Raw genomic sequence first — 40,692 nt, 5'->3', positions numbered from 1 at the left:
CCATTTTATTGGAAATCTCATCAATGTCATGGTCTTAAATTTGGGGGATAGGTCATTGGTGTCAACACGAGCACTGCGTGGGCCATGGATCAGGGCGTTATTGTCGTGGTTGGGCTCTGGTGGTGGTCGCCCCACAACCATTTGTAGAAAAGGCAATGTGGTTGGATTCAATGCGGGAGAATCTGGTCGAGGAACCTTAGCGATATCCTTTATCTATAACGGTGTACAAAAAAACGCCACCAAGGATTGATTAAAATATAAACATCCCCATATGGTTTTTTGTGGCAATTTTGCCACATCAATTCATTTGGGGTGCTCTGATGGCAAAGAATATTCGTGGCAATAATGATGGCGAAAATGGTGAAAACGACTCATATACAATTGCTGGCAGAGGCGTTGTATCAAGGGAAACTCTAGTTCAAGAGGTTGAGCAAGGGAAACATCCCCACCATCACGTTATAAACATAAATGGTGAGGATTATGTCAGGTCTAACCCTGACGGGACGATTGGAAATAATGTGAACAAAGAGTAGTAAAGTGCAATTTAACCAGTCAGATAGTTCAGTTCAGCATCTGAAACTTGGACCCCGCCACTATCTTCGGTAAGGGCGGGGCTCTGCATTAAAGTGGCAGTGCCAGCCGCTCGGCTTCGTCGATAAAATTTTAAAACAATCCTGATAAAGTTAGAAGATACCTTGGTTTACAGGCCTTCTGATTCATTGGACTATGGCATTAAATGACTCTTGGTTATCTAAACAAAATGCTTTAATCAGCTCCCGCCTTCCAGATGAACCCAATTTTCGACCGATAGGGGTGCAATAATTTGTACTAGCTCCGATCTAATTCGTCTTGAGACGATTTACTATTGTAGTATTCCGCTCGCTTTATTAAACCCAAAGCGACTTCACTTATACCACCTCCAGCTTTCATCTTTTCAATAAATGTTTCTTTAAACTCCGGGTAGAGGTTTGAAAATATTTCTGTGAGCGTTGCCGACAGTAAAGTTACAACTTGATGGAAATCGGCTTCTATCTCCGTGATAATATTTTTATGTTCCTCTTCAAGATCCAATTCCTCGTCATCCGGCCCAGTAAACTTGCCTAAACCTCCAAAAGCTTCAATTGCACTAGCCGCATAATAAAATTCTGGGCGGCTCCCCAAAGTTCTTCTCTCCCCTCGGTGGAAAAGTCTATCTCTTTCTTCACGCAAGTGCTTTCCTACTTTAGCTACCTCATCTATAAGTTTTACTAATCTATTGTTATTTATTATTTTGCTACTTCTAATTAACGCTTTTCTGGATACCTGACGTGGTGACAGGCCAACCTCGCAAACCGATTCAATCAATAGAAATACACAATCTCTAATCGACGTCACTCTCCCTAACATGACATCTAGAATCGAACGAACCCAGTTGTAACGTGAAATATTCCCAAGAGAAGTCTCGACCGGAAGATTCGTCAGTGACAATAGTTGGTAGATAGTTTCAAGTGACTTAAATGTATCGTTCAGGGCATTTGCCCTGTGATGGACGTGCAGAACATACCTTACGTCGGGAGACGCTGTTTCAAATTCAAAATCTCGAAAGTAGAGCGGTTGGTATAAATCGTACACGACGCCGATGAATAAGCATCCATCGAGAGTCTCACTATCAAACTTTATTTCTGACATTTTAGAGGCTTTTCCTAAGCTGACTGCGCCTAAATTCCTTAGCAGATTCCAGCCACTTGGGTTGCTTTAAGTTATCCACAAACCATCTGATAAATTTTTCAGAATAGCGAGGTCTTCCATCAATCACCCAACGCATATCGGACTTGGTCTGATTATTAATTTTGTGTTTATTCAGCACTGCCTGAAAAGCGCCGCTCTTGATTGAAATGGTTGCCTGCCGTTTGTTTATTTCGTCAAGGGCCTCGTTCATATGGTAGGGGTGAGTAGCATCTGGGTCTTTAGTCTTCGTGATGATAATAGCCCCTTCACCGGCATCACCAACACTAAGCGACAGATCACTTTCATCTTCCCGCCTTACGAGAGCAAGCCTGTAATCAACTGGGATTGAGAACTCTGTAGAATCAACCTTCTTCGATGTTTCGTCAAAGCGTTGAATGAATTTTGCTACTGATTGAGCAGCATGCTTACCATACAACTTTTGAATTAATGCTACTTCTGGAGCGGGGCCATCTATTACCAAACTCAGCATCCCCACACTTTGTCCAGCAAGAGGGGCATTACCCATTTCATTCCTATAACGTGTTTGATAGTTCAGAACGGTTGCTTGAAAAAGCCGGGACAATTGTGGTTGTAACTCTGGTATCAGCAGATGGATGGCGTGGTCACGTAAATCAATAATCGTCTCTAAATTGATTCTGACAGGATCTTTTTCTTGCAGCCTCCGTTTAACCGCTTCGGTAATGGATATACTTTTATCCCCATCATAAAAGATCTTTTCATACCCTTCAGCTTTGAGTATTTCTGCTTTGAGTAACAGCTCCCAAGCATTGACCATCATGATTGCAAAGGCTTCAACACGATTTTTCATACTTGGTCGGTTATATACCTCTAGCGCCAAAGTGAACGCATCGAGACTCCGACTCACCAGTTTGTCGTGAAACTGCTCTTCAGGTGTTTTCTGCTTACCTTTTGCTGACTGACTCATTACCGCAAGGAATGCATCATTTGATAAGGCACTTATACCTTCAATACGGTATTTGGTGCGAGAGCCAGCATGAAAAATGTACTTATCAAGCAACTTCTCATTAATGTATTTGTTAATGGAGTTTTTACTATACGTAGTGCGTTGGGCTACCATCTCAGCCGTAAAGGTAGTGCCGTTATCCTCAAACTCCCTTAAAACATCAGCCAACGCGATCTGGTTATTATTCCTTGCCACTTAATTAACATCCTTTTTCCTGTTTTTGGTAGAAGAAACTTATCACTTGAATTGTCGCTTGAACAGCCGCAGAAACATTGCCAATCAACCATACTTCTAAGCAGCATTTATAACAATGCCTATCCTGTAAAACTGCCATCTGGCTAGATAAAACAATGCACCACAAGAACAAGAGGATACCCTAAATTAGGTTGAATAATCGTCTACTCGGCCCCGTGTTTGGTAACAACCCTAGTGCAACAAAAAGCCCCGCCGACACCGAGTTACTGGTGAGAGCGGGGCTTTGGATTCAAACATTGTCTACTTCACTAGTAGTTCATGGTTGTCTGTATAAGTTACAAACCAGTCAAACTCGGCGAACTGGGAACCACTTTCTGGAGTAACAGACCAAACCTCTTCAAAGCTCTCATCGTCAGGTTCTACAACGAGCTTTTGCTGACCAATTGATATCAAAAGCTGCCCGTCTTTATGAAGTTCTACATCTATTATGCGTTCACCCATTAGCATATAAACTTGGGATAAAAATTTACCTCGCTGCAAGAAAAAATTTGCCTCTCTCTCGGATTTATCATCAACCCATGCAGCACCCGAAACAGTTAACCAAACTTCTTTTTTCGGAATTGATTCTGTCAAAAAACATAGGCGCAACTCAATGCTAGAAACAATCAACCTATCCAACTGACATTTAAGAATATGATCGTTCAACCGTTTGTTTGCTAGATTCAATAAAGCAATATCCATAAAATTATTTCTCTAATTCAATATGACTTCGTGCTCGTTGTTCAGCTTTTGGAACATTACCAAAGTTCGAGCCATTTGCCGGATTAACTGCTTGTGATGATCCCTCTCGTGAAGTCACCACTCTCGGGGGATGGTTAGGGCCTCCATCCATTACCCGAACATCCATTTTCATTTCAGGCACATTGTGTATCGTTCCCGATTCAGTTCCAGACTTATTAGTAACAGTCGTACCGCTCATACCGGCGTCTTCTAGGGAGTTTCTTACTCCACTTGTCGAGTTATGAACTACCGCTCCATCTGCTGTAGCTATGAAATCTGCCCCTTATCTCGAGGCAGAAATAGCCATACTTGCCCCACCGGGAACCACTGGAAGTGCAAGCGCTGCACCATCAGCTATTGCGCCGAGCGCATCTAATCCAGCAGCAGCCCAATTTCCGTTAGCAAGATTGCTTCCAAGTGATGTTAGGCCAACACTCAGACTTGCTGCATCCCATACGGATTCTAAATACTCACCATTTGGGTCAGTATACTTGTAAGGGTTATTATTAACATACAAATAGCGGTTAAACGACATCGGATTGCTGGCGATAAACCCTACAGGGTCATTGCTATAAAAACGCCCTATGACTGGATCATAGTATCGTGCCTGCATATAAATAATCCGAATCACGATCCAGATTATTTTATACAGGAAAGAGGGAAGGTAACTAGATCTGAAGCACTTCACACGGTTCTTTTTACCGCATAGCTGCTATTCGAAGAAATTTTGGCTCTATAGTATAGCCTAACTAATACAAGCACCAATAAAACAAGTAATTACGAATGGCCATCACTATCAAAACGCAACAATTGAACGTAGATCTGCTGGCTCATATCAAATAATGCCTCAGCAGTTGGTAAATCTTTATCGATGACCATCATTTTGAAATCACCATTATAGGTAGTGACTAAATCACCCCAAATTGATTCAAGGTTAGCAAATACAACAGCAATCGACAGCGGTTGATCGAACCAATATAAGGGACTTTTGTTAAAAGTTCTTCTATCAGTATCTATAACTTTCCTAACCATCTGGATAAATTCTGGAGACTGTAAAAAGTCTTTTGTGAATTGGTCCGTCAGCAAATAGTAAATGTCATACAAATGACGTATCTTATTATTAATATTATTGACTTGATTATCCCCATAGGATGCCTTAATCATCCCCATAATTTTCTCACAAAGTGTTCTAGATGTGCATAGGACGTTCATGTCGAAAGGTTCAAGGGCATAGCTTGCTATTGATTCATGTTGACCAATTGAAGCAAGAAAATCAGCAATAAAACTTGATATAGCCATTTTTTTGTGTGGCTCAGGATCTGCAAATGCATTTACTTCAAGCAATATGCTGTTGGTGATCTGCCCTTCAGGCACTCCGTCTTCATTTAACTTCGGATACTGAAATCTTACCTTTCTAAAATGTGAATTTTTAGTTGTATCAGCCGACGCCACTTCAATAAGTTCGCCCGGCATGAGATCACAGGCTCGCCCAACTCTTTTCCTGATTTGCCCATTGCCCAAGCCATCGGTAAATACAGCAATATCAACATCTTCTGAAAATCTGGAAATTAAACGATAAGCTTTACTTAGAGAAGTTCCACCTTTGAATACAATGCTTTCGCTAATGTCAGAATTCGCTAAAGATTTGAGCGCATAAGTCACCCAGTAATCTTTTTCTACGTAAGTCACGGGCAGTGACAAACTGCGAGCAGTGGCGCGAACGGCTTCTTCGAAGGCTTTCTTATCGTTATGAAGATTCAACAATTAATCCTTTAATGTACTGAATTTTAGATGCCAATGCTTTTGAGCATTACGCATTTTGGTTGAGTTTGAAAATAAGTAAGTAGAGCTTGGGTTTAATGAACTATGTAATTCCTTACTAAAATAACTAAGATAATGCTCAAAAAACGTGCCTAGCAGTGCTTTAGTTCTCTCTGAATAAGCTACTTTAGCTATATGTTCTAAGTCTTTTATTGATTCATCAGAAAATTTAATTAGCCGCGAGCTCAGTTTATTCGAAACATAATCAACATTAGAATCAGGAATACGCTCTATGTTATTCAATATATCAAGAAACTGGAGAAGCTCTGTGTTTTTCTCACTAATATTTTTGTATCTAGCTGGCAGTGTGGATACTCGCAATCCAAAAAAATTGGCTTTTTCATTCTTCTTTGCCGCTGTTGCTATATTAATTTCGACAGGTACTTGTGTCGTGAGTCCCCATTGATAATAAAGAGCTGGTCCTGTGATATAACCGACTATTTTGCTTTTATGTTTCGTAAAGTACTGAATGATTTCATTTTCTTGCGGAGCCATCGGGCCGAATCTGCCGAACTCAGCCTTATAAAAAAGGCCTTTTTTAACTTTCATGAGTCCAAGTTTATCTGCATTACGATTAACAGCTTTAACAACAGCTTCGCTATGCTCAGCATATACACTGATATCCTGATAAGAAAATAACTTACCGGGTTTTATCTTCTCAATTTGTTTGTAAACTGATTGTGCGATTGTCATTGATCTCATCTCCAGATGGCTAGATTTTATTCTAAAACCTCTCGTTTTGTCCAGTTTTTTTAGAAAAAAAGGGACAACATGAGAGGCTGAGAAATAGGCTTATGATTCTACCTCCCTGTTTTTTTCTAGAGAAAAATCCTCTGATTGCTCAGCGCTGACGGATGAGATTTCCCGTAAACTTCTGGCAGCTTAGAACGAGAGACATGGGTATAGATTTGTGTTGTTGAGATATCAGCATGCCCTAGCATTTCCTGCACATGCCTTAAGTCTGCGCCGTTATTCAGCATGGTTGTGGCCGTTGAGTGCCGAAAAAGGAAACGCGGCCCCGCCCGTTTGATACCTGCTAGCTTTACATAGCGGGATACCATATCCGACAGCTTGTGCGGCTCGTAGCGTTTACCATTGTTTGCCAGAAATAAGGTGCTACCTGAAGCCAAAAATGCAATACGTGGCCTGACTTTACTCAGTTAAATCGCTATCCATTCGCAACCACGCTCACTGATGGGCACAATGCCTTCCCGGCCTCCTTTCCCTTTCCTGATTCTGACCAGTTGCTCATTCAGATCAATGTCTTCAATGTCCAAATTTGCCAGTTCGGTACGGCGAATACCCGTAGCAAAAAAGGTCTCCAAGATTGCACGGTCGCGCAGGCCAGTAAAACCGAACAACAGAGCCTGATCTAAGACTTTCTGGATTTCATTCTCAGTGAAAACAGCTTTTGGCAGAGGACGCCCAATTTTGGGCAGCTCAATGTGCTCTAACGTATTAGTGGACAAAATACCTTTGGCATGAAGTTTTTCAAAGAAAGTTTTCACAAAGGTAAGGTAAACACGTTTGACTGCTACAGTCATCGGTTTCCAGTCAATCGGCTTACGGTATCTATTATGACAATGCATATAGTCGTCGATCAAATCGAGATCAATTTGCGTTCAAATCAACTTTAGCCACGGCAACTAGTGATGCCACACTTGTACGTATGCTTTCAGTTAACTCATACCAGAAGTCATTGAAGATTGTAAGCTGGGTTGCTTTGCTTGATAACTCATCTCAAGTTGTTCGACCAGTTATAAATATATGTGCTTAAGACATTTCTTAAACCAGCTTGCCCCTCCCAGTCCTAGTTGGACTGGGAAATAGTCTATGTTTTACTGGCCACGCAGGCAATGGTGTATAACCAGTATTCACCGAAGAGAACGCTTAAGGATCTATTTTTAAGCAATACTAAAATTGTGTCTATACTGCTAAAACAACAGCTTGTGCGCATATGTTCTCGAATCTACTGGGCGGGAGGCACAATAATTCTGACAACCATGAAGCTCTAAAGTATTACCATGCACATACAGCCGTATTCGGTTTTTTATAAAATATCAAAAAATCCAGCTGGCTTCAGTTCTGATTTACACATGCCGCCATATTTACTTCCTAGAAGACCGGATTTTGCTTGCTTCTTCCTGTACTTTTTGAGCTGCCTAGCATTCATGCGTCTTTGCCGAACGATACGTCTGGCAAAAGCAAGCTGACCACGCAATTTGGACGCACTGATAGATGCAAAACTAGCTGCTTCCTCCGAGCATAGGGAGTATTGCTGAGTGCATGTGTTTCGTTTGAATTTCGCAGAGAGCAGCCACTTATTTTTTGCTATAAGTCGTCTTTTCATCAGTGTCTCTACTTATTAACTTGAGTACAAGTGGTTGATTCCGAGTCGGCTTTTGGTATGACGATAGCTAGAATGTCGTTCAAATAATCGTAAAAGTCATTTCGCCATAGATATCCGGGATGATAAGTTCTGACGGATTTTGACGGTAAATATTTTGATGATACCAGAGCCAATTGCCGTACAGATTTTTCACTAGCGCATTCGAACTGAATGTCTTCAAAGACCACATGCAACATATCGTCGTAATCAGGTCCAGTGAAAAAAATTACAATGTCTGGCTTAGCGATTTCAATTTCTTTTAGAATCAGCTTCATTGCAGGCTGTTGCCACTCAATAACTTCAATTTCAGGCCGTCCTTTATCCCCTGACTTCCCAATTTTTATAATGTTATTCCATAGTAACCCAACACTTTGTCCTGTTTTATCTTGAAGTATATCGACCATTTTGGACACAGCATTCCAAAATTGACCTCCGTAGCTAAAGCATTTATTTGATGTAAAAAACTCGTCATATTCTTCGACTAAAGACTCGGCCTCATGAGCACCACCATAATCACCATGCCAGTCATTGGTTTCTTGTCCAAACACCATTACTTTAATATCGGCGGCTAAATATTTATCCGAGATATTTAAACAAAGCAGATTAGTCGGCCTTTTTTCATTCAAAGAGGGATTGAAAGCTTTATCAAGCACGTCTAAAACATCTCTGTAATTTAACATTTTTACTCCTCAGCTAGTCGCCATTTACCATTATGGTTCCGTTATATAGTTTAATTAGAGGCTTCTTATTGAGCACTTTTCCCTGACTTATCGGGCCTTAAGAACAGTTAATCGGTGCCCTGACCAACTAAAGGGGTTAAAAGCTTGGGCTGGGGCGGTCTCAAACAAAAAATTACAGCAATCACAAATTGATTGCACTTTTTCTAGATTAAGCTAGACAAAAAATGCTCAAAACTCGATATTCGGATGCCGTCGTTTAGTTTTGGGTATAGCGCTATGTACAGAATTAGCATTGAACAATTCTAACTATCAGCTACCTTGCTTTGGGTAGAGCATTCCAACTAGTGGTAAAAGCAGGCGACAACAGCTCTCGCTTCATCCCCCAAGACTGCTTCGTTCCTTTGCTGGCGAAGTAAATAGTGTTGGGCATTTTCTCGTTGATTTGGTCTATTAGCTCCATCAATCCAGAGTTACCTCGTACTGTGTCGCTGGTGGCGAATAAGTCTTGCTGGCATACCCCATGGGCATAGAAGTCTGAAAGCATTACTCCAGCCTTGGCATACCTAAAACCATCTTTCCAAATGGCATCCAAAAGCTTACTGGCTAAATGCAGAAAATCGCGTGTGTCGTCGGATGGAAAGCTTAGTTCTGCGCTTCGGCTATTCGAGTAGTAAGGGTCTAACTGATGATCACTAAAGGGGCTAGTTCTTAAAAAGACACTGATTCGTTTCGCCCGGCATCGCTCTCGCCTTAGTTTTTTACAGGCCCTATGCACGTATTCAGATATGGCCTCGTGCATTGCAGACAGCTCTGTGACTCTTTCGCCAAAGGCTCTTGAACTGACAATCTCTTTTTTTGTAGGCGGTATGTCTTCAAGCTCAATACAGGATTCACCATTTAGCTCCATCACTGTGCGCTCAACCACCACAGAGAATTGCTGGCGTATCAGCTTAGTGGGTGCATCGGCCAAATCCAGCACAGTATGAATGCCCATATCTTCCAGCCGCTTGGTGAGTCGGCCACCAATACCCCACACCTCGTTGACAGGCAATAACGCCATCAGCTTGCGTTGCCGCTCCTTACTCGTTAAATCTACCACGCCACCAGTTTTAGGCCATGACTTAGCACCATGGTTAGCCAGCTTTGCCAAGGTTTTTGTTGGCGCAATCCCTACACAAACACTTATCCCTATCCACTGTTGAACACGCTGACGAATTTGATGACCAAAGTCTGTTAGGTTGATTGCACTGGCTATTCCAGATAAATCCATAAAAGCCTCGTCAATGCTATACACCTCAACAGCCGGTGCCATTTCTTCTAAAGTGCGCATCACCCGAGCAGACATGTCGGCATAGAGTGCATAGTTGGACGAAAAAGCCACCACGTTGTTTTTCTCTAACAGCTCCCTGATCTGAAACACCGGAACGCCCATTTTTATGCCCATAGCCTTGGCTTCTTTTGACCGAGCTACTACACACCCATCGTTATTCGACAGCACCACCACAGCGCGGTTAATCAAATCAGGGCGGAACAGCTTTTCGCATGAAGCATAGAAGTTATTGCAATCCACCAAAGCAAATATACGACTCATGCTACTGGGCTCGTTTTGAACGGCTTATCTGCCTGACAATGTTGGTGACTACACCAAATAGCGCCAACTCAGCATCATCAGTAAAGGTGATAGGTTGGTAAGCTTTGTTGCGGGGGATTAATTGCACTTCAGGCATCAATGCCAGCTCTTTCACAGTAAACTCGCCATTCACCTGAGCAATAACAATATCGCCGTGTAGCGGTGTCACCGAGCGGTCCACTACTAGAATATCGTCAGGATGAATACCAGCTTCAATCATCGAATCCCCCTCAACCCGCACAAAGTAGGTGGCGGCGGGTCGCTTAATACAAAGCTCGTTTAAGTCCAGTGTTTGTTCCACATAGTCCTGTGCAGGCGAAGGGAAGCCAGCAGGGATTTTGCTCTGGTACAAAGGAATGCTGTAGTGGGTAGTAGGTTCTGCGAACCCTATAAACTGAATTGTCATAGCACCAAAATACTGTATGTAAACACAGTTAATGATCGCTGATTTTTACAGAATGTCAATCATGGTTGCTAAGCGTTAGAAAAGCGAAGGCCGCCAACATTCACTTTGCCACTTCCTGCCAGAAGACAAAGGCTAACGCTGACGGCCCACACTCATTGATATTATTCAGATATTTATCAACTAATCAACGGCACCATCTCAACGTGGATACATCATGCAGCAATTAAAATTGGCTGCTGACTTATTTTTTGCGCCTGCCCCTGTAAGGGACGCATATTAATGTGGATTTAGCGGAGGTCTTATTTTGCCGATATCAGGGCTTGGTGTAAGCCATGCATCGAAATAGGTCACAGTCAGCATTAAGGGTACTTTGCCTCTAAATTTGGGAATTTTTGTGCTAGGCTTAATTTCTGATATGCCTATAAGGGAGTAGATCATGGAGGCAAACATTGTATTCCATCTTTTGCTCACATCACTCGGTATTGTATTTGGTATATGTGTAAGGCTATCTATTGCGATAGGACAACTGAAAGCACATCGATACCTTAAACCACTGAAAACATTTGAACGTTACGTCAGCTACATACTTGCAGCAGCTATCTGTACCGCGTTCTATTTCAATGCGCCAATGATTTTTGTTAAGTACTACAGCTCTGCTGCTCTAGGCAACTATCTAGGTCTGTGGCTGGAGATCAGTATCTGTATGTGCTTGTGTGTGTCCTCATTTCTTGGGATTAAAGTTATGGACAAAGTACTTACTACACAAGACTTTGTTTAACGTATCTTTATGAAAATTTGAGTAAATTAAGCAAGTTCATTTTTAATGGTGATATCCTAGCACTGAGATATTTGCTCCCCCACATCAAAGAGGCAACCCATGAATTTTTTGTTAGAAAAACGAGAAGTGAAGAAAGCAGCTAAAGAACTTTCCGTAACAAAGATCAACGAAGTAATTAGCATTTTGAATGAAGTTTTGGCAGATAGACAACGCGAAATTGAGACAATTGAGAAACTACAAGTGTTTGCTAGAGAACAAGGTTTTACCTTAGAACAGTTAGGTTACAAATTGTCGAATGACGCCATAACTACCTCTGAAGTCACAGAAACAGAAAGCAAACATTCGGGTCGTCCAACGAAACCAAAATTCAAAACAATTAATGTTGAAAGTCAGTTTTTCTATGTTGAAGATGGTAAGTTATATTTGCTTAAAACTCACACTATGAAGAAAGGTTTAATTGATCGTGGTATTGATGTCTTTCCGTTTTCAAAAGTCGATAAGAAATTTTCAGCCCAAGTACAGCCATTGCTCGACTCGGCTACTGCACAGGCGACTGAAAGCTTTAATGCTAAAGTTGATGTGTGGAATGAATGGGCTAAAAGCCACGGTGAAGAAATTCTCTCCAAGAAGTAAATTTTGGTAGTACATTCGCTGTAATTGCTCATATCTGTTCTGACAGTGTAATCAAAAGGTTCCAGTCTGCCAGAGAATCAGATATGAGTGACAAGCAGTTGGTCAGAACAGGCGTTGTCAAAAAATGAATGTCCGCCGTGCCTTAATTGCGGACCTTCGCTTTTCGAGAACACTGTATACAACCTCTAAGCAAATGGCCGAAATCAGTTTACCACTACAATTTACCACAATGCCAAATGTCGGGTTTTGGCTTTAAACAGACAGTCAGATTTTATCAAGTTTATAAAAGAGATCAAAAGTTATAAATTCTTCTAATGTTTGAACGGCTTTTTATGAAATTCTGATATTAGGCAGCCTTCTTTTTTGGAATAGAAACAACTTTACGTGTAGTTCGGTTTTTCAGAGCATCGGAATAAGCTTGAGATAAACGACGTAAGCCTTCCGCTTTACGCTGCATAACTTCGTTATCATATTTTGAACGCATAACTAACTCCTTTGGGGCCAAATGCACACCAACAAACACAGTTTATCTTACTCCCGGACTCTCTTGCCAGCCTATTGTAAAAATGGACTAATTTCGGATATTGCAGCGCTTGCTGTATAAACCTCACCACCGACAAGTCCAGTCTGCTTCTGGCACAGATCAGCGCATGAGCCGTAAGCTGATATGACGCACACCGCAAGAGCTGACTCAATTTTTTCATCGACGATTCAGATGACTGCATGCCCGTAGATATTAGAGTTTATTCACACAAGCCCCAGTTTTCTTTTTATATCTAGAGGGATATTATCGAGCAAAGTCTGAAAAAGCTGCTCACAATTAGTTTCTTGAAGTTTATCCAATTCTTGGCTTAAGGTCTTAGTGCTTTCTTTTAGTTCGGATTTGCTTCTATGCTGCAATCCCTTCTTTTCCTTGCAAGTTTGCTTCTCAACCTCTTTTTCTAAATATATAACAGTTTCGTCAAAATATTTGGACAGCCCTTTAGAAAAGCTGTTGCTATTGAACAACGGCTGCGGTTTAACACCAACCATCTTAGCCACTTCAGCTTTACTTATCATCCACAAATACTTTTTCTGAAAATGGGATTTTTGGGTATGCCCCTTAATGTAGCGTAGTTTAACCTTTTTAAGTTCATTAATCGAATCAAAAGATTTTTTCGCTGTTGTATGAAATCCAATCCAGTCAAGTTCATTAAGACCAGCATTTAGTTCCGCTTTTGTTGGGCTTTCTTCACCTAAAAATTGATCATAGTAGTTTCCTGACATTACGATATTCCATTCGAGTTATTTACTATTTCTATCGTTTCAAGTAAGTAATTTATGAATGGTCTGTATCTATTAGTCATATTATCCCCCTCTTCAAGCTCGATTACCCGTTTCAAGGCTTTTTTAACGTTATCTAAATGCACTTCTTTAAGGAATAAGGGTAAATGAGGATTTCTACATGCATCGATATCAGGCTTCACGTACACGACTATTCCATAAAAATTTCCTGCTTCAATATCGGCGTTAATACAACCAAGGCATAATTTTGGTGATGCGTTGTACCGCTGAGGAATTCCATCTACCGAACACTTCGCTAAATTTTGAGTAGATGTCCGTAATATACAGGTTGCCCAAGCGTTTGTCTTAATATCAACAATTCGGTTTTCAGTGATATTTATAAATAGATTGTTGAATTCTTGCTGAGAATACACCTTTGTAATCCTTACAGCCTTATTTATAAATCTATCAAACCCTCCAGAATAAGCTCTTTTTTCATCTCCTAAACTATTAATTCGATTTTTAACAATCGAATTAATAGTTGTTCGTTTAGCGACCTGCATAATTGATCTTGCTTCTTTATTTCTTAAGTACGCCATAAAAAATCGTTCATCTATATGCTTGAAATTTGCACGAATAAATTTTCCGACATCCCCTTTATATCGCCGCAATACGGCCTCTGCCCAGATATGCCTTAAGGCATGAGGTGTTGCATAATATGTTTCATTTAGCAATTCAATTCTTATGCGAAGAATTGCATTCTCAGTCAAATCGAAGTCAGGCGATTTTATTGCGTCTAACGTTTCCATTGATAATTTCGTTTCTATTAACTTGCTATCCGCTATAGGCAGCGTACCTTTAATAAAACGAACAATCACACCTTTGAATCTAACTTTATCGTCATCGACTTTATATACCCGACTAGCAAACTTCTGTAATTGAACATCATTAATAAGCTTATCTTTCAACTGTAAAAGTTCTTTTACCACCCTGTTTTCTAGATTGTATTTGTTCTTCAATTCAATAAACCGATTTCGCTCAGCCGCTGTAAGATGATCTTCACAACTTTCTAAATATTGCAATTCAGTCAACTCTTTGAATAGCAGATATTGTGATGGAAAGTTCAACCAGTGTCTTACAACGGCATTATAAACAATTCTATTAATCTCAATAGAGTCTGTTCGAGGCGTTGAAGTAATTGCGAATTCATTGTCTGCATGCTGAGTCAAAGAATCAATTTGTCTAATTAAGATATTTGTCGAGAGCGTTATCTCTCTTTCTAATAATGTCTCACCATTAGTCTTGGGGGATATCCACTTTAAATGGAAACGAAAAGGTGTATAAACGGCATCTTTGATATCGCGATTAACTTCAGATCTCAACGCTGATAACGGGAAGCCATATTCACTCGCTCTCCACCCCGTGAAGGCCACTAAAGCTGTAATTCCAGCAGATTCGACATCAAGAAAATATTTTCGAACACTCTTGCGGTTAACCAAATCATGCCTGTCAATGTGACGAAGCAGAACTTCTACTGATTCAGTTTCGCTAAGCTGTGCGTTTAAAAGTTGATTATTACAAATGACATCGAATTCGCTTAGCGTAAAATTTACAGTATTTTCTGTAGATTCATTTTTCAGACTAGCCAAATACTCGGCAAGTATAAATTCTCTTTTTTTCAACTCTGAATCGTAAAATCTTGTGTATAACAACGACCTGATGAATTCATAAGTGTCAAAACGCTCTTCATCCAGACCTAAGTCCACAGCTATTTTATTAATTGTGCTCAAGCAGAAAGCATGTGTTTGGTCTGCTATATTATTATAATGAAATCTAAAACTTTTCACTAAAGCATTTGATTTATTCAATATTTCAGACTTATTAAAATAGCTTGCCCACAAATCCTTTTTACCGTCTTCACTAACTTTTAGTCCAACATCAAATAATGCTTTAGATAAGGCAACTGAAAATGCAATATTTTCTTCAAAAACGTAGCGCAAAAATCTACATAGTGACGGCCAACATCTAACGTAAGAAAATCAAATGACCCTCCGGCCTTATAATCTGACAAAGTCATATCTATTTGCGCTAAACACGACTCATTAAATGCCTTATTAATATCAGACTGATCAAATTCTCCAATGAGATCATCAATGCCGTGTGAACGAAGTATCCTTGCACAATCCATTAAGTTGTAACACTTAAACCTTGAAGCATATGCAGGCGCACCAAACCTTTTAATAAAGGCTCCGTTTTTAAAGTCGTGTGTCAAAAGGAGACTAAAAAACTCCTCTAAATCAGCATCATTCAATACTGTCGAGCGACGTTCTGCTAAAAATGTGAAATGCATTTTCAAAACGTCCAGAAGCCACACGCTGCGATAATCTATCGCACCGTCGCACTTAAGCTTTAAAAATAGCCACTTTGCGAACCCAAGCAGATTTAGATCAACTGACTGGTTATTTTCCAATTGTATGGAAAACTGATCCTTAAACATCAAAGCTGTATTTTTAAAATCAGTAAAATTCAGAGTGGCAAAAAGGTTGATATTTTCATTACCTAGCAATCTCGTGAATGGAATCACCCATATATCATGGTCAAAATTTGCTTGATTTGTTGGGTCAATGCACCGGAGCATATCGTTACAATGCTGGATAAACTCCAATTTAGCTAATTCATTACCAGAAGCCGAGCTAAATACGGTGTTTAACATCTAATAACCCCCTGTAAACGCTGTAAACATTGGCGGCAGATGTTCCTTAGTTTTCGCATACAACTTTTGACCTTCCGTTACGATGTTTCTTGATAAAAGGCGGTTTGAAAATACTGTTTCAATCCATTCCACAGTTGGTAAGACGGTATAAAAAAGAAACTCTGGGGATCTTTGTAAAAGTGTATGATGGCAACGCTCAACTTCAGAAACATAATGTAACAGCTTAAGAACAGTCTCTGAAGTATCTGTAAGATACACGGTATCAGGCAGGTCACCTTCAATAAGGTCTTGAGAAGATAACAAACCGAACTCATCTATTTTTCCTCCAGTCTTATTACTAATTACCTTTAGCCTCGATAGAGTGTTTTCAGCTCTGTTTTTTATTAATGATAAGGCTGATTTGAAGTCTTGATTGTAGATTGAAATCTCAGTCCGACTTGGCCTCAATACATTCAACTCTATATCATTCATAACTAATCGCGTTATACGCCCACAGTTGTCTTCCCATGTTTTATTATGAGTATTTAGATAGCTTTTTCTCTCAGTTTCATTGCTGTGGGACAAATGATTTATTATCCTTGTCGGGTCAAATGAATCACTTTCCGAATGAACTCTTGAGTTTTTGACAGCTTGAGAACTGAAAATCCTTGTAAGACAAGGTGTTTCACAATTTAAAGCCCAATTAACATTGTTCCTTTCAAAGATATCCTTTCTAACCCCGACTGTGCAAATCAGATAAACACACTCAATAAATACCGGAGAACATTTCTTTGATAGTAGATTTTCATCAATGACATTACGTATAACCGATTTTGCTAAAAAATTATAGAACACAGATATTGAAGATGTAACCCCAAGCTTCGCTTGCAGCGCGCTATCTTCTTCAACAAGTTTAGCGTGATTGTTAAAGTTTGACGTTTTATCTTTCAAAAAACACAGAATTGCTTTACCTAAATTTGATGAAGCAGTTAGCGTTTCTGTTTCATGCACTCTACCAGCACGTGATTTAAAGTAATCTGATTCTATCATACTAACTTCACCGTTTTGCTTCTTAGCAAGACGGAAATCAGATGAGCTAATTCTATATATATCAGAATAAGGCACTGTCTGATATGCCATAAGCAGTGAAAATAAGTAATTTTCACCACTGCTTATTGGAATAACACTCTCGTCAGAGTTAACATATTTGAGCAAGCTAACTATGAAATCAGGTGTAAACAACAATGAGTTATTCGTAGATTGCTTGAAAATAGTAACTATTTTATTTGAAATTTTGCTCGTTTGTTGTGGAATAACACCTTGTTTCCAAAAAATGTCTTTAGTGAATTCATGAGCAACTTCATTACACTGTGAATAGATCAGTGAATCAATGGCAATCTCTATACTTTCCGTTTTTTTATAATCTAATAAAAGAAACCAGACTTTTTCAAAAAAATCTTTTTTATAATTTAAAGTTTCAACTTTATGTTCAGCAGAGGCTTTCTTAAAAGCTTCATCGTCTTTCCCATCTTTGTAATCACAAGCTTTTGGAACAGGCGACAATGTTGGAAAATAATCTGTTTTTACATTCGCAGCTCTAAACAAATCAATAATTGCATGTTTAGAAATATTTATCTGCTCCAACGCAGTACTAATTGTTATCATAAAAGATGACATCAACAGTTTCGGAGAAGCAGCTCTTCTGTACAGTTCGGCACCAACTCCAACATCTTCACGCCCTAACCACGAGTGAAAGCCAAGATAATCTGTTAGTGTTGTTTGTTCCTCATTATCGCTAGCGGCCGCTTTAGATTTACTAAGCAGATCTAGATACTTGTAATCATGGGGCGTTAGTAAATCATTACCGAACGAAGAGTAATTTAATGCTTTATTTAATAATCTTGTTAATTGAACAAGTCCTGTACTTTGCGTCTTAACACCATCATTCTCAACTCGATATGCTTCGAATTTTTTAAGTACATTTACTCGGTTAAATTCGTCAAAATTTATTTCATTTAAAAAATCTATAAATTTGGGGACGATACTTGATAATGACTGGCGATCACTAGTAGCGCCTTCATTTAATACAAAAGTAACGTAATTAGCAGTGTATAGAGCTGAGAAGATAATACATTTTTCATATGTATTTGTATCATTCAACTCAATAACTCGTTCATTAGCTCCGTCATATTGGGGTACTACAAATCTGAAAGTCCCAAAAGGTTCAAAATCGATGGCTGTTACTTTTTGCATACTTTTGAACTCGGCGAGTATTAAATCTTGCTGCTGAATTAATCTGCCATCGATGTCTGCTTCTTTCATGAGCCCCTCATAATATTTTTATCTAGTCTAATTTTTTCTTGAACAGATCTAATGTATTTCCGCGTTGTCTGTGGAGCTTCTAAACCATCCGTTTCATGCCCAAGTAGTTCAGCAACTACCAAGTAAGGCTTGTCCATGTGAGTTACATTTTCGATTTGCAGACCATTTTCCTCACTCACTTCATGAAACTTATCAGTCCCAAATGAATGTCGAAGAATATGATATGTATGTTCATCTTCTAGCCGATCCATGTAGCTCGGAAATAATCCCAACCGTTGTTTCTCAATTACTCTCTCTTTGACCGCTTTGAAATCTCTTGTAGCCTGATATTCACGTATTGGTCCAAACGCTCCATTCGCTGAAGTTGTAACAAACAAACTGTTATGATCGCAATCAGGGCGCTCAATTTCGAAATACAACTTGAACCTTTCTAAAACATCTCTAGGTATAAAAATCCATCTAGATTTGCCTCCGAGGCCGTTCCTTCTCCCTTTCGAGTACTTACCCTGAAGCCAATACTTAAAATCCTGCTTATCTTTAAACTTCTCTTGTTCAAGCATTTCAAAGAGAGATACCATTCCTTGATAAATTGTAACCCCCACTTTGAAGTCATTTAAAAGAAAACCCATATTTTCCTTTGTTCGTAATCCACATTCACCACCGGCTTTCAATAAACATTCTTCTCTCAAAGTGTGTGAATTAGCATACATTTCTGCTCGTAATCTTGTTGACAGATACTTTACAACATTACGTTTTCTGGTGTTCTCTCTTGCAATTCCTCGATTCTCATTTTCTATTTCTATTTTCTTGAAACTAGTAAATCCATGATAAGCAAGATAGTTGTAGTAGTGGCTTAGTGAATTAACGGCTTTATCAAGCATTTTTTCACTAATTTTTCTATCTAAAACAAGAACTTGATTTATGTAGAAGTTCAGAATTTGCACTGGTAAGTTATGATGGTTTACGACTGAAATATGACTTTTTCCGTCACTGAATTCAGTTAACCACACTAAAAATTTTCGTAACTCATAAGAGCACTCTGTTATAGTTTTTGGACTTATTCTTTCGGTGATCAACTCAACATTTTTTAAACGCCGCTGATCCTGTGTCTCTAGCCATTTGGGTTTGTAAACATTCCTTTTGTTATTCAGGGAAAGTAGAAATATGTTAGGCATGATCAAAGGGACACCCCGTTGATCACAAAACAACATTGTTTTAAACTGTTCACTCTGGAAATGATGCATATTCACTCTTAAACTAACCCGATGCTCTATTCTACTACTTGTTTAACACATGACATACACTTTTACTAAAAATAGTGGGTGTTCATTTCCTTTTGGCCACGGGGGTGAAAAGGCGCTAAACGCCTGCATGCAGAAATTTGGAGGTTTTGAGGGCAACGGCCAGACCTTACGTATTGTCGGCAAACTGGAACCTTACACCGCCAGCGGCGGTATGAATTTAAGCCGCCGTACTTTGTTGGGTTTATTAAAGTATCCGATAGTACAACCAGCTCCTGCCCACGTTGAACAAGGCCTGACCGTTAAACCCTGCAAAGCCATTTATGCAACAGACAGTGATTTGCTCGACTGGATCTTAAGCCCATTATCAACAGCTGATCGTGAAGCTTTTCAGCGCACCGAAACACTGGATAAAGCGCCTTTCTTAAAGTCTCTGCATAAATCTTTAGATGCCTCCATTATGGAGCTGGCGGACGATATAGCTTACGGCGTGCATGATCTGGAAGATGCGATAGTTACAGGCACTGTAACTCTGGAGCACTGGCGTCGTCTGGCCGAGCCTGAAATGGCAAAACTACCTGCTGATATTGCCAGCGCGTTAAAACATATCAGCCAAAAATTATTTATACCCGAACATCATATTCGTAAAGACGCTATAGGCGCTTTGGTGAATTTACTGATCACCAGCATTGAGCTGTATCAGTCGCTGCCGAACACTCAAGACCCATTGATCCGATACAATGCCCGGCTGCCAGAGCCGCAGCAACAGTTGTTGCAACTGCTGAAGACCTTCGTCTATGAGGCGGTGATCTTATCGCCGGAGGTGCAAAGAGGCGAATACAAAGGCCAGCAAATTGTCCGTTCCTTGTTTGAAGCCTTTAGTTCAGAAGCACAACGTTTATTACCAGCCAATACAAAAAATCGCTGGCTGAGCGCAGACAACGATCAGGCGCAGATGCGCATTATTTGTGATTATGTATCTGGCATGACAGACGAGTATGCACTGCGTATGCATCAGCAATTATTCGCTGCATCTTTGTAAGTTTTATTTTATATAGTTCTATACCCAAAGTAATTGGAGTTGCAGGGAGGCGACAAGAGCGTGAGACCCCAGGAGCATAGTTAACCTATGTGACTGGGGCTTGAGCTCGCAGTCAACAAAGCAGCGGCTTCAAGTACGAAGGGTATATGCGAGGGAAAAAACCGGGTGACACAGTCGACACTAAGAGTACTGGCAGGAGCCACAGCTTTTGAGCATGTACAGCAATATGGTTTACGTCAGCAAGACATTGATTTGGTATTGGGAGCAAGCGGTGGCCCTAAATGGTTTTGCTTATTTGGCTTGGACCAGTATCTATTCGGTGAGTTTTTTAAGGACAGAACCTCAGCTTTATCTTTAGTCGGCAGTTCGGCTGGCGCCTGGCGTTTTGCCTGTGTCACACAGCAAAACCCTGCTGCTGCCACAGAACGTTTTGCTAAAGCCTACAGTAGCTTATGTTTTCCAGCTAACGCCAGTATTGATGAAATTACGGCCACTTCAGCTTCAGTTCTGGATCAGGTGTTTCCGAGTGATGATGCTATTGTGCAGGTATTAAATAACCCTGTGCTGCAACTGAATTTTATTGCAGCCCGCGAAGTAAAAGTCCGAAAATCAGAACGCAAGGCTGCGCAACTGCGACGTTTAATGCTGGCGGCTGGCGCTAACCTGCTCAAACCTGCCTTGCTGCAAAAATTTTATAAAAGAGTGGTGATGCAAAACCACAGTAACCCAACTTTACTGCAGCGAGTACCCCATGAGGCTTATCCGCTGACTCTGGATAACTTTAAAGCGAGTTTACTGGCTTCAGGTTCTATTCCTATGGTGATGCACCCCGTCAAAGATCTGGCAGGCTTACCTGCAGGTTTATACATGGACGGTGGTTTGCTGGACTATCATCTGCCGCTGCCTTATCAGCAGGAAGGTTTGATTTTATATCCACACTTTTATCCGTACCTGATCCCCGGCTGGTTTGATAAATCCCTGCCCTGGCGTCGTGCCAAAGCAGCGCAGATGGACAAAATGATCCTGCTATGCCCGTCCAGCTCCTGGGTGAAGTCTTTGCCCTATGGCAAAATTCCGGACCGTAAAGATTTCGATAAACTCACAGATACTCAGCGTCTTAGGTATTGGGCTACAGTTCTGGAACGCTCAAAGGAGCTGGCGGACGACTTAAAATCCGGCAATTACCTGCTGGAAAAAATCTAGTAAGGTGGCGATCTATGGATAAACTCAGAGCTTTGACTGTGTTCCGCCGGGTGGTTGAACTCGGTAGTTTTAAAGCGGCAGCCGATGATTTGAATTTATCCAAAGCTGCTGTCAGTAAAAATATCTATGAGCTGGAAGACTACCTGCAAAGTCCGTTGATCCAAAGAACCACTAGAAAACTGCATGTGACGGATCAGGGCAAATCCTATTACCAGCAGATCTGTCAGGTGTTGGACAGCCTGGCACAGGCCGATCTGTCTGTGCTCGAGTCCGCTGACTCACTGAAAGGTAGTTTAAAAATCAGCGTACCTATGTCATTAGGTCTTGTCGAAATTAATCCGCTACTTTGTGCATTTATGCAGCAACACCCTGCTCTTGCGATAGAGCTGTTGATGACGGATCACTATATCGACCTGATGGAGCAAGGTGTGGATATTGCCGTTCGGGGAGGTGCGACACTGGCGGATTCCAGTTTGCGCTCACGTAAACTGACCGATATAAAACGAGTGCTTTGTGCCTCTGCAGATTATCTGAGACGATCCCCGCCTTTGCACAGTCCTGCCGATCTGAGCCAACATCAGTGTCTGGTTTATAGTTTATCCTCGTCAGCTCGACGCTGGAGTTTTAAAAAACAACAGCAACAACAAGATGTTGAGTTACCAGTCAGTCGTTATACCGTCAATAACGGTTTGGCCTTGGCACAAACGGCAAAACTGGGCCATGGCATAGCATTATTACCGGAGTATTTTGTCAAACAGGCGCTCGCTCAGGGTGAGCTGCAACAGGTACTACCGGATTGGCAGACGGAACAGCATTCGCTGTACATCATTTATCCTTATCACAAAGAGCAATCTCAAAAAGTCAGAGCTTTTATCGATTTTATGCTACTGCACTTTAGTCAAATATGAGGCTAAATCTCAGCGAGCCACTGGGTATGGGATAACAGCCAAGCTCTGAGAACCCATCCATAGTTCACCATAAGTAAACAATTCATCCACCAAACCGCTATTTATATTGAATTTAGTAGAAATTATACTGACTCAGAACACAGCAGTTTTTTATTTTTCTGGATCAGGAGATCTCCGAATGAACCTTTGGCACAAACTAATGGCAGTGGCTTTACTCTCAAGCTTGCCATGGACTCAAAGCACAGCACAAACTCACTCTGACAGCGGACAATTAACCTTGTCCTACAGCGATGGCAGACCGGCAACTCAAGGCCTGGAGCAGGTCAATCAGGTATTGAGGTCTATTGGTGTCAGAGTCAGTACTGTGGCAATACCACCACAGGCAAAAGCTGTAATAGCTCAGGCAAAACAGCGGGCGCTAACTAAACAAGAGAGCGAGCAGTTGATTGCGCACTTTGCGTTGCACAGAGGTGATCTACTGGAGCAGATCAAATTAGCGGGCCGCGAGGCTGCAGCTCCACGAGGTGGTTTTTTATCCACCTCAGAAAAAGGTGTGGCGCCTTACCCTAAGGTCTACGATATGAAGGCGATGGCACCGGAACTGGTGCATTATCTGCAGAAAAAGTTTGGTAAGCTACATGTCAACAGTGCCGACAATGGGGTAGGCATTGATGAAGTCATGACTATAGTGTCGGGTGGCGCCTGGACCTGGTTTTTTGTATTACCTGACAATACTACGGCTAAACTGACCTTAGGTTATGTACCAGCGGATGGTGACGCCTGGCGTATCAGCTATCCGGGTTTAGTACCTCATGGCGGTTTCTTCGACGCGCCTTATGGTCTGGTTGTGGCATATGCGCATGGGCCAGAGCATTTTGTGATGCGTTATGAGGAGCCCGCTGTACAAGGTGCAGAAACGCTGGGCACCAATCCCTGGATTAACTTTAATGATGAAAAACCTGAATTATTAACTCAGATAAAACCCTAGCGTCAAAACAACAAAAGCCGGGCCTTTGACCCGGCTTTGCTAGTCAAAGGAGATAAAATGGCAAACTCTTCTCAATGGTTCAACCCGCCCAAGCAGTATTCGGACGGGCCACTGCTACGATTTACCACAGCAGCCCGCACAGACTTTTGGCAACATACGCATTATCACTTTTACCGCGACAATGGCCATTTCTATTATTGGCAAAGTACTGCTGAGCAGTTATCTCTGCTTGTTGAAGTACAAGTAAACGCCAATAGCAAGTTCGATCAGGCTGGTATTATGCTGAGAAAAGATGCCCATAATTGGTTAAAAATCTCAGCGGAATGGCTATCAAAAGACCAGGCAGCGCTGGGCTCAGTGAATACACAAAACGGAAAATCAGACTGGGCCAGCCAAAGCATCAAACCAGCGACAAACTGGACCTTAAAAGTTGAAATTTCACAGCAGGACGCTGTGATCTTCGCCTTACTGGGCGAAGAATGGCAGCAACTGAGAGTATTGGATATCAGCCATATCAGAGATAAAGACGAGATTTGCATTGGTATTTACGGCTGCAGTCCGGATGGGCCGGGCTGCGAGGTCAGGGTTCAACGAATCGAGTTTCACGAGTCGGTTTTATAAAGAGTAGAGCATATAACTGGCAATCTCAGGTAAATAAGTCTTCAGAATAGCCTGCTGATCCGCACTTAAATTCACGACTTTGACAAAACCTTGTTTTGCCCAATAGCTTTCAGCACCCTGCACAGCAACCAAAGCCATCGCCTGCAAGCCCATGCCTTTGGCTTCAGCTCTGGCATGAGCCAGTAACTTCGGAGCCAAAGACTGGCCGCGAAACTCACTGGAAATCGCCATATCATGCAGATACAAACAGTTAGCGTTTTGATACAAAGGAAAAGCCGCAGCTAAAGGCGTGATACTGCCAAGCACAGAAGGATAAGCCAGCAGGTACCCCGCCATCTGCTGGTCAACAAAATAACCCCAGCAGGTTTGATGAAACACTGAAATCCGCTCAGCCATCACAGTCGCAGATTCAACCAGTTCCTGGCTGTAACAATTCTGCTGCACCTGCATAAGTTGAGGCACATCAGCAGCGGATAAAACGGTTATAGCCATCAGATACACCAATAAAAATGCCACCAGCTCTTAAAGAGACAAGTGGCTTCTCAGACAACAGACTCCAGAGTATATCGAGTTTTAGTTCAGACTCTTTAACAGCGTCTGATCTAAACCATCTCCGGTTAATAACTTAACTATGGCTTTGCAATGATCCAGCGTGAAATCACCTTCACTGATTTGCAGGTTTAAGGCTTCACGGCGTTTTTGCACTACACCGGACAAGGTTTTATTGTCAGCGTCTGCGCCTTTTAATTTCTGCTCTAACTTAGTCAGCCATGGATACAGCTGCTTTTCTGCATCATAAGCCTGCTGGCGAATTTCCGGATGATAGTCTTCGCAGGCATTGAGATTTAACAAGTAAAAATTCAGATAACCGGCAACGGTCAGATACTGGTAGTCTACTGTTTCAGCTTTCACTGCAGAAGACAGCGTTGCAGAACTTAAACATAAAGCGGCGAACAGACTGTAACCTAACTTCTTCATCTAAGGCTCCCCTAAAAAATCGTAAATTCGATAATCAATCTACAGAGAATAACCTGCCTTTTCAACAAGGCAGGGTATTTATAAGCCGTAAATTTAGAATTTAGGTTACGGCTTATCAGTTTTGTATTTAGGTGAGATTAAAACGTCTCAGCAGGCACCCGCACCCAACCTTCCATCAATACCCTGGCACTACGGCTCATGATAGCTTTGGTGACTTTCCACTCGCCAGCTACTAATGCCGCTTCAGCCCCAACCCTTAAAGTGCCAGACGGATGACCAAAACGTACAGCTTTACGTTTTACGCCACCAGCGGCCTGATTGACTAAAGTGCCCGGAATTGCAGCTGCAGTGCCTATAGCCACAGCAGCAGTGCCCATCATGGCATGGTGCAATTTGCCCATCGACAAAGCCCGCACTACTAAATCCATATCTGCTGTAGTCACGGCTTTACCACTGGACGAAACATAATCTGTTGCTGGCGCGACAAAGGCTATCTTAGGCGTATGCTGACGGATTTTAGCTTCGTCTATATGTGCAATTAAACCCATTTTCACCGCACCATAAGCGCGGATAGTTTCAAACATAGCCAAAGCTTTGGCATCGCTATTAATCGCATCCTGCAGCTCAGTCCCTGTGTAACCAATATCTTTGGCATTAACAAAAATTGTCGGAATACCGGCGTTGATCAGTGTGGCTTTAAATGTACCTACGCCTGGCACGTCCAAATCATCCACTAAGTTACCCGTCGGGAACATAGAGCCACCGCCCTCGCCGTCTTCATCAGCAGCTGGGTCGATAAATTCCAGTTGCACTTCAGCGGCCGGGAAAGTCACCCCATCCAGTTCAAAGTCACCACTTTCTTGTACTTCGCCGTTGATCATCGGCACATGAGCAATAATGCTTTTGCCAATATTAGTCTGCCAAATCCGCACTGTAGCTTTGCCGTTTTGTGGAATACGGCTGGCATCGACTAAACCTGCACTGATGGCAAAAGAGCCGACCGCTGCAGATAAATTGCCGCAGTTACCGCTCCAATCAACAAAAGCTTTATCGATAGAGACCTGGCCAAACAGATAATCCACATCATGATCGGCCTGGCTGCTTTTGGCTAAAATCACAGTTTTGCTGGTACTGGACGTCGCGCCGCCCATACCGTCAATTTGTTTACCGTACGGATCAGGGCTACCAATCACCCGCAGCAGCAGCGCATCACGCGCTGCTCCTGGAGTTTGTGCTGCCTCCGGCAAATCCTGCAAACGGAAAAATACGCCTTTGCTGGTGCCACCACGGATATAAGTGGCCGGTATTTTAATTTGTGGCAAATAGCTCATAGTTTTCCCTACACCTTAGCTTCAAGGAAGTCTTTGGCAAAACGCTGCAACACGCCACCGGCTTCATAAATAGACACTTCTTCCGCTGTATCCAAACGACAAGTTACTGGCACCTGCAGCACTTCACCATTTTTGCGCGTCACCACTAAAGTCAGAGTTGTGCGAGGTGTACGTTCACCTAAAACGTCATAACTTTCTGTGCCATCCAACCCTAAGGTTTTACGGTTCACCCCTGCTTTAAACTCCAGCGGCAATACCCCCATACCCACTAAGTTGGTACGGTGAATACGCTCGAAGCCTTCAGCTACTATGACTTCAACACCTGCTAACCGCACGCCTTTGGCCGCCCAGTCCCGGCTGGAACCCTGACCATAATCAGCACCAGCAATAATGATCAAAGGTTGCTTACGCTGCATATAAGTTTCAATGGCTTCCCACATCCGGGTGACTTTACCTTCAGGCTCAATGCGGGTTAAGGAGCCTTGTTTGACTTTGCCATCCACTACGGCCATTTCGTTAATCAGCTTAGGGTTGGCAAAAGTAGCGCGCTGCGCTGTTAAGTGATCGCCGCGGTGAGTAGCATAAGAGTTAAAATCTTCTTCCGGCAGCCCCATTTTATGCAGGTATTCACCAGCCGCGCTGTCCATCATGATGGCGTTAGACGGCGATAAGTGATCTGTGGTGATATTATCGCCAAGCACGGCCAGCGCCTTCATGCCTTTCATAGTGCGCTCACCAGCCAGTGCGCCTTCCCAATAAGGTGGGCGACGGATATAGGTGCTTTGCGCACGCCAGTCGTACAGCGGACTGATTTTTTCGCCGTAATCGACTGACAGAGCAAACATAGGCTCATAGACTTTGCGGAACTGTTCAGGTTTCACGCTGCTTGCCACTACGGCATCAATTTCAGCATCGCTTGGCCAAATGTCTTTTAAGCGAATTTCGTTGCCATCTTTATCCAGCCCCAGCACATCTTTTTCGATATCAAAACGAATAGTACCGGCTATGGCATAAGCCACAACCAAGGCTGGTGAGGCTAAAAATGCCTGCTTAGCATACGGATGAATACGGCCATCAAAGTTGCGGTTGCCAGACAATACAGCTGTGGCGTACAAATCACGCTCGATCAGCTCTTTTTGGATCACTGGATCCAAAGCACCACTCATGCCGTTACAGGTAGTACAGGCAAAAGCCACAATACCAAAACCTAAGCTCTCTAAGTCGCCTAATAAATTGGCTTCTTTTAAATACAGCTCGACCGTTTTAGAGCCAGGTGCTAAGGAGCTTTTTACCCAGGGCTTACGGCTTAAACCTTTGGCCTTGGCGTTGCGCGCCAATAAGCCAGCCGCTATGACGTTACGTGGGTTACTGGTGTTGGTGCAGCTGGTAATAGCAGCGATAATAACAGCGCCATCCGGCATTAAGCCCGGCTCGTTTTCTACTACACCACTAATACCTTTGGCGGCTAAATCGCTGGTGGATACCCTGGCATGAGGATTGGAAGGACCAGCAATAGTGCGGCCGACACTGGATAAATCAAAACGAATCACACGCTCGTATTCTGCTGTTTTTAAACTGTCGGACCATAAACCTGCAGTTTTGGCGTAGGTCTCTACCAATTTAACTTGCGCTGGTTCACGGCCTGTCAGGGTTAGATAATCCAGAGTTTGCTGATCGATAGAGAACATAGCGGCAGTAGCGCCATATTCCGGCGTCATATTGGAGATCGTAGCGCGGTCACCTAAACTTAGGCTGCTTGCGCCTTCACCAAAAAACTCCAGATAAGCAGACACCACTTTTTCTTTGCGTAAGAACTCAGTCAAAGCCAGCACAATGTCTGTTGCCATAATGCCGGGCTGTGCTTTGCCGGTCAGCTCCACGCCAATAATATCTGGCAGACGCATCCAGGAGGCACGGCCTAACATCACGCTTTCCGCTTCTAAGCCGCCTACCCCAATAGCAATAACACCCAGCGCATCCACATGAGGCGTATGGCTATCGGTTCCCACTAACGTATCAGGGAAAGCCACGCCATCTATGGCGTGGATCACAGGCGACATCCGCTCTAAATTGATCTGGTGCATGATGCCGTTGCCTGGTGGTATCACATCGACATTTTTAAAGGCTTTTTTGGTCCAGTTAATAAAGTGGAATCTGTCGTCGTTGCGTCTGTCTTCAATAGCGCGGTTTTTCTCAAAAGCATCTTTTTCAAAACCAGCATGCTCGACAGCCAAAGAGTGATCAACAATCAGCTGAGTGGGCACTACGGGGTTTACTTTGGCTGGATCGCCGCCTTGCAAGGCTATCGCATCACGCAGGCCAGCTAAATCCACTAAAGCGGTTTGACCTAAAATATCGTGACAGACCACACGGGCCGGAAACCACGGAAAATCCAGATCCTGCTTGCGGTAAATCAGCTGTTTTAACGAATCAGTTAAAGTCGCTGGATCGCAGCGGCGCACTAAGTTTTCTGCATGAACACGGGAGGTATAAGGCAATTTGGCATAAGAGCCCGGCTCAATGGCGTTGCAAGCCGCTTCGGCATCAAAATAATCCAGGTGAGTGCCTGGTAAGTTTTTACGGTAATTAGAATTCATGGCGTGGCCACTCAGTTAAATTGTTTACATTAGATCCAACAAAAGCCCACTAAGGGCTTTTATTATTTGGGTGTTTCTTGCTTAACGGCTTGATAGTGGCTTCACACTGCGTGGTTCCACACCTGTATATTCCGCACTTGGGCGAATAATACGGTTGTCGGCACGTTGTTCCATCACATGGGCTGCCCAGCCTGTTAAACGTGAACAGACAAAAATAGGCGTAAACAGCTTGGTTGGAATACCCATGTAGTTGTAAGCCGAAGCGTGGAAGAAATCTGCGTTACAGAACAGTTTTTTCTCGCGCCACATCACCGCTTCGCAGCGCACAGAAATATCGTACAAGGAGGTATCGCCGTTAGCTTTACCGAGCTTTTCTGACCATTCTTTGATCACCGCATTACGTGGGTCAGACTCGGCATATATGGCATGGCCAAACCCCATGATTTTTTCTTTCTGTTCCAGCATGCCCATTAACTTGGTTTCGGCATCATCCGGATTATCCATCTTTTCAATCAGTTCCATCGCCGCTTCGTTGGCGCCACCGTGCAGAGGGCCACGTAATGAACCAATAGCGCCTGTGATGCACGAGTGCATATCACTTAAAGTGGAAGCACAAACACGGGCTGTGAAAGTAGACGCATTAAACTCATGCTCAGCGTATAGAATCAACGACGAGTTCATTACATCTGTGTGCAGCTGAGTTGGTTTTTCACCATGTAAAGTCCAGAGGAACTGTTCAGCAATAGAATCGGCCGCTGTTTCCACTTCGATACGCTGGCCTTTATGGCTGAAGTTATACCAGTAGTTAATTAAACCAGGGAAAATCGCCAGTAAACGGTCGGTCGCATCTTGCTGCTGGGCGAAACTCTGCTCAGTTTCTAAGTTACCGAGCATAGAACAACCGGTACGCATTACATCCATAGGATGAGCAGAAGCAGGAATACGCTCCAACACTTCTTTGAGTGCCTGTGGCAGGTTACGCATCGCCTTTAAACGTTTTTTGTACGCAGCCAGTTCAGCTTCGTTCGGTAACTCGCCTTTTAAAATCAGGTGCGCTACTTCTTCAAATTCACAGTGAGCGGCTAAGTCTTTCACGTCGTAACCACGGTAAGTCAGGCCTGAACCTGTTTTGCCTACTGTGGATAAAGCGGTTTTACCTGCGATTTGGCCACGTAAGCCTGCGCCTGATAATTCTTTTGCGTTCGCCATCTTGTCTCTCCGTTTTTAATTTGTTCTGTTGATTTATTGAATGCTGTTTGGCTGTTATTAGTTATTTTTTGGTCGCCCAACTTTTTATTTAGAGCTTTTACCTTCGGCAAATAAAGCGTCTAATTTCTGCTCATAACTGTGATAGTTCAGGAAGTCGTAAAGTTCAGCACGGGTTTGCATGCTGTCGACTACTGCTTTTTGATCGCCGTTGGCCAGAATAGACTCATACACATTCAGTGCAGCTTTGTTCATTGCGCGAAAGGCACTTAATGGATAGAGCACCATATCGACACCCACGCCAGCCAGCTCAGCTTTATTAAACAATGGCGTTTGGCCAAACTCAGTGATATTGGCAAGCACTGGTACTTTCAGTACCTTGGTAAAGGCCTGATATTGCTCCAGCGTATACACAGCTTCAGCAAAAATGGCATCAGCACCTGCGGCTTCACAGGCTAAAGCGCGCTCGATGGCGGCGTCTAAACCTTGTTGTTGCAAGGCATCAGTGCGCGCCATAATAAAAAAGTTCTCGTCTGTTCTGGCATCGACTGACGCCTTAACGCGATCGACCATTTCTTCCAGCGATACGATTTCTTTGTTTGGTCTGTGACCACAACGTTTTTGCGCCACCTGATCTTCAATATGAAAACCTGCGGCACCGGCATTGGTCATTTCTTTCACTGTACGGGCAATATTAAAAGCACCGCCCCAACCTGTGTCTGCATCCACCAGCAATGGCAATTCAGTAGCACCGGTAATACGGCGGATATCTTCACAGACATCGTTTAATGAAGTCATGCCTAAATCCGGTAAACCAAAAGAGGCATTGGCCACACCGGCACCTGATAAATACAAGGCTTTATGACCCACACGTTCAGCCATCATGGCGGTGTAGGCGTTAATAGTGCCCACCAGCTGTAACGGATGATTGTCTTTAATTGCCTGACGAAGCAGAGCGCCAGCGCTTTTTACATTAGCCATGTGAAATCCCCTGTTGAAGTAACTGTTGTTCAATATTGCGTTTTGATGCGGCGATATGACGGCGCATAAGTAAGTCGGCAAGTTCGCCATCACGGTTAGCAATGGCATTAATAATAGCTTTGTGTTCGTCAAAAGCCCGCGATACCCGAGGGCCATTCATGCCAAGCTGCACTCTGTACATCCGCACAAGAAAATACAGCTCGTCACTTAAGATATTAATCAGATAAGGATTTTTACTGCCCAAAATCACCCGGTAATGAAAGTCGACATCGCCGGCTTCCTGGTAGTAACTTTCTCCTTCGCGCACCCGTTGTGTCGACAAATGCTGATCAAGTAGCGCTCTGACTTCGGCAATTTCCTGCTCTGTCATATGCTCTGCTGCCAAACGACAAGCTAAACCTTCAAGCTCTTCACGCAGCTGATACAAAGAACGTAAACCTTCAATCGACAGTTTGACCACACGGGCACCAGCATTGGGTGTACGTTCTATCAGATGGCAGCGCTCTAAACGCGCTAAGGCCTCACGTAGCGGTGCACGGCTTAAGTCATAGCGTCGTGCCAGTTCTGGCTCACTGATCTTGGTACCAGCAGGAATGTCACCTTCCACTATGGCGGTGCGAATTTGCACTAACACCCGGTCGGCGGCAGTAATAGCTTCTTTAAATTCAGTAGCAAGCATCAGATTGTCGACAATAACTGGAAGTTAGTTACGTTTTACGCCTAGAATCGGCTTTGGTCAAGCTAAAGCGAGATGTTATGTCGACATAAAGACTAAAGTACTAGAGGAAGTTGTATGGATTTATGGACGGGCTTTATATGCTTTGCTGCCACTTCTGCCCGTTTACACCTTTTATAATCATCCACAGGCTAAGAGTGAGTTCACCTGCTAATACCGGCAGCATAATCCAGGGGAATAGTTGTGCAGCCATCTCTGGAGCCAGCAATAACGCCAGACTGTTGATCAAATAACATAAACCCGCTATTGCTAACATCACGCCAATAAAAACAGGGAAAAAACCAGACTTGACGATCAGATAACCGCGCAGTAGACAGGCCAAAGCGAAAAAAATCAGCCCTATGCCAAAACCGTAAGCGTGCAGCTGAATAGCCAGAGCAGACCAGGCCGCTAATTGCTCTGAAGAGAACACTGAAGCTGCAGCCGTTCCACCCAATAACAGCAAAGGGATCACCAACAACAACTTATTTGCAACTAACATCGCTGTTTGGATCAGGTTAAAAAAAGTAGCCGCCAGATTTAACCCCGCATTGACTCGCTTAAACAGCAAATAGAACAATACGATAACGGGAATATCCAACAGCTGCATAATTAAATCCCCTACTATGCCAAGAGCCCATAAGGTAGGTGCAGCGGTAATATTCTGCGCTGTAGCAGTAGCGTCGGCCGGTACCACTAAAGATCCTCTGACCATCAACTCACCAAAAAGCCCTAATGCAATAATAGCCAGATAAAATAATCCCCCAAGACGCACGTAAAGCTGTGGCATCTCTTTAAAGGTTGAATTCATCTGGAACCTCACTAAAAGCTGAATGATTGGTTTGATGGGTTAAGGCTAGAGCACAACTTTAGACTAAAGTGAACAAGGCATGCGTTACAACGCTTCTGCTTCAAGTACTTTATTACGCCCCAGCATCTTTGCCTGATATAAAGCTTCATCCGCTCTTTTTAGCAACAAGGCTCCGTCTAATTTCTGTCGTGTCGATACCCAACCCATGCTCACAGTGATTGGGATTTCTTCCTGAGCTTTCACGGGCTGTTGAAGAAAGGTTTGTCTGAGTTGCTCAAGTTTGCACCTGGCTTGTGGTGCATCGACATTGGGCAGACATGCCAGAAACTCTTCACCCCCAATACGGAACAACAAATCATAATTTCTAAAATGTTGTCGAAGTAGCTCTGCAATGTGCTGTAGTGCAACATCACCGGTTGAGTGACCGTAAGTATCGTTAATGCGCTTGAAGAAATCCACATCCAACATCATCACAGTTATCGCTTCACCCTGACGAATACAACGGCTTATCTCTTTATTTAAAATAGAGTTGAGGTCATTTCTGTTTAATAAACCAGTCAGAGGATCTGTGTTTGCTTTACGTTCAAGCTCTTTTTGTTGTGACTCAACTAAAAGCAGTAAACAACTGGCTAATAAGCCAGAACAATAGATTGTAAAAGCAAACCAGCCAAACTGATGAACTATGAGATGCTCAGCCAACTGCGATATTTCTAATTCAAACAGTACATAAAGCAGCCCTCTGCTGAACAGTTGCAGTACGTTGAATATCAACACCGCTTTAAAAACAGTGAAGGCTATCGTCGATTTGTTCACAGACTGCAGCGCTTTGAAACTTAGCGCATTCAACATAATGATCAGCAAATAATTTGCGATCAGGCGCATAGCCATCTCTGTTTTAAAAGGTTCGAAAAAACTCAGGCTAAAAGAAAGCAGCACTGGTATTGCAAACCAGACCACTCTGAAATGCAGCTTGCAGAGTGTCAGAACTCCCAGCAAAACAATACAATGCAAACCGACAGTCGCCGCATTTGCCAGTGCTGGCATTAAATAAATGGGCAAAGTAACAATATTATTTACTATACCAATCAGTGAGTTGAGGGCTAAGCATAATCCTGCCAGACTAAAGATCCTAAAATGCTTTAGCTCAGTACTGTTTTTGCTATACAAAAAGAGACTTAAAAAGAAACTCAAACCCAGCAGTAGATTCACTGAGCTGATCGTCAAAATATCCATAGGTAAACATCGTCCTTGATACTGCCAACCCTACTGCAAAGCTGCACATAAATAAATTAGACATAGTCCAGCTTCATCGGAGCAAAACGCAAATCCAGATGGTTTATAACATATAAATTGACCTCAATCGACAGGACAAAAGTCTAGCCAAAAAACTTCAGCTACTTTTACAGCGAACTAAACCCACTCAACTTCAAACCAACCCTGACTTTGCAGTTTTTATTAGATTAATTTTTTCTAACATTAATGATATGTAAAAACTTTAGCTTCTATAGCAATAGTGCGACAAAGCTCTTCAGTTTGCTGCAAAAGCTTATTTAGCCTGAGGTGGAGTGGATAACTTGGGGATAACTGCGGTATAAGATCAGGATAAGTTTGGGCTTCTGTTTCGGATTGAAGCACTTAATAGACTAAGTTCAGTGCAGGAAATTTTTACAGCTTTGTCTACACTCAAAACCAGTAAGTAAATCTGTTTGTCCTCTTTGGTTCCGTATAGCGCACGGCTCATTTAGATGAGCCATTCCCCTAAGCCCAGAATAGATCCCTTGATTCTGGGCTACTTTCTCTTCAATTAAGCTTTCTTAACTGATTGAAATAGCTGATAAAAGTTTGCTGAGGTTTGTTCTGCCAACAATTCGATACTGACATTACGTTGCTCTGAAATACAAGCAGCCACTGCGCTGACATAAGCCGGTTGGTTAGTTTTGCCACGGTAAGGCACGGGGGCTAAATAAGGCGAGTCAGTTTCAATGAGTAAGCGGTCAGCCGGAATTTGCCGCGCTACAGCACGCAGCTCATCGGCGTTACGAAAGGTCACAATGCCGGATAACGAAATATAAAAACCTAAATCCAGAGCAGCTTTTGCAGTATCCCAGTCTTCAGTAAAACAATGCAATACGCCACCGCAGTCAGCTGCACCACCAGAGCGCAATAAATCCAGTGTGTCAGCTCTGGCATCGCGGGTATGTACGATCAAAGGTTTTTTAAGTTCACGGCCAACAGTAATATGAGCGGCAAAAGCCTCTTGCTGAATGGCTTTGCTGTCCGGGCTATAAAAATAGTCCAGACCGGTTTCACCTACGGCCACTACAGCTGGATCAGCGCAATAACGACGCAGTAGTTCGATATCGATTTGATCTTCCTGATGCAGCGGATGTTCACCACAAGACACTGAGACCTGCGGATAAGCGGCTACCAGCTGTTTCATTGCAGGAAATTCTTTCAGGCTGACTGAGACACACAACATATGCTCAACTTTGGCTGTAGCAGCTTGCTGTAATACTTCAGGCAGGGTCAGAGCTAATTTGTCCCATTCCAGACGGTCGAGGTGGCAATGTGAATCAACAAACAAAAGACTTCTCCAAAACATTCACTAAAAACAGCCAGAAGTTGGCTTTATATCTTTAAAGGCTGTAGGTAGGCTCGGTCGAATCGAGCATACCTCCTAATAATTTCTCAATTTTATCCTGCAACTGAAACTTATCGTCGATAAAAGCCACACCAATGCCTGCGGGCGTCGAGCTTTGTGCACCTTGTGGTGTCAGCCAGGCCACTTTGCCTGTCACTCGCAGAGGTTCGAGCGCGTCAGGCAAAGTGACCACTAAAGATAACGAATGCCCCATACGGTAGGGCCGCGCAGTACGCACGAACAAACCGCCATTTTTCAGAAATGGCATATAGCAGCGATACAGCTCTTTTAGCTCAGTAAAATCCAGTTGGATTTCGTCCACAAGTAGCTCCTGTTACAACAAGGCCGAACGCAGTTGCACGAGCAAGGCGGATAAATTCAGCGCGGCATTTTGCCCTGAAATCAGCTGACGGTCACGGCCCCATTGCTGCAAAGACAGCAATAATTGGTGATGTTTTAACTGCATATCCGCGCCTTTCTGCCACAACTCCTGCCGTACAAACCAGAATAAGGTTGAAGGCAATTGCTCCGTGTCAGGTAAATGGGCTAACAGCTCATACATATCTAGCTGAGCGGACACGAACTTCTTCAGCATAACCAATTGTGCAGAAATTGCTGCCGCTTCGTCGTTTTCTAATAACTTCAATGCTAATAAAGGCGCGCCACCGACATACTGCAGTAAAAAATCAGGCACAGGTCTGCTGCTGTGTTCCTGCAACCAATGTTCTATCTGCTCACCATAGACGGGAGCTAAAGCCCAGCTTTGACAGCGGCTTAAAATAGTAGGTAACAATTGCGCCGGATGGGCACTTTGTAAAATCAGAAAACTGTTTTGTGGCGGCTCTTCCAACGTTTTTAATAGCGCATTGGCGGCGGCTTCTGTCATCAGTTCAGCCTGTGGAATAATCGCCAGCTTGACGCCACCTTGCTGTGATGCACCTTGCATAAATTGACCCAAAGCACGTATCGGATCCACCCCAATACTGCTGCTGCCTTCTGTTGGCAATTGCCACAGATCCGGGTGATGACCAGAGGCCATCAGCTGACAACTTTTACATAAACCACAAGGCTGGTGCTGCAGTGGGTTTTTACAGAGCAAATAAGCGGCCAGACGTTTAGAAAGTGCGAGTTTGCCAATACCAACAGGGCCTGTCAGCAATAACGCATGATGCAACTGCCCTGCTTCTGCCAATTCAGTCAGTTTGTATTGATACGAGTCCAGCCAGGGGAAATCAGACATTGCTGCTTAGATCCGCGCTTACACCAGTGTTTAAAGAACCGCTTTGATAGGCCTGTTGCAGTGCGTTCAGGATCTGTTGTTGCACCTGCTCCATCGATTGACTGGCATCGATCGTAACTATATTAGGCTCAGTAGCGGCTATTTGCTGATACTTGGCCCTGGTGCGCTGGAAAAACGCCAGTTGCTCCTGCTCAATCCGATCCAGTTCGCCGCGGGCCTGAGCACGCTGTAAACCTATAGCCGGGTCTATATCCAAATACAGCGTTAAATCTGGTGTTAAATCACCTAACACCACCTGACGAATACTGTTAATCAGGCTTTCATCCAGTTGACGGCCACCGCCTGATAAGCCCGGGAGGATAAATCGTGACGATCCCCTAATACCCACATACCTTGCTGCAAAGCAGGCTGGATCACAGTTTTTACCAGTTGCACGCGGGAGGCATACATCAATAATAATTCGGTTTCAGGCGCAACCTTTTCATCCTGCACTTGCTTGACCAGCGTACGGATTTGTTCGGCTAAAGGTGTGCCGCCTGGCTCACGGGTGCTGATAAACGGGATCTGATGTTCGTTCAGCCATTGTTGGATAGTATGGATAGCACTGGTTTTACCCGCACCTTCCAGCCCTTCCACTACAATAAAACGACCTAAAGTTGTCATTGTTTTTTCTTTTCCAAAACTTTCTTGCCCAAAATATAGCGCTGCACAGCGGCATTATGCTCTTTTAGCGTACGAGAAAACTGATGAGTGCCATCACCTTTTGAAACAAAATACAGCCAGTCACTTTTCGCAGGCTGAGCCGCGGCTATGATAGAACTTCCGCTTGGCGCGGCGATAGGACCCGGCGGTAAACCAAAATGCTGATAGGTATTGTACAGGTGCGGATTACGTAAATCGGCTCTGGTGATATCGCCATTAAAACTATCACCTAAACCATAGATCACTGTTGGATCTGTTTGTAGTTTCATGCCAAGGGCTAAACGATTGACAAAAACCGAGCTGACCAGCGGTTTTTCTGGCTCATGACCACTTTCTTTTTCGACGATAGAGGCCATGATCAGCAACTCATAAGGATTTTTATAAGGCAACTCGGCCTGCCGATTGTCCCATGCCTGCTGCAAACGTTGGATCAATAACTCGTTGGCACGTTTTAATAATTCAGTGCTGGTGCTGTTGGCGATGTAATTGTAAGTTTCAGCGAAAAACAGCGCCTCGGCATTAGCTGGTTTGTCACCCCAGGCTTCTGGCCACTTTGCCAGCTCGACTAATGCAGCTTTATCCGTCAGGTCATGCTTTAAATATTCAGCTTCGGCTAAACGCTTCAAGCTTTGGTTTAAAGTTTCACCTTCTTTGATACTAAAAGCAAACTGCGCCACTTTTCCACTGGCAAACAGATGCAGCATTTGTAATAAGCGGGTTGGTTTTTGTTCTGTCGGCACTCTGTACACACCCTGATGTAACTTGGATAATTCAGGATGTACTCGTAAATAAATAGACAACCAACGACACTGAGCATTGCTCAACAGCTGCTGTTGCTGCCAATGACGACAGAGTTTCATTGCGCTGTCGCCGGCTTTAATTTCGATGTAAGCTTCTTTCAGCGGCAAAGTGCTTTGGCTGTACTGTTGCCAGATATTGGTTAAACCAAAAAAACTGACCAGAGAAACTAACAGCACTACAAATAAAGTTCGGATCAAAACTCAACTCCGTGGAAAAACTGGCGTACCAGTTCCATATTTTTAGCTTGCCCGGCAAATTCTTTCACCGGAACCACACCCATCAAGGCATTACACACCAATAAAGCTTCTGCTTGTTGCAGATCAGCCAGACTAAAACAACCTTCAGTGATCGCTCGCTGCGTCATCAGATGCTGACGCATCACGCCGTTGACACCAGCCCGATCCAACTTGGGTGTAAACCATTGACCCTTTTTGCAAAACATCAGATTAGCAGCAGAGACTTCGATGACAGCATCAGTTTGGTCCAGTACCACAAGCTCATCAACGTCGCGCTCTGCTAATTCGGCTTTAATCAACACCTGCTCCAGCCTGTTGTTATGCTTCAGACCTGCCAAAGCGGGCTGCTGAGCTAGTTTAAAACCAGCTACACCAAGGCGAATGCCTTGCTGTTGCCAGTTACTGTAATCAGGTAAAGCAGCGGTACTGATGTAACAGCAAGGCGATTCAATACCTTGTGGGCTATAACCCCGACCGGCCTGGCCACGGCTGATTAATACTTTAATGACTTGATCAGACGCTGAAATTGCCTGCTGGACTTGTGCCGTCAGCTCATCCGTATCAAATTCATGAATTAACAAAGCTTTAGCGCCTGATACCAAACGCTGCAGATGCAAATCCCACAGCATGGCTTTGCCGTCTTTTACCCGCACTGTGGTAAAAAGTCCGTCACCATACTGGAAGCTACGATCTGTGCTATTCGGTGCCTGCAGATAAAGCATCAATGCCAGTCCAAATCATTTGAAAAAATCTGGCGGAAAGTATGCCTGAAATCAGTGACTTTAAAAATGGGGTCAAATCACATTGTTAACAGTTAACCTAATGATCTGCCCCATATTTAAGCAGTTACTTGCTGAATTGCACCTGTTGCCACTGCTGTTCCGGGGTGAATTTGAGGGTTTTCACTTTGCCACGGCCTTCAATATTGACTACGTTGACCTGATCCGGCCACAGGCTTTGTAATGAATCATGGCGCAACTGCAACTGTGTCAGATGTTGTGGGATGGCCACTTCCTGATAAACCCAGAAAAAACGACCGTCCAGTTCGTTACCCACCAGACTCAGCTTCAGATCCTGACCGTCACTTTTCAACTGAAAATGGCTGGATACATACAAGGCAAAACTATCGCGGGTGGACTGTTTGGCGATTAAGTCAGCCGATTTATCCAGCAGTTTTTTCACCGCATGTTCGGCATCATGCACATAAAACCTGTGCATGATTTCAACATTGCCAGTGCGTGGGTTAAACAGCACCTTGGTGATAGCAGATTTCATTTCATGAGCTGATAACTGCACGCTCAAACAGCATAAAACAATCACTATCCAACGCATCATTAATCCTTAGCTTTTGGCTCTTTTAGCTTGGTTTTGCTGTCCTGCATAATATCGCGCTCAGCCAAGTCTTTACTCTTCTCCCGTTTAAAGGCTTCAATACGGGATGGAATAATTTGACGCGGGTAATGGTTATTTTCCACATCCACATCCGCTGTTAACCACTTAGGATCAACCACAACCTGCTTCAACGTCTTTTCTGTGACAATCAGCTTACTGACCGCATCAGGAGTTTTTCGCCAAATTTCAGCCGGAATATACAGCTCTTCCACACTGTCATCTTCAAAAGTCAGTTGCAGTAAAATTGGCATCACCAAACCACCTAAGTTACTGAAATTCAGCACATAGTAGTTTTTATTTTCATCAATTGCCCTTTCAAAGACCTTACGCTCCCATGGCTCCAGGTCGGCCAGGAATTGCTGGTAGCTGTTACGTTCTTTGTTGGTGACAGTAAAGCGGTCATTTTTATCATAAAAATCAGTGACGTCTTTATTGCGTTCCACCCAGGTGGTTTTGTTTTCAGCTTCGTTTAATTCAACAAAGTAAGACGCCGGCTTGTCCTGCTCTTCTTTGCGTCGACGCTCAAAATCAATGTCTGGATCTTTGGTATCCAGCTGCAATTTGTACACTTTATCCAGTGAGATATCGACATGGTCTGTGCTGTAAAACCAACCGCGCCAGAACCAGTCCAGATCGACACCACTGGCTTCTTCCATGGTGCGGAAAAAATCTGAGGGGGTTGGGCGCTTAAACTTCCAGCGGGTGGCGTATTCTTTAAAAGCAAAATCGAACAGTTCACGGCCTAAAATCACATCACGCAGAATATTCAGCGCAACT

Annotated in this window: 41 protein-coding genes and 2 pseudogenes (1 of these 43 cut by a window edge); 9 read left to right on the top strand and 34 right to left on the bottom strand. The window is 43.2% G+C overall.

Annotated features, from left to right (window positions below; translation table 11 throughout):
* The coding region (locus WH43_RS20180) for a hypothetical protein (protein WP_286049385.1) at positions 1 to 250 on the top strand (250 nt) is incomplete at its 5' end.
* A 70-nt stretch (positions 251 to 320) separates the two neighbouring features.
* A complete protein-coding gene (locus tag WH43_RS01205; protein ID WP_053422841.1) occupies positions 321 to 533 on the top strand; it encodes a DUF3892 domain-containing protein in 213 nt (70 codons plus the stop codon).
* A 295-nt stretch (positions 534 to 828) separates the two neighbouring features.
* Here WH43_RS01205 and WH43_RS01200 read toward each other — a convergent pair whose 3' ends face one another.
* The 11 genes and pseudogenes from WH43_RS01200 to umuD all read right to left on the bottom strand — a co-directional run bounded on the left by WH43_RS01200 (position 829) and on the right by umuD (position 10,593).
* Positions 829 to 1,668 (bottom strand): Cthe_2314 family HEPN domain-containing protein, encoded by an 840-nt coding sequence (locus WH43_RS01200; RefSeq protein WP_053422833.1) that lies wholly within the window; start codon positions 1,666 to 1,668, stop codon positions 829 to 831.
* Position 1,669: 1 nt separating this feature from the next.
* The gene (locus tag WH43_RS01195; RefSeq protein WP_053422832.1) at positions 1,670 to 2,887 is read right to left on the bottom strand and encodes a DUF3644 domain-containing protein; all 1,218 of its coding nucleotides are present in this window, start codon (positions 2,885 to 2,887) and stop codon (positions 1,670 to 1,672) included.
* A 300-nt stretch (positions 2,888 to 3,187) separates the two neighbouring features.
* On the bottom strand, positions 3,188 to 3,628 hold the full coding sequence (locus tag WH43_RS01190; RefSeq protein ID WP_053422831.1) for a hypothetical protein: 441 nt from the start codon (positions 3,626 to 3,628) through the stop codon (positions 3,188 to 3,190).
* Between the two features lie 322 nt (positions 3,629 to 3,950).
* A complete protein-coding gene (locus WH43_RS01185; RefSeq protein WP_053422830.1) occupies positions 3,951 to 4,280 on the bottom strand; it encodes a polymorphic toxin type 10 domain-containing protein in 330 nt (109 codons plus the stop codon).
* Positions 4,281 to 4,444: 164 nt separating this feature from the next.
* Complete coding sequence (locus WH43_RS01180) at positions 4,445 to 5,428, bottom strand: nucleotidyl transferase AbiEii/AbiGii toxin family protein (RefSeq protein WP_053422829.1); 984 nt, start codon at positions 5,426 to 5,428, stop codon at positions 4,445 to 4,447.
* A gap of 3 nt (positions 5,429 to 5,431) precedes the next feature.
* The gene (locus WH43_RS01175) at positions 5,432 to 6,181 is read right to left on the bottom strand and encodes a DUF6088 family protein (RefSeq protein ID WP_053422828.1); all 750 of its coding nucleotides are present in this window, start codon (positions 6,179 to 6,181) and stop codon (positions 5,432 to 5,434) included.
* 125 nt (positions 6,182 to 6,306) lie between these two features.
* Positions 6,307 to 7,032 (bottom strand): annotated as a pseudogene (locus WH43_RS20175) (tyrosine-type recombinase/integrase).
* A gap of 506 nt (positions 7,033 to 7,538) precedes the next feature.
* A complete protein-coding gene (locus WH43_RS01165) occupies positions 7,539 to 7,838 on the bottom strand; it encodes a hypothetical protein (protein ID WP_053422826.1) in 300 nt (99 codons plus the stop codon).
* Positions 7,839 to 7,846: 8 nt separating this feature from the next.
* The gene (locus tag WH43_RS01160) at positions 7,847 to 8,557 is read right to left on the bottom strand and encodes a hypothetical protein (protein WP_053422825.1); all 711 of its coding nucleotides are present in this window, start codon (positions 8,555 to 8,557) and stop codon (positions 7,847 to 7,849) included.
* A gap of 313 nt (positions 8,558 to 8,870) precedes the next feature.
* On the bottom strand, positions 8,871 to 10,148 hold the full coding sequence (gene umuC, locus WH43_RS01155; protein ID WP_053422824.1) for a translesion error-prone DNA polymerase V subunit UmuC: 1,278 nt from the start codon (positions 10,146 to 10,148) through the stop codon (positions 8,871 to 8,873).
* Position 10,149: 1 nt separating this feature from the next.
* The gene (gene umuD, locus WH43_RS01150; RefSeq protein WP_053422823.1) at positions 10,150 to 10,593 is read right to left on the bottom strand and encodes a translesion error-prone DNA polymerase V autoproteolytic subunit; all 444 of its coding nucleotides are present in this window, start codon (positions 10,591 to 10,593) and stop codon (positions 10,150 to 10,152) included.
* 436 nt (positions 10,594 to 11,029) lie between these two features.
* Here umuD and WH43_RS01145 point away from each other — a divergent pair, with 436 nt between their 5' ends.
* Both WH43_RS01145 and WH43_RS01140 read left to right on the top strand, forming a co-directional pair.
* The gene (locus tag WH43_RS01145; protein WP_053422822.1) at positions 11,030 to 11,371 is read left to right on the top strand and encodes a hypothetical protein; all 342 of its coding nucleotides are present in this window, start codon (positions 11,030 to 11,032) and stop codon (positions 11,369 to 11,371) included.
* A 99-nt stretch (positions 11,372 to 11,470) separates the two neighbouring features.
* Entirely contained in the window at positions 11,471 to 12,004 is a 534-nt protein-coding gene (locus tag WH43_RS01140; RefSeq protein ID WP_053422821.1) for an H-NS family histone-like protein, read from the top strand.
* 346 nt (positions 12,005 to 12,350) lie between these two features.
* Here the strand turns inward: WH43_RS01140 and WH43_RS20170 are convergent, their stop codons facing one another.
* From WH43_RS20170 to WH43_RS01115, 6 genes are all read right to left on the bottom strand, one after another.
* A complete protein-coding gene (locus WH43_RS20170; RefSeq protein ID WP_286049384.1) occupies positions 12,351 to 12,488 on the bottom strand; it encodes a hypothetical protein in 138 nt (45 codons plus the stop codon).
* Between the two features lie 263 nt (positions 12,489 to 12,751).
* A complete protein-coding gene (locus WH43_RS01135; protein WP_053422820.1) occupies positions 12,752 to 13,270 on the bottom strand; it encodes a hypothetical protein in 519 nt (172 codons plus the stop codon).
* Entirely contained in the window at positions 13,270 to 15,267 is a 1,998-nt protein-coding gene (locus WH43_RS01130; RefSeq protein WP_152342753.1) for a hypothetical protein, read from the bottom strand. Before WH43_RS01130 ends, WH43_RS01135 begins: the two co-directional genes overlap by 1 nt.
* The gene (locus tag WH43_RS01125) at positions 15,195 to 15,980 is read right to left on the bottom strand and encodes a hypothetical protein (RefSeq protein WP_053422818.1); all 786 of its coding nucleotides are present in this window, start codon (positions 15,978 to 15,980) and stop codon (positions 15,195 to 15,197) included. The genes WH43_RS01130 and WH43_RS01125 overlap by 73 nt, the downstream gene beginning before the upstream one ends.
* Positions 15,981 to 18,281 (bottom strand): hypothetical protein, encoded by a 2,301-nt coding sequence (locus WH43_RS01120; RefSeq protein ID WP_053422817.1) that lies wholly within the window; start codon positions 18,279 to 18,281, stop codon positions 15,981 to 15,983.
* The gene (locus tag WH43_RS01115; protein ID WP_053422816.1) at positions 18,278 to 19,525 is read right to left on the bottom strand and encodes a site-specific integrase; all 1,248 of its coding nucleotides are present in this window, start codon (positions 19,523 to 19,525) and stop codon (positions 18,278 to 18,280) included. The genes WH43_RS01120 and WH43_RS01115 overlap by 4 nt, the downstream gene beginning before the upstream one ends.
* A gap of 49 nt (positions 19,526 to 19,574) precedes the next feature.
* Here WH43_RS01115 and WH43_RS01110 point away from each other — a divergent pair, with 49 nt between their 5' ends.
* The 5 genes from WH43_RS01110 to WH43_RS01090 all read left to right on the top strand — a co-directional run bounded on the left by WH43_RS01110 (position 19,575) and on the right by WH43_RS01090 (position 24,284).
* Positions 19,575 to 20,564, top strand: coding sequence for an anti-phage deoxyguanosine triphosphatase (locus WH43_RS01110; protein WP_286049383.1), 990 nt, complete (start codon positions 19,575 to 19,577; stop codon positions 20,562 to 20,564).
* 165 nt (positions 20,565 to 20,729) lie between these two features.
* Complete coding sequence (locus WH43_RS01105) at positions 20,730 to 21,767, top strand: alpha/beta hydrolase (protein ID WP_053422815.1); 1,038 nt, start codon at positions 20,730 to 20,732, stop codon at positions 21,765 to 21,767.
* A gap of 14 nt (positions 21,768 to 21,781) precedes the next feature.
* Entirely contained in the window at positions 21,782 to 22,675 is an 894-nt protein-coding gene (locus WH43_RS01100) for a LysR family transcriptional regulator (protein ID WP_053422814.1), read from the top strand.
* Between the two features lie 178 nt (positions 22,676 to 22,853).
* Entirely contained in the window at positions 22,854 to 23,663 is an 810-nt protein-coding gene (locus tag WH43_RS01095; protein WP_053422813.1) for a hypothetical protein, read from the top strand.
* A 57-nt stretch (positions 23,664 to 23,720) separates the two neighbouring features.
* Complete coding sequence (locus WH43_RS01090) at positions 23,721 to 24,284, top strand: DUF1349 domain-containing protein (RefSeq protein ID WP_053422812.1); 564 nt, start codon at positions 23,721 to 23,723, stop codon at positions 24,282 to 24,284.
* On the opposite strand, the gene WH43_RS01085 is transcribed toward WH43_RS01090, so the two are convergent.
* From WH43_RS01085 to WH43_RS01005, 17 genes and pseudogenes are all read right to left on the bottom strand, one after another.
* Entirely contained in the window at positions 24,279 to 24,776 is a 498-nt protein-coding gene (locus WH43_RS01085; protein ID WP_152342752.1) for a GNAT family N-acetyltransferase, read from the bottom strand. The two genes, WH43_RS01090 and WH43_RS01085, sit on opposite strands and share 6 nt — an antisense overlap.
* Positions 24,777 to 24,857: 81 nt before the next feature.
* Positions 24,858 to 25,262, bottom strand: a complete 405-nt coding sequence (locus WH43_RS01080) for a hypothetical protein (protein ID WP_053422810.1) — start codon at positions 25,260 to 25,262, stop codon at positions 24,858 to 24,860.
* A 137-nt stretch (positions 25,263 to 25,399) separates the two neighbouring features.
* Positions 25,400 to 26,593, bottom strand: a complete 1,194-nt coding sequence (gene prpF / locus WH43_RS01075; RefSeq protein WP_053422809.1) for a 2-methylaconitate cis-trans isomerase PrpF — start codon at positions 26,591 to 26,593, stop codon at positions 25,400 to 25,402.
* A gap of 8 nt (positions 26,594 to 26,601) precedes the next feature.
* Positions 26,602 to 29,190, bottom strand: a complete 2,589-nt coding sequence (gene acnD / locus WH43_RS01070) for a Fe/S-dependent 2-methylisocitrate dehydratase AcnD (RefSeq protein ID WP_053422808.1) — start codon at positions 29,188 to 29,190, stop codon at positions 26,602 to 26,604.
* An 81-nt stretch (positions 29,191 to 29,271) separates the two neighbouring features.
* The gene (gene prpC, locus WH43_RS01065) at positions 29,272 to 30,399 is read right to left on the bottom strand and encodes a bifunctional 2-methylcitrate synthase/citrate synthase (protein WP_053422807.1); all 1,128 of its coding nucleotides are present in this window, start codon (positions 30,397 to 30,399) and stop codon (positions 29,272 to 29,274) included.
* Positions 30,400 to 30,483: 84 nt separating this feature from the next.
* Positions 30,484 to 31,377 carry a methylisocitrate lyase gene (prpB, locus tag WH43_RS01060; protein ID WP_053422806.1) on the bottom strand — a complete coding sequence of 298 codons (894 nt, stop codon included), beginning with the start codon at positions 31,375 to 31,377 and terminating at the stop codon, positions 30,484 to 30,486.
* Entirely contained in the window at positions 31,370 to 32,056 is a 687-nt protein-coding gene (locus tag WH43_RS01055) for a GntR family transcriptional regulator (protein WP_053422805.1), read from the bottom strand. The genes prpB and WH43_RS01055 overlap by 8 nt, the downstream gene beginning before the upstream one ends.
* Positions 32,057 to 32,189: 133 nt before the next feature.
* Positions 32,190 to 32,903: a DUF4386 domain-containing protein gene (locus WH43_RS01050; RefSeq protein ID WP_053422804.1), complete on the bottom strand. Its 714-nt coding sequence runs from the start codon at positions 32,901 to 32,903 to the stop codon at positions 32,190 to 32,192.
* Positions 32,904 to 32,987: 84 nt separating this feature from the next.
* Positions 32,988 to 34,136 (bottom strand): GGDEF domain-containing protein, encoded by a 1,149-nt coding sequence (locus WH43_RS01045; RefSeq protein WP_053422803.1) that lies wholly within the window; start codon positions 34,134 to 34,136, stop codon positions 32,988 to 32,990.
* A gap of 571 nt (positions 34,137 to 34,707) precedes the next feature.
* Positions 34,708 to 35,487: a TatD family hydrolase gene (locus WH43_RS01040; RefSeq protein WP_053422802.1), complete on the bottom strand. Its 780-nt coding sequence runs from the start codon at positions 35,485 to 35,487 to the stop codon at positions 34,708 to 34,710.
* 52 nt (positions 35,488 to 35,539) lie between these two features.
* Positions 35,540 to 35,866: a PilZ domain-containing protein gene (locus tag WH43_RS01035; RefSeq protein WP_053422801.1), complete on the bottom strand. Its 327-nt coding sequence runs from the start codon at positions 35,864 to 35,866 to the stop codon at positions 35,540 to 35,542.
* A gap of 12 nt (positions 35,867 to 35,878) precedes the next feature.
* On the bottom strand, positions 35,879 to 36,784 hold the full coding sequence (holB, locus tag WH43_RS01030; protein ID WP_053422800.1) for a DNA polymerase III subunit delta': 906 nt from the start codon (positions 36,782 to 36,784) through the stop codon (positions 35,879 to 35,881).
* Positions 36,777 to 37,447, bottom strand: a pseudogene (gene tmk, locus WH43_RS01025) (dTMP kinase). Before tmk ends, holB begins: the two are co-directional and overlap by 8 nt.
* Positions 37,444 to 38,484 (bottom strand): endolytic transglycosylase MltG, encoded by a 1,041-nt coding sequence (gene mltG / locus WH43_RS01020; RefSeq protein WP_053422799.1) that lies wholly within the window; start codon positions 38,482 to 38,484, stop codon positions 37,444 to 37,446. Before mltG ends, tmk begins: the two are co-directional and overlap by 4 nt.
* Positions 38,481 to 39,245 carry an aminodeoxychorismate lyase gene (gene pabC, locus WH43_RS01015; RefSeq protein WP_053422798.1) on the bottom strand — a complete coding sequence of 255 codons (765 nt, stop codon included), beginning with the start codon at positions 39,243 to 39,245 and terminating at the stop codon, positions 38,481 to 38,483. The genes mltG and pabC overlap by 4 nt, the downstream gene beginning before the upstream one ends.
* Before the next feature lie 124 nt (positions 39,246 to 39,369).
* The gene (locus WH43_RS01010) at positions 39,370 to 39,855 is read right to left on the bottom strand and encodes a DUF6702 family protein (RefSeq protein ID WP_229670476.1); all 486 of its coding nucleotides are present in this window, start codon (positions 39,853 to 39,855) and stop codon (positions 39,370 to 39,372) included.
* Between the two features lie 2 nt (positions 39,856 to 39,857).
* A protein-coding gene (locus tag WH43_RS01005) for a M1 family metallopeptidase (RefSeq protein WP_053422796.1) crosses the window boundary here: on the bottom strand, positions 39,858 to 40,692 show its 3' portion. The gene runs 1,583 nt beyond the window's last position; only the last 835 of its 2,418 coding nucleotides appear in the window; its start codon lies beyond the right edge, outside the window; the stop codon is at positions 39,858 to 39,860.

Origin of the sequence: Rheinheimera sp. KL1 (genome assembly GCF_001275035.1) — a bacterium.
Classification (GTDB): domain Bacteria; phylum Pseudomonadota; class Gammaproteobacteria; order Enterobacterales; family Alteromonadaceae; genus Pararheinheimera; species Pararheinheimera tangshanensis.
The sequence above is the reverse complement of the archived record's forward strand: the minus strand, read 5'-3'. Positions and strand labels throughout refer to the sequence as shown.

Coding starts and splice junctions, on each gene's coding strand:
- WH43_RS01205 (WP_053422841.1), top strand. CDS start 321: ATGGCAAAGAATATTCGTGGCAATAATGATGGCGAAAATGGTGAAAAC.
- WH43_RS01200 (WP_053422833.1), bottom strand. CDS start 1,668: ATGTCAGAAATAAAGTTTGATAGTGAGACTCTCGATGGATGCTTATTC.
- WH43_RS01190 (WP_053422831.1), bottom strand. CDS start 3,628: ATGGATATTGCTTTATTGAATCTAGCAAACAAACGGTTGAACGATCAT.
- WH43_RS01185 (WP_053422830.1), bottom strand. CDS start 4,280: ATGCAGGCACGATACTATGATCCAGTCATAGGGCGTTTTTATAGCAAT.
- WH43_RS01175 (WP_053422828.1), bottom strand. CDS start 6,181: ATGACAATCGCACAATCAGTTTACAAACAAATTGAGAAGATAAAACCC.
- WH43_RS01165 (WP_053422826.1), bottom strand. CDS start 7,838: ATGAAAAGACGACTTATAGCAAAAAATAAGTGGCTGCTCTCTGCGAAA.
- WH43_RS01160 (WP_053422825.1), bottom strand. CDS start 8,557: ATGTTAAATTACAGAGATGTTTTAGACGTGCTTGATAAAGCTTTCAAT.
- umuC (WP_053422824.1), bottom strand. CDS start 10,148: ATGAGTCGTATATTTGCTTTGGTGGATTGCAATAACTTCTATGCTTCA.
- umuD (WP_053422823.1), bottom strand. CDS start 10,593: ATGACAATTCAGTTTATAGGGTTCGCAGAACCTACTACCCACTACAGC.
- WH43_RS01145 (WP_053422822.1), top strand. CDS start 11,030: ATGGAGGCAAACATTGTATTCCATCTTTTGCTCACATCACTCGGTATT.
- WH43_RS01140 (WP_053422821.1), top strand. CDS start 11,471: ATGAATTTTTTGTTAGAAAAACGAGAAGTGAAGAAAGCAGCTAAAGAA.
- WH43_RS20170 (WP_286049384.1), bottom strand. CDS start 12,488: ATGCGTTCAAAATATGATAACGAAGTTATGCAGCGTAAAGCGGAAGGC.
- WH43_RS01135 (WP_053422820.1), bottom strand. CDS start 13,270: ATGTCAGGAAACTACTATGATCAATTTTTAGGTGAAGAAAGCCCAACA.
- WH43_RS01125 (WP_053422818.1), bottom strand. CDS start 15,980: ATGTTAAACACCGTATTTAGCTCGGCTTCTGGTAATGAATTAGCTAAA.
- WH43_RS01120 (WP_053422817.1), bottom strand. CDS start 18,281: ATGAAAGAAGCAGACATCGATGGCAGATTAATTCAGCAGCAAGATTTA.
- WH43_RS01115 (WP_053422816.1), bottom strand. CDS start 19,525: ATGCATCATTTCCAGAGTGAACAGTTTAAAACAATGTTGTTTTGTGAT.
- WH43_RS01110 (WP_286049383.1), top strand. CDS start 19,575: ATGACATACACTTTTACTAAAAATAGTGGGTGTTCATTTCCTTTTGGC.
- WH43_RS01100 (WP_053422814.1), top strand. CDS start 21,782: ATGGATAAACTCAGAGCTTTGACTGTGTTCCGCCGGGTGGTTGAACTC.
- WH43_RS01095 (WP_053422813.1), top strand. CDS start 22,854: ATGAACCTTTGGCACAAACTAATGGCAGTGGCTTTACTCTCAAGCTTG.
- WH43_RS01090 (WP_053422812.1), top strand. CDS start 23,721: ATGGCAAACTCTTCTCAATGGTTCAACCCGCCCAAGCAGTATTCGGAC.
- WH43_RS01085 (WP_152342752.1), bottom strand. CDS start 24,776: ATGGCTATAACCGTTTTATCCGCTGCTGATGTGCCTCAACTTATGCAG.
- WH43_RS01080 (WP_053422810.1), bottom strand. CDS start 25,262: ATGAAGAAGTTAGGTTACAGTCTGTTCGCCGCTTTATGTTTAAGTTCT.
- prpF (WP_053422809.1), bottom strand. CDS start 26,593: ATGAGCTATTTGCCACAAATTAAAATACCGGCCACTTATATCCGTGGT.
- acnD (WP_053422808.1), bottom strand. CDS start 29,190: ATGAATTCTAATTACCGTAAAAACTTACCAGGCACTCACCTGGATTAT.
- prpC (WP_053422807.1), bottom strand. CDS start 30,399: ATGGCGAACGCAAAAGAATTATCAGGCGCAGGCTTACGTGGCCAAATC.
- prpB (WP_053422806.1), bottom strand. CDS start 31,377: ATGGCTAATGTAAAAAGCGCTGGCGCTCTGCTTCGTCAGGCAATTAAA.
- WH43_RS01055 (WP_053422805.1), bottom strand. CDS start 32,056: ATGCTTGCTACTGAATTTAAAGAAGCTATTACTGCCGCCGACCGGGTG.
- WH43_RS01050 (WP_053422804.1), bottom strand. CDS start 32,903: ATGAATTCAACCTTTAAAGAGATGCCACAGCTTTACGTGCGTCTTGGG.
- WH43_RS01045 (WP_053422803.1), bottom strand. CDS start 34,136: ATGGATATTTTGACGATCAGCTCAGTGAATCTACTGCTGGGTTTGAGT.
- holB (WP_053422800.1), bottom strand. CDS start 36,784: ATGTCTGATTTCCCCTGGCTGGACTCGTATCAATACAAACTGACTGAA.
- pabC (WP_053422798.1), bottom strand. CDS start 39,245: ATGCTTTATCTGCAGGCACCGAATAGCACAGATCGTAGCTTCCAGTAT.
- WH43_RS01010 (WP_229670476.1), bottom strand. CDS start 39,855: ATGCGTTGGATAGTGATTGTTTTATGCTGTTTGAGCGTGCAGTTATCA.